Source organism: Pseudomonas sp. ADAK7 (assembly GCF_012935675.1).
GTDB lineage: Bacteria > Pseudomonadota > Gammaproteobacteria > Pseudomonadales > Pseudomonadaceae > Aquipseudomonas.
This window is the reverse complement of sequence record NZ_CP052861.1, coordinates 6,065,236-6,122,906: the sequence shown is the minus strand read 5'-3', so window position 1 is coordinate 6,122,906 and position 57,671 is coordinate 6,065,236. Positions and strand designations below refer to the sequence as shown.

52 protein-coding genes, 1 tRNA gene and 1 pseudogene (1 of these 54 running past the window's edge) are annotated in these 57,671 nt (G+C 60.2%); 23 read left to right on the top strand and 31 right to left on the bottom strand.

From position 1 onward, the window contains the following. Positions 1 to 123: 123 nt before the first annotated feature. The 3 genes from HKK53_RS28070 to zwf are packed head-to-tail and all read right to left on the bottom strand — an operon-like array spanning position 124 to position 2,976. Positions 124 to 789: a bifunctional 4-hydroxy-2-oxoglutarate aldolase/2-dehydro-3-deoxy-phosphogluconate aldolase gene (locus tag HKK53_RS28070; protein ID WP_169373449.1), complete on the bottom strand. Its 666-nt coding sequence runs from the start codon at positions 787 to 789 to the stop codon at positions 124 to 126. A gap of 17 nt (positions 790 to 806) precedes the next feature. Next, on the bottom strand, positions 807 to 1,520 hold the full coding sequence (pgl, locus tag HKK53_RS28065) for a 6-phosphogluconolactonase (RefSeq protein ID WP_169373448.1): 714 nt from the start codon (positions 1,518 to 1,520) through the stop codon (positions 807 to 809). Next, positions 1,507 to 2,976: a glucose-6-phosphate dehydrogenase gene (gene zwf / locus HKK53_RS28060; RefSeq protein ID WP_169373447.1), complete on the bottom strand. Its 1,470-nt coding sequence runs from the start codon at positions 2,974 to 2,976 to the stop codon at positions 1,507 to 1,509. The genes pgl and zwf overlap by 14 nt, the downstream gene beginning before the upstream one ends. 226 nt (positions 2,977 to 3,202) lie before the next feature. Between zwf and HKK53_RS28055 the strand changes: the two genes are divergently transcribed. Continuing rightward, positions 3,203 to 4,063, top strand: coding sequence for a MurR/RpiR family transcriptional regulator (locus HKK53_RS28055; RefSeq protein ID WP_177328568.1), 861 nt, complete (start codon positions 3,203 to 3,205; stop codon positions 4,061 to 4,063). Between the two features lie 108 nt (positions 4,064 to 4,171). On the opposite strand, the gene HKK53_RS28050 is transcribed toward HKK53_RS28055, so the two are convergent. From HKK53_RS28050 to edd, 11 genes are all read right to left on the bottom strand, one after another. Further along, positions 4,172 to 5,023: a D-hexose-6-phosphate mutarotase gene (locus tag HKK53_RS28050; protein ID WP_169373446.1), complete on the bottom strand. Its 852-nt coding sequence runs from the start codon at positions 5,021 to 5,023 to the stop codon at positions 4,172 to 4,174. A gap of 115 nt (positions 5,024 to 5,138) precedes the next feature. Next, positions 5,139 to 6,488 carry a carbohydrate porin gene (locus HKK53_RS28045; protein ID WP_169373445.1) on the bottom strand — a complete coding sequence of 450 codons (1,350 nt, stop codon included), beginning with the start codon at positions 6,486 to 6,488 and terminating at the stop codon, positions 5,139 to 5,141. Positions 6,489 to 6,618: 130 nt separating this feature from the next. Beyond that, positions 6,619 to 7,779: an ABC transporter ATP-binding protein gene (locus HKK53_RS28040; protein ID WP_169373444.1), complete on the bottom strand. Its 1,161-nt coding sequence runs from the start codon at positions 7,777 to 7,779 to the stop codon at positions 6,619 to 6,621. A 2-nt stretch (positions 7,780 to 7,781) separates the two neighbouring features. After that, positions 7,782 to 8,624 carry a carbohydrate ABC transporter permease gene (locus tag HKK53_RS28035; RefSeq protein WP_169373443.1) on the bottom strand — a complete coding sequence of 281 codons (843 nt, stop codon included), beginning with the start codon at positions 8,622 to 8,624 and terminating at the stop codon, positions 7,782 to 7,784. Next, positions 8,617 to 9,525 carry a carbohydrate ABC transporter permease gene (locus tag HKK53_RS28030; protein WP_054044927.1) on the bottom strand — a complete coding sequence of 303 codons (909 nt, stop codon included), beginning with the start codon at positions 9,523 to 9,525 and terminating at the stop codon, positions 8,617 to 8,619. The genes HKK53_RS28035 and HKK53_RS28030 overlap by 8 nt, the downstream gene beginning before the upstream one ends. Before the next feature lie 89 nt (positions 9,526 to 9,614). After that, a complete protein-coding gene (locus HKK53_RS28025; RefSeq protein ID WP_169373442.1) occupies positions 9,615 to 10,916 on the bottom strand; it encodes an ABC transporter substrate-binding protein in 1,302 nt (433 codons plus the stop codon). A 117-nt stretch (positions 10,917 to 11,033) separates the two neighbouring features. Beyond that, a complete protein-coding gene (locus tag HKK53_RS28020; RefSeq protein ID WP_169373441.1) occupies positions 11,034 to 12,293 on the bottom strand; it encodes a D-mannose isomerase in 1,260 nt (419 codons plus the stop codon). Between the two features lie 188 nt (positions 12,294 to 12,481). Continuing rightward, a complete protein-coding gene (locus HKK53_RS28015) occupies positions 12,482 to 13,951 on the bottom strand; it encodes an ATP-binding protein (protein WP_169373440.1) in 1,470 nt (489 codons plus the stop codon). Next, on the bottom strand, positions 13,941 to 14,672 hold the full coding sequence (locus HKK53_RS28010) for a response regulator (RefSeq protein WP_169373439.1): 732 nt from the start codon (positions 14,670 to 14,672) through the stop codon (positions 13,941 to 13,943). The genes HKK53_RS28015 and HKK53_RS28010 overlap by 11 nt, the downstream gene beginning before the upstream one ends. Positions 14,673 to 14,808: 136 nt before the next feature. Further along, on the bottom strand, positions 14,809 to 15,762 hold the full coding sequence (locus HKK53_RS28005) for a glucokinase (protein WP_169373438.1): 954 nt from the start codon (positions 15,760 to 15,762) through the stop codon (positions 14,809 to 14,811). After that, positions 15,759 to 17,585 carry a phosphogluconate dehydratase gene (gene edd / locus HKK53_RS28000; RefSeq protein WP_169373437.1) on the bottom strand — a complete coding sequence of 609 codons (1,827 nt, stop codon included), beginning with the start codon at positions 17,583 to 17,585 and terminating at the stop codon, positions 15,759 to 15,761. Before edd ends, HKK53_RS28005 begins: the two co-directional genes overlap by 4 nt. A gap of 220 nt (positions 17,586 to 17,805) precedes the next feature. Between edd and gap the strand changes: the two genes are divergently transcribed. The 10 genes and pseudogenes from gap (at position 17,806) to HKK53_RS27955 (ending at position 28,722) form a co-directional block, all read left to right on the top strand. Then, entirely contained in the window at positions 17,806 to 18,807 is a 1,002-nt protein-coding gene (gap, locus tag HKK53_RS27995) for a type I glyceraldehyde-3-phosphate dehydrogenase (protein ID WP_054044940.1), read from the top strand. Positions 18,808 to 18,824: 17 nt separating this feature from the next. Beyond that, positions 18,825 to 19,289: a methylglyoxal synthase gene (locus tag HKK53_RS27990; RefSeq protein WP_169373436.1), complete on the top strand. Its 465-nt coding sequence runs from the start codon at positions 18,825 to 18,827 to the stop codon at positions 19,287 to 19,289. A gap of 76 nt (positions 19,290 to 19,365) precedes the next feature. Next, positions 19,366 to 19,884: an RNA polymerase sigma factor gene (locus tag HKK53_RS27985; RefSeq protein WP_169373435.1), complete on the top strand. Its 519-nt coding sequence runs from the start codon at positions 19,366 to 19,368 to the stop codon at positions 19,882 to 19,884. A gap of 80 nt (positions 19,885 to 19,964) precedes the next feature. Continuing rightward, positions 19,965 to 20,930, top strand: coding sequence for a FecR family protein (locus HKK53_RS27980; RefSeq protein WP_169373434.1), 966 nt, complete (start codon positions 19,965 to 19,967; stop codon positions 20,928 to 20,930). Between the two features lie 122 nt (positions 20,931 to 21,052). Next, positions 21,053 to 23,617, top strand: a complete 2,565-nt coding sequence (locus tag HKK53_RS27975; RefSeq protein WP_169373433.1) for a TonB-dependent receptor — start codon at positions 21,053 to 21,055, stop codon at positions 23,615 to 23,617. 117 nt (positions 23,618 to 23,734) lie between these two features. Next, positions 23,735 to 24,337: a biliverdin-producing heme oxygenase gene (locus HKK53_RS27970; protein ID WP_169373432.1), complete on the top strand. Its 603-nt coding sequence runs from the start codon at positions 23,735 to 23,737 to the stop codon at positions 24,335 to 24,337. Between the two features lie 153 nt (positions 24,338 to 24,490). Beyond that, complete coding sequence (locus HKK53_RS27965) at positions 24,491 to 24,892, top strand: YbaN family protein (RefSeq protein ID WP_169373431.1); 402 nt, start codon at positions 24,491 to 24,493, stop codon at positions 24,890 to 24,892. 178 nt (positions 24,893 to 25,070) lie between these two features. Beyond that, positions 25,071 to 26,351, top strand: a pseudogene (locus HKK53_RS33100) (PDC sensor domain-containing protein); the annotation flags it as partial. A 102-nt stretch (positions 26,352 to 26,453) separates the two neighbouring features. Next, complete coding sequence (locus HKK53_RS33095) at positions 26,454 to 27,209, top strand: methyl-accepting chemotaxis protein (RefSeq protein ID WP_427633023.1); 756 nt, start codon at positions 26,454 to 26,456, stop codon at positions 27,207 to 27,209. A 187-nt stretch (positions 27,210 to 27,396) separates the two neighbouring features. Further along, a complete protein-coding gene (locus HKK53_RS27955) occupies positions 27,397 to 28,722 on the top strand; it encodes a CoA transferase (RefSeq protein ID WP_169373429.1) in 1,326 nt (441 codons plus the stop codon). Positions 28,723 to 28,835: 113 nt separating this feature from the next. On the opposite strand, the gene HKK53_RS27950 is transcribed toward HKK53_RS27955, so the two are convergent. Together HKK53_RS27950 and arcD (HKK53_RS27945) are read right to left on the bottom strand one after the other, a co-directional pair. Beyond that, complete coding sequence (locus HKK53_RS27950) at positions 28,836 to 29,699, bottom strand: DNA-3-methyladenine glycosylase family protein (RefSeq protein ID WP_169373428.1); 864 nt, start codon at positions 29,697 to 29,699, stop codon at positions 28,836 to 28,838. After that, the gene (gene arcD, locus HKK53_RS27945) at positions 29,696 to 31,123 is read right to left on the bottom strand and encodes an arginine-ornithine antiporter (protein WP_169373427.1); all 1,428 of its coding nucleotides are present in this window, start codon (positions 31,121 to 31,123) and stop codon (positions 29,696 to 29,698) included. Before arcD (HKK53_RS27945) ends, HKK53_RS27950 begins: the two co-directional genes overlap by 4 nt. A 415-nt stretch (positions 31,124 to 31,538) precedes the next feature. Between arcD (HKK53_RS27945) and arcD (HKK53_RS27940) the strand changes: the two genes are divergently transcribed. From arcD (HKK53_RS27940) to HKK53_RS27885, 12 genes are all read left to right on the top strand, one after another. After that, positions 31,539 to 32,966 carry an arginine-ornithine antiporter gene (gene arcD / locus HKK53_RS27940; protein WP_169373426.1) on the top strand — a complete coding sequence of 476 codons (1,428 nt, stop codon included), beginning with the start codon at positions 31,539 to 31,541 and terminating at the stop codon, positions 32,964 to 32,966. 33 nt (positions 32,967 to 32,999) lie between these two features. Beyond that, the gene (gene arcA, locus HKK53_RS27935; RefSeq protein ID WP_169373425.1) at positions 33,000 to 34,256 is read left to right on the top strand and encodes an arginine deiminase; all 1,257 of its coding nucleotides are present in this window, start codon (positions 33,000 to 33,002) and stop codon (positions 34,254 to 34,256) included. Between the two features lie 69 nt (positions 34,257 to 34,325). After that, positions 34,326 to 35,336 (top strand): ornithine carbamoyltransferase, encoded by a 1,011-nt coding sequence (locus tag HKK53_RS27930; RefSeq protein WP_169373424.1) that lies wholly within the window; start codon positions 34,326 to 34,328, stop codon positions 35,334 to 35,336. A 162-nt stretch (positions 35,337 to 35,498) separates the two neighbouring features. Further along, complete coding sequence (gene arcC / locus HKK53_RS27925; protein ID WP_169373423.1) at positions 35,499 to 36,428, top strand: carbamate kinase; 930 nt, start codon at positions 35,499 to 35,501, stop codon at positions 36,426 to 36,428. 63 nt (positions 36,429 to 36,491) lie between these two features. Beyond that, complete coding sequence (locus tag HKK53_RS27920) at positions 36,492 to 36,851, top strand: DUF5064 family protein (protein ID WP_169373422.1); 360 nt, start codon at positions 36,492 to 36,494, stop codon at positions 36,849 to 36,851. Between the two features lie 234 nt (positions 36,852 to 37,085). Further along, positions 37,086 to 38,594 (top strand): sigma-54-dependent transcriptional regulator, encoded by a 1,509-nt coding sequence (locus HKK53_RS27915; protein WP_169373421.1) that lies wholly within the window; start codon positions 37,086 to 37,088, stop codon positions 38,592 to 38,594. A 419-nt stretch (positions 38,595 to 39,013) separates the two neighbouring features. Further along, positions 39,014 to 39,397, top strand: coding sequence for a glycine cleavage system protein GcvH (gene gcvH / locus HKK53_RS27910; protein WP_169373420.1), 384 nt, complete (start codon positions 39,014 to 39,016; stop codon positions 39,395 to 39,397). An 11-nt stretch (positions 39,398 to 39,408) separates the two neighbouring features. Continuing rightward, a complete protein-coding gene (gene gcvP, locus HKK53_RS27905) occupies positions 39,409 to 42,261 on the top strand; it encodes an aminomethyl-transferring glycine dehydrogenase (protein WP_169373419.1) in 2,853 nt (950 codons plus the stop codon). A gap of 161 nt (positions 42,262 to 42,422) precedes the next feature. Next, positions 42,423 to 43,799: an L-serine ammonia-lyase gene (locus HKK53_RS27900; RefSeq protein WP_169373418.1), complete on the top strand. Its 1,377-nt coding sequence runs from the start codon at positions 42,423 to 42,425 to the stop codon at positions 43,797 to 43,799. Positions 43,800 to 43,832: 33 nt separating this feature from the next. Continuing rightward, positions 43,833 to 44,957: a glycine cleavage system aminomethyltransferase GcvT gene (gene gcvT / locus HKK53_RS27895; protein ID WP_169373417.1), complete on the top strand. Its 1,125-nt coding sequence runs from the start codon at positions 43,833 to 43,835 to the stop codon at positions 44,955 to 44,957. Between the two features lie 393 nt (positions 44,958 to 45,350). After that, positions 45,351 to 45,563: a cold-shock protein gene (locus HKK53_RS27890; RefSeq protein ID WP_003175786.1), complete on the top strand. Its 213-nt coding sequence runs from the start codon at positions 45,351 to 45,353 to the stop codon at positions 45,561 to 45,563. A 96-nt stretch (positions 45,564 to 45,659) separates the two neighbouring features. Beyond that, entirely contained in the window at positions 45,660 to 46,148 is a 489-nt protein-coding gene (locus HKK53_RS27885) for an RDD family protein (protein ID WP_169373416.1), read from the top strand. Positions 46,149 to 46,210: 62 nt separating this feature from the next. On the opposite strand, the gene nadA is transcribed toward HKK53_RS27885, so the two are convergent. From nadA to HKK53_RS27810, 15 genes are all read right to left on the bottom strand, one after another. Beyond that, positions 46,211 to 47,269, bottom strand: coding sequence for a quinolinate synthase NadA (nadA, locus tag HKK53_RS27880; RefSeq protein ID WP_042607283.1), 1,059 nt, complete (start codon positions 47,267 to 47,269; stop codon positions 46,211 to 46,213). A gap of 272 nt (positions 47,270 to 47,541) precedes the next feature. Beyond that, positions 47,542 to 47,617 (bottom strand) — tRNA-Lys (locus HKK53_RS27875). Positions 47,618 to 47,680: 63 nt separating this feature from the next. Continuing rightward, complete coding sequence (gene queC, locus HKK53_RS27870; protein ID WP_169373415.1) at positions 47,681 to 48,373, bottom strand: 7-cyano-7-deazaguanine synthase QueC; 693 nt, start codon at positions 48,371 to 48,373, stop codon at positions 47,681 to 47,683. A 1-nt stretch (position 48,374) separates the two neighbouring features. Next, positions 48,375 to 49,022, bottom strand: coding sequence for a 7-carboxy-7-deazaguanine synthase QueE (gene queE, locus HKK53_RS27865; protein ID WP_169373414.1), 648 nt, complete (start codon positions 49,020 to 49,022; stop codon positions 48,375 to 48,377). A 166-nt stretch (positions 49,023 to 49,188) separates the two neighbouring features. Then, the gene (gene ybgF, locus HKK53_RS27860; protein ID WP_169373413.1) at positions 49,189 to 50,034 is read right to left on the bottom strand and encodes a tol-pal system protein YbgF; all 846 of its coding nucleotides are present in this window, start codon (positions 50,032 to 50,034) and stop codon (positions 49,189 to 49,191) included. A gap of 6 nt (positions 50,035 to 50,040) precedes the next feature. Then, positions 50,041 to 50,538 (bottom strand): peptidoglycan-associated lipoprotein Pal, encoded by a 498-nt coding sequence (gene pal, locus HKK53_RS27855; protein WP_003178634.1) that lies wholly within the window; start codon positions 50,536 to 50,538, stop codon positions 50,041 to 50,043. Positions 50,539 to 50,590: 52 nt separating this feature from the next. Continuing rightward, entirely contained in the window at positions 50,591 to 51,841 is a 1,251-nt protein-coding gene (tolB, locus tag HKK53_RS27850; protein WP_429515782.1) for a Tol-Pal system beta propeller repeat protein TolB, read from the bottom strand. A gap of 47 nt (positions 51,842 to 51,888) precedes the next feature. Continuing rightward, positions 51,889 to 52,968: a cell envelope integrity protein TolA gene (gene tolA, locus HKK53_RS27845; protein ID WP_169373411.1), complete on the bottom strand. Its 1,080-nt coding sequence runs from the start codon at positions 52,966 to 52,968 to the stop codon at positions 51,889 to 51,891. After that, positions 52,968 to 53,420, bottom strand: a complete 453-nt coding sequence (gene tolR, locus HKK53_RS27840; RefSeq protein WP_163914819.1) for a protein TolR — start codon at positions 53,418 to 53,420, stop codon at positions 52,968 to 52,970. The genes tolA and tolR overlap by 1 nt, the downstream gene beginning before the upstream one ends. A gap of 23 nt (positions 53,421 to 53,443) precedes the next feature. After that, a complete protein-coding gene (gene tolQ / locus HKK53_RS27835) occupies positions 53,444 to 54,139 on the bottom strand; it encodes a protein TolQ (protein ID WP_092278810.1) in 696 nt (231 codons plus the stop codon). Beyond that, the gene (gene ybgC / locus HKK53_RS27830) at positions 54,129 to 54,596 is read right to left on the bottom strand and encodes a tol-pal system-associated acyl-CoA thioesterase (protein WP_169373410.1); all 468 of its coding nucleotides are present in this window, start codon (positions 54,594 to 54,596) and stop codon (positions 54,129 to 54,131) included. The genes tolQ and ybgC overlap by 11 nt, the downstream gene beginning before the upstream one ends. 137 nt (positions 54,597 to 54,733) lie before the next feature. Further along, positions 54,734 to 55,795 (bottom strand): Holliday junction branch migration DNA helicase RuvB, encoded by a 1,062-nt coding sequence (gene ruvB, locus HKK53_RS27825; protein ID WP_133838095.1) that lies wholly within the window; start codon positions 55,793 to 55,795, stop codon positions 54,734 to 54,736. Next, complete coding sequence (ruvA, locus tag HKK53_RS27820; RefSeq protein WP_169373409.1) at positions 55,796 to 56,413, bottom strand: Holliday junction branch migration protein RuvA; 618 nt, start codon at positions 56,411 to 56,413, stop codon at positions 55,796 to 55,798. 114 nt (positions 56,414 to 56,527) lie between these two features. Further along, on the bottom strand, positions 56,528 to 57,052 hold the full coding sequence (ruvC, locus tag HKK53_RS27815; protein WP_008147379.1) for a crossover junction endodeoxyribonuclease RuvC: 525 nt from the start codon (positions 57,050 to 57,052) through the stop codon (positions 56,528 to 56,530). Positions 57,053 to 57,217: 165 nt separating this feature from the next. Then, on the bottom strand, positions 57,218 to 57,671 hold the 3' portion of the coding sequence (locus HKK53_RS27810; RefSeq protein ID WP_008072427.1) for a YebC/PmpR family DNA-binding transcriptional regulator. It continues 293 nt past the right edge of the window; the window shows 454 of its 747 coding nt (coding positions 294-747); the start codon falls outside the window, past its right edge — the gene reads right to left on this strand; its stop codon occupies positions 57,218 to 57,220.

Genomic DNA, 57,671 nt, shown 5'->3' with positions numbered 1-57,671 from the left:
ATCGGCAAATGTTTTTGTGTAGGAGCATTGTTTGCAGGCAAAAAAAAACGGTGCACCGACCAAGCGCACCGTAAAGCCGTAGAACACACAACGAAGTGTTTGGTACCTACTAATCCAACAGCATCAGTCCAACAGCGCCAACGCCTCGGCGGTGCATTCCTGAATGCGGGCCCAGTCGCCGTTCTTGATCCACTCCGGATCAAGCATCCAGCTACCGCCCACGCACATCACGTTTTTCAACGCCATGTAGCTCTTGATATTGGCCGGGCTCACGCCGCCAGTCGGGCAGAATTTCACCTCGCCGAACGGGCCGCCCAAGGCCTTGATCGCCGCGACGCCACCGCTGACTTCCGCCGGGAACAACTTGAAGCGGCGATAACCCAGGCCATAGCCTTCCATGATGCCGGAGGCGTTGCTGATGCCGGGCAACAGCGGGATCGGGCTGTCGACACTGGCTTCGAGCAGGTCACGGGTAATGCCTGGGGTGACAATAAATTGCGAACCGGCCCGTTCAGCGGCGGCAAGCATGGTGCGATCGAGCACGGTGCCGGCACCGGTCACCAGTTCCGGACGCTGCTCACGCAGGACCTGAATGGCTTTAAGGCCGAACTGCGAACGCAGGGTCACTTCCAGGGCGGTCAGGCCACCGGCAGCCAGGGCGTCGGCCAGTGGCAGGATGTCCTGTTCGCGAGCGATGGTGATCACTGGCAAGATCCGCGCCTTGGCGCAGAGGCTGTCGATCAGGGCAACTTTGTCCGCCATGGAAACGGTCGGGGATGTCTTTGTCATAGCGGCTGATCCTTGGCTCATGGGCACCAGTAAATCTCTAACGTAGGTTGCAGAAACGCGCGAATCGGCATGGCAGCGACATCGTCACTGGCCAATGCGGCACTCAAAGTGGTCAGTTTGGACTGACCGGAAATCGATAGAACGGTGGTCTTGGCCGAAGCCAACAGCGCACGACTCATGGTCAGGCGCTGATGCGGCACGGTCGGCGCCAGCATCGGATAGCAACGGCGTGTGCCGTCGACTTTCAAGGCGTCGGACAGGTTCGGGCTGTTGGGGAACAGCGACGCGGTGTGACCGTCATCGCCCATGCCGAGGATCAGCACGTCGATCGGCGGCAATTCCGCGAGCAAGCGATCAGCCTGCTCCGCTGCCAGCTCAAGGTTGGCGGTGGCGCTATAAAGGCTCAAAAACTGCGCCTTGGCCGCCGGGCCTTGCAGCAGGTAACGCTTGAGCAGGCCGGCATTGCTGTCGGCGTGCTCGACCGGTACCCAGCGCTCGTCGGCCAGGGTCACGACGACCTTGGACCAGTCGAGTTTCTGTTTGGCCAGGTTCTGGAAGAACGCCACCGGGCTGCGGCCACCGGACACCACCAGCGTCGCGCTGCCGCGGGCGTCGATGGCGTCGCTCAATAGCTTGGCGACATTCAGCGCCAAACCATCGGCCAGCAACACCGGGCTCTTGAACTCATGGGCGCTGACGCCCTGAGGCAGTTGCAAATTAGATATCGCCATACCACGACCTCCCATCCCGCGTGATCAGTGCAATGGAGCTCATTGGTCCCCAGGACCCGGCCGCGTACGGCTTGGGCGCATCACCGGATTTTTTCCACCCGGCGATCAACTGGTCACACCACTTCCACGCGGCTTCGATTTCATCTTTACGGACAAACAGGTTCTGATTGCCGCGCATCACTTCCAGCAACAACCGCTCGTAGGCATCGGGAATCCGTGCGCTGCGATAGGTGTCGGAAAAATTCAGCTGCAACGGACCGCTGCGCAGCTGCATGCCCTTGTCCAGGCCTTGTTCTTTGGTCATTACGCGCAAGGAAATGCCTTCGTCCGGTTGCAGGCGGATAATCAGCTTGTTGCTGATTTGCAGGCGCTGCTCGGGGGCGAAGATGTAGTGCGACGGTTCCTTGAAGTGGATGACGATCTGCGACAGCTTCTGCGGCATGCGCTTGCCGGTCCGCAGGTAGAACGGCACGCCGGCCCAGCGCCAGTTGCGGATGTCGGCCCGCAAGGCGACGAAGGTTTCGGTGTCGCTCTGGGTGTTGGAATTCGGTTCTTCCAGGTAACCGGGAACCGGCTTGCCTTCGCTGTAGCCGGCGATGTACTGGCCACGTACAACCTGAGTCGTCAGGCCTTCCGGGCTGATCGGTGCCAGAGCCTTGAGCACTTTGACTTTCTCGTCACGGATGCTGTCGGCGGACAGATCGGCCGGCGGGTCCATGGCGATCAGGCAGAGCAGTTGCAGCAGGTGATTCTGGATCATGTCCCGCAGCTGGCCGGCCTTGTCGAAGTAACCCCAGCGGCCTTCGATCCCGACCTTCTCGGCCACGGTGATTTCCACGTGGGAAATGTAATTCTGGTTCCACTGGGTTTCGAACAGGCTGTTGGCGAAACGCAGGGCGATCAGGTTCTGGACGGTTTCTTTGCCCAGGTAGTGGTCGATGCGGTAGGTGCGGTTCTCCGGAAAGAACTGCGCCACGGCGTCGTTGACCTTGCGCGAGGATTCCAGGTCCGAACCGATGGGTTTTTCCAGCACCACGCGGGTGTTGTCGGTCAGGCCGACCTTCGACAGGTTCTCGCAGATCGCGCCGTAGACGGCGGCCGGCGTGGCGAAGTAGGCAATAACGCGCTGGGCGCTGCCGGCCTGTTCGGCCAGGGCGACGTAATCTTCGGATTTGAGGAAGTCGACGTGCAGGTAGGTCAGGCGGGCGAGAAAGCGTTCGAGCACGGCTTCGTCCAGCTCTTTGGCATCGACGTAGCGACGCAGCTCCGAGGTGATGAACCCCAGGTGCTGCTGCTCGCTGCCGGGTTCACGGGCCAGCGCGATGATGCGCGAGTCCTCGTGCAACAGGCCGGCGCCGTCCAGCTGATAAAGGGCAGGAAACAGCTTGCGCAGGGCCAGATCGCCGAGGGCGCCGAACAAGGCAAAGGTGCACGGTTCTACCGTAATCGAAGGCATGATGTTTGTTCTTTTATCAAGTTAAGCTACAAATACCTTTTTTCAAGGCATCACTCAAGGGAAAATGTAGTAATAACCACAACATTTTCGCAAAATACAGATTCCGAGTGGTGGTCGGTCGGAGCCATCAGTAGGATAGGCCACCGTGACGGGCCGCATCAAAGGCCCTTTTTGCATAGCAGAGCGCATCTTTGCGCTGCTGACTCAAGGAACATCTATGGACCGCGTGCGAAATTTACTGGAACAAATCCAGAATCGCCTTGAAGACCTGAACAAGGCCGAACGCAAAGTCGCCGAAGTGATCCTGCTCAATCCACAGCAGGCGACCCGGTTCAGCATCGCCGCCCTCGCCCAGGCCTCAAAGGTCAGCGAGCCGACGGTCAACCGTTTCTGCCGTTCGTTCGGCGTCAGCGGTTATCCGGAACTGAAACTGCAACTGGCCCAGAGCCTGGCCAGTGGCGCGGCGTACGTCAGCCGTGCGGTCGAGGCCGATGACAATCCTGAAGCTTACACTCAGAAAATCTTCGGCAGCGCCATCGCCTCGCTGGACAGTGCTTTGCAGGCCCTGGACCCGAACCTGATCAGTCGCGCCGTCGATCTGTTGATCCAGGCCCGGCAGATCCACTTCTTCGGCCTCGGCGCTTCGGCCCCGGTGGCGCTGGATGCGCAGCACAAGTTCTTCCGCTTCAACCTCGCCGTCACCGCCCATGCCGACGTGCTGATGCAACGCATGATTGCCTCGGTGGCGCACACCGGTGAGTTGTTCGTGATCATTTCCTACACCGGCCGCACCCGCGAACTGGTGGAAGTGGCGCGCATCGCCCGGGAGAACGGCGCTTCGGTGCTCGGCTTGACCGCTGAGGGTTCGCCACTGGCCAAGGCCAGTACGCTGAGCCTGAACATTCCGCTGCCGGAAGACACCGACATCTATATGCCGATGACTTCGCGGATTATTCAGCTGACGGTGCTGGACGTGCTGGCAACCGGCATGACCTTGCGCCGTGGGGTGGATTTCCAGCCGCATCTGCGCAAGATCAAAGAGAGTTTGAATGCGAGCCGGTATCCGGTGGGTGACGAGTTTAATTAGCCCGTAGCGATCGTTCCCACGCTCTGCGTGGGAATGCAGCCCGTGACGCTCCGCGTCACTGGACGCGGAGCGTCCCTTGAGGCATTCCCACGCGGAGCGTGGGAACGATCACCCAACCCACGCCTGCAAACTCAGGTGCGCCCGCTCCCCCGGCGCCAGGCTCAGGCTGTCGGTCCCACCGCTCGCCGCTTCCACACAGACAAACTCCAACACCTCGTCCCAACTCACCCCCAGCAACGGCCGCGACCCCGGATGCCAGACCACCGTGTCCGCAGCGTCGCCGGTGTCGATGCACAATTCACGCTGCCAGGCGTGGTCCTTGAGCTGCAATTCGCCGTCATGCTGGAACACGCGCTGACAACCACCCTCGACCCGCAGCTCCCCTTCCTGCTGACACGCCTGACGGTTCAACTGATCGTATCCTTGCGCTCCGTCGAGTCCAGACAGCGCTACCTCAGCCACGTCGCCAATACGCCAGTAAGCATGCAACGCCTGACTCAATTGGCATGGCAAGGTGTCTTGGTGCTCGGTGCTCAGGCGCAGGTCCATGCGTTCACCGAGGTGCGCGTGCAGATCAACCGTCCAGTCGCACAGCTGTAATTGCCAGTGCAAACGCACGCCATCGTCGTCGCTGCTGCTATCGAGTAGCTTCCAATCCAGCAGCCGCGCCCAGCCATGGGACGGCCAGGCATTTTCGCTCGGATGACGGCCAAACCACGGCCAGCACACCGGTACACCGCCACGAATGGCCCCCACGTGCGGCCACTTCGCCGCGCACCACAACCAGGGTTTCTGCCCTGCTGGCTGGAAGTGCAACAACTGCGCGCCCTGGCGACTGAACACCGCCTGGCATAGCGGATGATCGATCACCAGCACGTCGCGCATCTGATAGCGCTCCCACGCAAACACCGGACGTTCGCGCAAGGATTTGAAGAAGCGTTGTAGCGGATGCTCATGCATGTGCCGCGGTCCTGGAAATCATCTGTTGCCCGGGGTGCGCCGCCCCCAAAAAAAAGCGGATAGCCTTGGCCATCCGCAAATATGCGCACTTGGAGAGGAGCTTATCGCAACAGCGTTAGAACACCGACTGAATTTTCAGACCGGCGACCAGCGCGTTGTCGACTTCATCAACACCGCCCGGGTGAGTGATGTATTGCAGGTTGGGACGCACGGTCAGCCAGTTGGTAACGTGGAAGCCGTAGTTGATTTCGTAGTTGTACTCAGTGCTACGCAGTGGTGCGAACAGCGGATCCTGGTAGTCGCTGACGCCATTGGAAGCGTTGATCAGCTCGGCGTTTTTCTTCACGTCGTCGTTGACATGGATACGGGCGGCGCCGATGCCGACGTCATCTTTCGGACGTGCATCAAACGGGCCTTTGTACACAAACATCAGCGACTGGTAGTTGTCGACGACGTTGGTGTCCTTGTCGTGGAACGTGGCGTTGGCCGCGATGTTCAGACCACGGGAAGCGTCACCGTTGTGGGTGGTGAGTTGCTGTTGTGCAACGAACCAGTAGCCGGACTTGCTGCTGTGGCTGCGATAGGCGTTACCGCTGGTGGCAGCGTCATCACCGTTGACGTCTTCGCGGACATCATCAGCCTTGGCCGTGCTTTTGTAGTAACCGACACGGTATTCGCCCGGCAGGTTGTTCGGGTTAGGCAACCAGACCAGCTCGACCGGGATGACGGTGCCCGCCGTACCACTGCCGCTGAGCTTGAAGCCGTTACCGTGTTCCAGTTGCGACGGGTTCTGGTTGTACGCGCCGATCTGCGCATAGAACTCAGGCGAGATGTTGTACTTCACACGGACCGCGGCCTGGCTGACTGGCCAGTTGTACCAGATGTTGGTTGCCCAGTTACCCACTTGGGAACCGCAGAACGCCAGGTTCTGGAACTCGCATGGGAAGGTGTTGAAGTCTTCGCCTTCGCCGAAGTAACCGGCCTTGACGTCCAGTTTGCCGTCGAGGAACTGGTGTTTGATCCACAACTGGGTCAGACGAACCATGTGGCCACGACCGTAGACTTCTTGCGAAGAACTCAAGGTGCCGGCACGCGGATCGCCGACGCGGTCATTGGAAATGTTCTGACCGTTACGGTTGGTGAACTGGATCTTGGCCTGGGTGTTATCCCAGCCCCACAATTTTTGCAGGTCCAACGCCACGCCGAGGCCAAACTGGTCGGAGTAACGCGCGGTCTTGTCGTTGTTGTAGCCACCGTGGAGGTTACCGCCGACTTCGCCGACGTAGTCCATCTTGATGTCGATACCCTGCTCGATCAGCTTGGTACGCTCACCACCCCAGTCACCGGTCATCCACTGGGAATCGGCGCTGAACGCGTCAGCCGCGTGAACGCTACCGACCAGGGTCATTGCCGCCGCAACAGCTGACAATTGGCAGATAAGCTGAGCGTTGTTCTTCTTCTTCATCCCTACATCCTCGTTTTATTGTTATTAACTGTTTTTATCTAACGCGGTTTACATGGATTGCGGCGAATGTCCCCATCCGCCGCGTATTTCCCCGAGCGGGAGCTGGCACGCCAGCTTCCACACTTGATCTTCAGCGACCTTTGAACTGCGCCACGTTGGCGCCATGGGCCTCGGCTTTTGGCACCCCGGCCACCCCCAGGCGCTCCCCGGTCTTGGCATCGAACAGCAACACTTTCGATGGATCGAATTGCAGGGTCAGGGTCTCGCCCACGCCCGGCGCAACGTCTGGCGCCAAACGGCAGCAGACCTTGGTTTCGTTCAGGCTGACGAACACCAGGGTGTCCGGCCCGGTCGGCTCGGTGACCTGGACTTCGGCACGAATGGTCGGCAAACCATTCGGCTCGCCGTTGGCCAGTACGATCTGTTCCGGGCGCAGGCCGAGGATCACTTCGCGATCTTCGAGCCCTGCGTCCTGCATGCCCATTGGCAATTCGCAACGGGCCTGGCCGCTGTCGAGCAACGCCACCAGACGACCGTCCTTGCGCTGCAAGCGCAGCGGGATGAAGTTCATCGGCGGCGAGCCGATGAAGCTCGCCACGAACAGATTGGCCGGGTTGTTGTAGATGTCTTTCGGCGTGCCGAACTGCTGGATGATCCCGTCCTTCATCACCGCCACTTTATCGCCCAGGGTCATCGCTTCGATCTGGTCGTGGGTCACGTAGACCGTGGTGGTTTTCAGGCGCTGGTGCATCAGTTTCATTTCGGTGCGCATCTCGACCCGCAGCTTGGCATCGAGGTTGGACAGCGGTTCGTCGAACAGATAGATCTTCGGCCGCCGCGCCAATGCACGACCCATGGCCACGCGCTGTTGCTGGCCTCCGGAGAGCTGGCCGGGTTTGCGGTTGAGCAAGTGTTCGATCTGCAGCAGCTTGGACACCCGCGCCACTTCCGTTTCGATATCGGCAGCGGGCATTTTGCGGATCTTCAAGCCGAAGGCGATGTTCTCGCGCACGCTCATGGTCGGGTACAGCGCGTAGGACTGGAACACCATGGCGATGTCCCGGTCTTTCGGGCTCATGCCGCTGACGTCCTGGTCATCGATCATGATCGCGCCACCGGTGATGGTTTCCAGGCCGGCGATGCAGTTCATCAGGGTCGACTTGCCGCAACCCGAAGGTCCGACCAGGATCAGGAACTCACCGTCCTTGATCGACAGTTCGATGTTCTTCAGGGTGTCCGGCAGGCCGGGACCGTAAGTCTTGTTTACATTGCGAAGTTCGAGCGTAGCCATGATTACCCCTTGACTGCGCCGGCCGTCAGCCCGCGCACGAAATACTTGCCTGCGACCACATAGACCAGCAGGGTCGGCAGCCCGGCGATCATCGCCGCCGCCATATCAACGTTGTATTCCTTGGCCCCGGTACTGGTGTTGACCAAGTTGTTCAGCGCTACTGTGATGGGTTGCGAATCACCGCTGGAGAACACCACGCCGAACAGGAAGTCGTTCCAGATCTGGGTGAACTGCCAGATCAGGCAGACCATGATGATCGGGGTGGACATCGGCAGGATGATCAAGCGGAAGATGGTGAAGAAGCCCGCGCCATCGAGCCGCGCAGCTTTCACCAGCGCATCCGGGACGCTGACGTAGTAGTTGCGGAAAAACAGCGTGGTGAACGCCAGGCCGTAGACCACGTGCACGAACACCAGGCCGGTGGTGGTGCTCGCCAGGCCCATCTTGCCGAGGGTGAACGAGGCCGGCAGCAGGACGGTCTGGAACGGCAGGAAGCAACCGAACAGCAGCAAACCGAAGAACAGTTGCGAGCCGCGGAAGCGCCACATCGACAGCACATAGCCGTTCAGCGCACCGATGGCGGTGGAGATCAGTACCGCCGGAACGGTGATCTTGATCGAGTTCCAGAAGTACCCGTCAACCGTGCCCCAGGCCTTGACCCAGCCAATGCCGCTGACCACGGACGGCCAGCTCAGCAGGTTGCCGGAGTTGATGTCTTCCGGGGTCTTGAAACTGGTCAACAGCATGACCACCAGCGGTATCAGGTACAGGAACACCGCGAGGATCAGCACGGCGTAGATCGCGATGCGACTCAGGCTGATGGAAGGTTTGGCGAAACTAGTCATGACGCTTGGTCCTCAGCTCGGAGTACAGGTAAGGCACGATGATTGCGAGAATCGCACCGAGCATCAGAATCGCACTGGCCGAACCCATGCCCATCTGGCCACGACTGAAGGTGAAGGAATACATGAACATCGCCGGCAGGTCGGAGGAATAACCCGGGCCACCGGCGGTCATGGCCGCGACAAGGTCAAAACTCTTGATCGCGATGTGGGCCAGGATCATCACGGCGCTGAAGAACACCGGACGCAGGCTTGGCAACACCACTTTCAGGTAGATGCGCGGCATGCTCGCGCCGTCGATCTGGGCGGCACGGATGATCGATTGATCAACCCCACGCAGACCGGCGAGGAACATCGCCATGATAAAACCCGAGGCTTGCCAGACGGCGGCAATCACCAGGCAATACACCACGCGATCCGGGTCGATCAGCCAGTCCAGGCGGAAGCCTTCCCAACCCCAGTCACGCAACAATTTGTCCAGGCCCATGCCCGGGTTGAGCAGCCATTTCCACGCGGTACCGGTGACGATCATCGAGAGCGCCATCGGGTACAGGTAAATGGTGCGGATGAAACCTTCGCGACGAATGCGCTGGTCGAGGAACACCGCCAGCAGCACACCGATCACCAGGGTGATGCCGATAAACATGCCGCCGAATACCGCCAGGTTCTTGCTCGCGACCCACCAGCGGTCGTTGTCGAACAAACGCTGGTATTGCGCCAGGCCGGCCCACTTGTAAGTCGGCAGGAAAGTCGACGTGGTGAACGACAGCACGAACGTCCAGAGGATATAGCCATAGAAGCCCACCAGGACGATGAACATGCTCGGCGCCAGCACCAGTTTGGGGAGCCAGCGCTGCAATGCATCGAACGGCGAGGCCTTGCTGAACACAGCAACAGAACTCATGGGAAGATCCAGTACGTAGAAAAAGGATTACAGGCGCGTGCCGGGTGGGAGCGGGTTTGCCGCCCCCATCGGGTCTACGCTGCTAACGGTTACTTGGCTGCTTTGATGGCCGTGCCGAGTTGCTTGGCGGCGGTGGCCGGATCAGCTTTCGGATCGTTGATGAAGTTGGTCACGACATCAAAGAACGCGCCTTGCACTGCCAGCGTGGTCGCCATGTTGTGCGCCATGCTCGGTTGCAGGCCGCCGGACTTGGCGTCCGCCAGGAAGTCCTTGGCAGCGGTCTGGGCGCAGGAGTCGAAACCGTACTTGCCCATGTCGTTCAGCATGTCGATCCGAACCGGGATCGAACCTTTGTTGATGCTGAAGACTTTCTGGAAGTTCTCACCCAGCACGACCTTGGCAATGTCCTGCTGCGCGGCAGCCGTGCCCTTGTCTTTCTGCTTGAACACCGCCAGGGAGTCGATGTTGTAGGTGAAGGCCTTTTCGGTACCCGGGAAGGCTACGCACTCGTAGTCCTTGCCCGCGACTTTCTTGGCCGCGGTCCATTCGCTCTTGGCCCAGTCACCCATGATCTGCATGCCGGCCTTGCCGTTGATGACCTTGGCCGCTTCCAGGTTCCAGTCCTGGCCTTTGCCGTCGGCGTCCATGTAGGTCGCGACTTTCTTCAGCTCGGTCAGCGCCTTGACCATTTCAGGACCGGTCAGGGCAGCATTGTCCAGGTCGACCAGGGCTTTCTTGTAACCGTCGACGCCCATGACCGAAAGCACCACGGCTTCGAACACGGTGCTGTCCTGCCAAGGCTGGCCGCCGTGGGCAAGGGCGATGAAGCCTTTGGCCTTGAGCTTGTCGCCAGCGGCGTAGAATTCTTCGAGGGTGGTCGGGGCTTTTTCGATGCCGGCTTTCTTGAAGACTTCCGGGTTGATCCACAGCCAGTTGACGCGGTGAATGTTCACCGGCACGGCCACGTAGTCACCCTCGTACTTCACGGTATCGGAGACTTTCTTGTCGAGCAGGCTGTCCCACTTCTCCGACTTGGCCGCGTCTTTCAAGACGTCGGTGTCGAGCAGACCGGTAGACGCCCATTCCTGGATGTCCGGACCTTTGATCTGCGCGACGCCTGGCGGGTTACCGGCCACGGCGCGGCTTTTCAGCACGGTCATGGCTGTAGCACCGCCACCACCGGCAACGGCGCCGTCCTTCCAGGTGAAACCGTCTTTTTCGACTTGGGCCTTGAGCACATCAACGGCGGCTTTTTCGCCACCGGACGTCCACCAGTGAACGACTTCTACCGAACCTTTGGATTCGGCGGCAAGTGCACTGAGCGGGAATGCAGAGATAGGAAGCAATGAGGCAAGAGAAATGACAGTAGCGAGGCGAGAAATCGCATTCATCTAGAATTACCTTTCTTGTTGTTATGCATGCAAGTCTGGTGCTTGCGCTGCATGGGATTTTAAACAGGAGTTATCCCTTCGCAGGTAACGAAGGGACGCTTGAATGTCACCACATGGTTACACAGGAGCGCTCTGAGACAACTGCCCCAAGGCAGTCGCCATGCTCGGCGCCAATGGCAGGCGCGGGATCAACACGGCTTGCCAGGCGTGATACAGGTCCGGCTTGCCGCCCCAGATATCGGCACTCGGACGGTTTTGCGGGTCGAGTTCATGGTGCCAACTGCCATCGCAGCGGTCGATGAAATGACTGTCACAAAACTCCCAGAACAGTCGGTACCAGGTTTCGTATTGCTCATCGCCTGTGCGTTTTAGCAGGGCACTGGCAGCGGCGCTGGCTTCGCAATGGGTCCAGTGCAAGCGGTGACGAACCACGGCGCGGTTGTCCCAGTCCAGCGTGTAGACGATCCCCGGCTGGCCGTCGATGTTCCAGCCGTGACGGCAATTGTGATCGAAGAGTTTTTGCGCATCGGTCGCCAGCCAACCCGGCGTGAGCATCCCGGCCTGCACCCGCGCCGCTTCGAGGTGCAGCAACAGCCGCGCCCATTCGAAACCGTGACCCGGCGTGGTGCCGTAGGGGCGGAAACCGTCGGCCGGGTTGTCGTGGTTGTATTCGCGCAGCGGTTGCCAGTCGCGGTCGAAATGCTCGACCACCAGGTAATCGTTGGCAGCGGCGTGACCGTGGATCACCCGTTCGACGATGCGTTGCGCGCGGACCAGCCAGCGGTGGTCATCGGTGACATCCGCGAGTGCGAGGAAGGCTTCGGTGGCGTGCATGTTGCTGTTGGCGCCGCGATAGGCTTCTTCTTCGCTCCAGTCACGATTGAAGGATTCGCGCATCGCGCCCTCCTCCTCGCTCCAGAAATGGGTGTCGATGATGTGGATTGCATCGTCGAGCAGAGCTTGTGCGCCGGGCCGTTGTGCGACGACTGCGGAACTCGCGGCCAGGGCGACGAAAGCGTGCAGGTACGCGGCTTTGCCGGTGTTGTCATCGCGATGATGGGCCGTGGCGAACCAGCCGCCGTGTTGAGCATCTTTCAACGGGCCGCTGAGGGCCTGGACGCCATGATCCACCAACTCGGCAAACCCCGGCAGGCCCTGGATGTGGGCCATGGCGAAGCTGTGGGTCATGCGCGCGGTGTTCATGGTTTCGGCGTGGGCGTTGGCCAGGAGCTGGCCTCTTTCATCGAGATTGCCGAAGCCTTCGGGAAGCTTCGAAGCCTTGGCGAACGCCAGCAGGCGCAGGCCTTCGGCGGCAAGCCATTGCTGGTGGGCAGGCGCGTTCAGCCAACTGTTGAAGGCCGGTTGGAAGGTGTCCATGGGGTACCTTTTTTGTTGTTATGACTGGGGGCAGTCTAAACAACGGTCGAGGCGTGGCAGGTAACGAAGGGGGCGGGTTTTGTCACCATGTCGTGACAAAGTAAAAGCAAAATCAAAAGAACGCAGCCTTCGGCAGCACCTACAGAGATCGGCGCAGGAGCTGCCGAAGGCTGCGATCTTTTGATCGTTCAATCGATTGAACGCGGCAACTGCAACGTCACCCTTAACCCACCCTCGCGCAAATTCTGCAGACTCACTTCACCACCATGGCTATGCGCAATATTGCGCGCAATCCCAAGGCCCAACCCGTAACCCTGCTGCTGGCCAGACAGGCGGAAGTGCGGTTCGAACACCTGCTCCATCCGCTGCTCCGGCACCCCTGGCCCTTCATCGTCCACATGCAGGATGAACGCGCTCTGGTCGTCATCGATATGCAAATGCGCGTTCTGCCCGTACTTCAAGGCGTTGTCGATCAGGTTGCCGATGCAGCGCTTGAGCGCAAGCGGTTTGCCCGGATACGCCGCAAACGCCCGACCCTGCTGAGTTACGCGACCATTGCCATTGGGCGCCAGGTACGGCTCCACCAGGCAATCGAGCACGTGATTGAGGTCCACTTGCTCGATGTTTTCGTGGATGTCGGTGTCTTTCACGCATTGCAGCGCGCCTTTGACCAACAACTCCAACTCATCCAGATCGCGGCCGAACTTGGCTTGCAGCTTTTCGTCTTCGAGCAATTCGACCCGCAACCGTAAGCGAGTGATCGGCGTGCGCAAGTCGTGGGAGATGGCGCTGAACAACTGACTGCGCTCGGTCAGGTAACGGCTGATCCGTTCGCGCATGGCATTGAAGGCGCGGCCGACTTCGACCACTTCACTGCCGCCGCCCTCGGGCACCGGTTCAACTTCGGCACCAAGGGACATGTCCCGCGCCGCCCGCGCCAGGCGCTTGAGTGGACGACTTTGCCAGTGCACCAGCAAGCCGATGAACAACAGCAAAAAGCCGCTGGTGAGGACAATAAACCACACCTGCTGCGCCGGCAGGCCTTGCTCTTCAAGACTGGTGTAAGGCTCGGGCAGCAGCGAGGCGATGTACAGCCATTCCCCCGGCGCCATCTGGATTTGCGTGACCAGCACCGGCGGGTTCACCGGCTCCAGGGTCAACGCGTAATGCGCCCAGGAGCGCGGCAATTCATCGAGTTTCAAGCCGCTGTTGAAGATCCGCAGGTCTTCGGGGCTGACGAACGTCACCGAGATATCCGTGTCATGCCCCAGGGACTCGCGCAGCACTTCGTCGACCGCTTTGAGCACTGCCGCTTTGCGCGGGGTGATCGGCAACACTTCCATGCCCAGCGGTTTGTCGTTGAGGGTCACCACAAACCGGGTGCCACCCATGCTGCGCAACTGGTCGAGCACCAATGGCCGAAAAGCGACGGGCAATGAACGGAAATAACTGACGCTGGCGGTCATCGAATGGGCCAGGCTGCGGGCGCTGGTGACCAGGCCTTCGAGCTGGGTCGCGCGCAGTTGCGAGACCCAGATCACGCTCGACAGCGCCTGGGCAAACAGCACCACCAACAGGGTCAGCAGCAACATCCGCCCGAGCAACGAGCGTGGCACCGGGACCTTGGCGATGAGCTGGCGTAGAAACTCAGTGGCCATTACTGGCAACCACATTGGCGGCCAGTTGGTAGCCGCTGCCACGCACGGTACGGATCAGTTTCGGCGGTTTTTCGGTGTCGCGCAGGCGCTGGCGCAAACGGCTGACGGCCATGTCGACGATGCGATCCAGCGGCATCAAGTCGCGGCCACGGGTGGCGTTGCCGATGGTGTCCCGGTCGAGGATTTCCTGGGGATGATCGAGGAACAGTTTCAGTAGCGCGAAGTCGGCGCCGGAGAGAATCACTTCCTCGCCATCGATGTGGAACAGCCGATGGCTGACCATGTCCAGGCGCCAGTCATCGAAGGCCAGCACTTCACTGCCGGAACGTTCCTGACCGAACTGCGCGCGGCGCAACAAGGCCTTGATCCGCGCCTGCAATTCCCGAGGGCTGAACGGTTTGCCCAGGTAATCGTCGGCACCCAGTTCCAGACCAATAACGCGGTCGGCCTCGTCGGAGCTGGCAGTGAGCATGATGATCGGCACCTGGGCCTGGCGCGGGTGCTGGCGAATCCAGCGGCAAAGGCTGAAGCCGTCTTCGTCCGGCAGCATCACATCAAGGATCACCAGATCGCTCGGCGCCTCGTTCATCGCCTGGCGAAAGCCTGCGCCGTCCGGCGTGGTGCGCACCTGAAAACCTGCTCGGGTCAGGTAGGTGTCCAGCAACTCGCGTATCTCTTGATCGTCATCGACCAACAAAATCGACTTGTTGACTGAGCTCACAGGGGCGGCATCCTTGTTGTTTGAATTGGGCGGATTATGCCTGATCGTTCGATCGTTCCCACGTTCGGCGTGGGAATGCCTCAAGGGACGCGAAGCGTCACGGGCTGCATTCCCACGCAGAGCGTGGGAACGATCATTAGTGTGCCTGCTCGAGCGCCACACCCGCGCCCATCAGCCCGGAATACGGCGCCGTCACCAGCCACACCGGAATCCCCTTGAAGTAATCGCTCATGCATCCCTTGTCGGCGAAGCAGCGGGCGAAACCGCTTTCAACAAAGAAATCGGCAAACCGGGGAATTACGCCACCGACGATGTACACGCCGCCGCGCCCACCGGTGGTCAGCACGTTGTTGCCGGCCACGCGGCCGAGCCAGCAGCAGAACTGCTCCAGCACTTCCAGCGCGACCGGGTCACCGGCCAAACCTGCCGCCGTAATGGCTTCGGGGGTGTGGAACTGCGGTTCATGGCCATCCACCGCGCAGATCGCCCGATAGACCCGCGGCAAGCCGCTGCCACTCAACGCTGTTTCAGCGCTGACATGGCCGATCTCGTTGAAGATGTGTTGCCACAATTGGGTCTCGCGCGGACTGCTCAGCGGCAGATCAACGTGACCACCCTCCCCCGGCAACGCCGCAAAACGGCCTTCACCCAGATCAAGCAAGGTGCCGACGCCCAGGCCTGTACCGGGGCCGATCACTACCGCCGGGCGCAACGGCTCCGGCGTACCTGCGCAAACCACCCGAAACTCGTCCGGCTGCAAACGGGTCATGCCCAGGGCCATGGCCGAGAAGTCGTTGACCAGCATTAACTGATCCACCTGCAAGGTCTGGCAGAACGCCTTGCGGCTCAGGCGCCAGTGGTTGTTGGTGAACTTGAATTCATCGCCGCTCACGGGACCGGCCACCGACAGGCACACCGAACCGATGTCGCCCGGTTTCAAGCCCAAGCCAGTGAGGTAAACGCCAATGGCCTCCTCCGGGCTGGCGTGATCCGCTGTCGGCAGCACCTGGATCGACTCCAGTTGCTGGTTTTTCCACAACGCGAAACGTGCGTTGGTCCCACCGATGTCACCGACCAAAGCCAGTTTCAATTAAGCGTCTCCAGGGCAGAAGTGAAGGCGCTGGCGCCCTGCTCTGCGGAGCTGAAGGCCATGCGCATGAAACCAAACAGTTCGCGCCCGCTGCCGATGTTGTTACCCAACAAACCCTTGGCTGGCGTGCGCGCTGCGAATTCTTCGGCGTCCACCTTAAGCTCCAGGGTGCCTTTGACGCCATCGACGCGGATGATATCGCCCTCTTGCACCCGCGCCAAAGCGCCGCCCACAAATGCTTCGGGGCTGACGTGAATGGCCGCCGGGATTTTCCCCGATGCGCCGGACATGCGCCCGTCGGTCACCAGCGCGACTTTGAAGCCGCGATCCTGCAGCACGCCGAGGAACGGCGTCATTTTGTGCAGTTCCGGCATGCCGTTGGAGCGCGGGCCCTGGAAACGCATCACCGCGACAAAATCCTTCTCCAGCAAACCGGCCTTGAACGCATCGGCCAAATCCTGCTGATCCTGGAACACCATCGCGGGTGCTTCGACGATCTGGTTTTCCAGGGCCACGGCGGAGACTTTCATCACCCCGCGGCCGAGGTTGCCTTCCATCACCCGCAAGCCGCCCTCTTGCGAGAACGCACGAGCCACCGGACGCAGGATGGTTTCGTCGAGGCTTTCGATCGGGCCTTCGCGCCAGACCAGTTCGCCGTTATCGAGGAACGGTTCCACGGTGTAGCGGCTCAGGCCATGGCCGAGCACGGTGTTGACGTTTTCGTGGAGCAGCCCGGCTTCCAGCAGTTCGCGGATCAGGAACGACATGCCGCCCGCGGCCTGGAAGTGGTTGATGTCGGCTTTGCCGTTCGGGTAGACGTGGCTTAGGGTCGGCACGACTTCGGAGAGGTCGGCCATGTCTTGCCAGGTCAGTTGAATGCCCGCCGCCATGGCGATGGCCGGCATGTGCAAGGTGTGGTTGGTCGAGCCGCCAGTGGCGTGCAGCGCGACGATGGAGTTGACCAGCGAGCGCTCGTCGACGATTTCGCCGATCGGCATGAAGTCGCCGTTCTGCTTGGTCAGGCGCGTGACCTGATGCGCCGCTTCGCGGGTCAGGGCATCGCGCAACGGCGTGTTCGGGTTGACGAAAGAGGCACCCGGCAAGTGCAGACCCATGACTTCCATCAGCAACTGGTTGGTGTTGGCCGTGCCGTAGAAGGTGCAGGTGCCAGGGCTGTGGTAGGAATTCATTTCCGATTCCAACAGTTCTTCGCGGCTGGCCTTGCCTTCGGCATAGCGCTGGCGCACGTCGGCTTTCTGCTTGTTGGAAATGCCCGAAACCATCGGCCCGCCCGGGACGAAGATCGTCGGCAGATGACCGAAACGCAGCGCGCCCATCATCAGGCCCGGGACGATCTTGTCGCAGATGCCGAGCATCAGCGCGCCGTCGAACATGTTGTGGGACAGCGCCACGGCGGTGGACAACGCAATCACTTCACGGCTCGGCAGGCTCAGTTCCATGCCGGGCTCGCCCTGGGTCACGCCATCGCACATCGCAGGCGTGCCGCCAGCGAACTGGCCGACCGAGCCGATTTCGCGCAGGGCTTTTTTGATCTGTTCAGGAAAGACTTCGTACGGCTGGTGCGCCGAGAGCATGTCGTTATACGAAGAAACAATGGCGATGTTCGCGGAGTTCATCATCCGCAGGCTGTGCTTGTCTTCGGTGCCGCAACCGGCCACGCCGTGGGCGAAGTTGGCGCATTGCAGCTTGCCGCGCATCGGACCGTCGCTGGCGGCGCCGCGAATCAGCGCAAGGTAAGCCTCACGAGTAGCTCGGCTACGGGCGATAAGCCGTTCGGTGACCTCAAGGACGCGGGGATGCATGTGTAGAACTCCAGGCTAACGGATGTGGCGACCTGATTGTCTATGCTGATCAAGGGCCGTTGTCGATGGGGTGACGGGCGGCTTTCTTGATCGATCGGACCAGTTGATTCAGGTCACTCGTTGTAGATTGAACAAAATATTGCCATTAAAAAGGCTTGTTTTCTATTTTTATGCGAATAATCTTGTAATTCCAACAACAAATCGACGGCGGCCCTGTTAAATGACTCTTCGAATCGCAATCAATGGTTTTGGCCGTATCGGCCGTAATGTCCTGCGCGCACTGTATACCCAAGGCTACCGCCAGGATTTGCAGATCGTCGCCATCAATGACCTGGGTGACAGCTCGATCAACGCGCATCTGCTCAAGTACGACACCGTTCACGGCACTTTCGACGCCGATGTCCAGCACGATAACGAAAGCCTGACCGTCAACGGCGACCGCATTTCGGTCAGCGCGATTCGCAACCCGGCCGAACTGCCATGGGCCGCCGAGAAGATCGACGTCGTTTTCGAATGCACCGGTCTGTTCACCGACCGTGCCAAAGCCGCCGCGCATATTACGGCCGGCGCGCGCAAAGTGATCATCTCGGCCCCGGCCAAAGGCGCCGACGCCACCGTCGTTTATGGTGTTAACCACGACATTCTGCGCCAGTCGCACCAGATTATTTCCAACGCCTCGTGCACCACCAACTGCCTGGCCCCGGTGGCCCAGGTGCTGCACCGCGAGTTGGGGATCGAAAGCGGTTTGATGACCACGATCCACGCCTACACCAACGACCAGAACCTGACCGACGTCTACCACACCGACCCGTACCGCGCCCGTTCGGCCACCCAGAACATGATCCCGAGCAAGACCGGCGCCGCTGAAGCGGTGGGCCTGGTGCTGCCGGAACTGGCGGGCAAGCTGACCGGCATGGCGGTGCGTGTTCCGGTGATCAACGTGTCGCTGGTAGACCTCACCGTACAGCTCAAGCGCGAAGCGTCGGCTGATGAAGTGAATGCGCTGCTGAAAGAAGCCGCTCAACACTCGAAAATCCTTGGCTACAACACCCTGCCGCTGGTCTCCAGCGACTTCAACCACAACCCGCTGTCGTCGATCTTCGACGCCAACCACACCAAGTCCAGCGGCAAGCTGCTCAAGGTCCTGGCCTGGTACGACAACGAATGGGGCTTCTCCAACCGCATGCTCGATAACTGCCTGGCGCTGTGTAACGCCGAGTAACCGTGGAGCAGCAACCGATGATCGGTATCAGCTTCACGCAAAAGACCATGGCGGCGCGCAAGCGTATCGCCCTGGTTGCCCATGACCACTGCAAGGCGTTTTTGCTGGACTGGGCCGAGCGGCACAAAGACAAGCTGGCGCAACATGAACTGGTCGCCACCGGCACCACCGGGTTGTTGTTGCAACAACGCCTCGACCTTCCGGTGGAAAGCATGATCAGCGGCCCCTTGGGCGGCGACCAACAACTCGGCGCGCGCATCGCCGAGCAACGGGTCGACCTGCTGGTGTTCTTCTGGGACCCGTTCCAACCGCAACCCCACGACCCGGACATCAAGGCGTTGCTGCGGGTCGCGGCGGTCTGGAACATTCCGGTGGCCTGCAATGAATGCAGCGCCGATTACTTACTCAGCAGTCCGATGATGGATCAGGCGCATGAGCACCGGATCCCGGATTACGCGACCTATCTGCTGGGTCGCGCGTAACCTTCACAAATCAGCACTTGACCACTCGGGCGGATGATAAGCATTATCATTCGCTCGAAATGGATCAGGTCCTCCCGTGAGTCAATCGCGCTTCAATCACGTCTTCATCGCCCAGCGGGTTTCCCTGCTGCGCACGCTGGAGCGGATGGTCAACAATCACAGCACCGCCGAAGACCTGCTGCAGGAAACCTACCTGCGCGTGACCCGGGCGCTCAGTGAGCGGGCCATCGATCACCTCGAACCCTTCGTCTTCCAGACCGCCCGCAACCTGGCGCTGGACCATTTGCGCGCGCGGCGCATTCAGTCGCGGACCCTGCTCGATGACGTGCCGATGGAGGTAGTGGAAAGCATCGCCGCCCCCGCCAGCAGCGCCGAGGACGCCGCCCATGCCGAACAATTGCTGGAGCGTTTGAACGTGAGCCTCAGTGAACTCAGCAATCGCCAGCAACAGATCTTTATCCTCAGTCGCCTGCATGGGCACAGTTACCTGGAGATTTCCGAGAAACTCGGCGTGTCGCTGAGCACCGTGCAGAAGGAACTGAAGCTGATCATGGCGATCTGCATCGGTGTGGCGGAACGCTTAAACGGCGACTGAGCCCATAAGGCTTTGCTACCCTTGCGAACTTCAAGCTCCACTAAAAACCAGCCGTGCACAGACACAGCCGAGGAAACACCGTGACGGACACCCACCGCTCCTCTGCGCCCTCCCCGGCGCGGGCCCCCGCCAGCGCGATGGACCAGGCTTTGGACTGGTTGATCGTCATGGGCAGTCCGAGCGAAGAACAAACCCGCCAATTCCACGACTGGCTCTCCGCCGATCCATTGCATGCCGAAGCGTTCGCCAAGGCCCAGGCGATCTGGGACGGTCCGCTGGTCACGCAATGCGCGCAAAGCCTCGCCGCTGCACCGGCGAAAATCAGCGTGCTGTCGCGCCTGCGCCCGCACTGGAAACCCCTGGCCACCGCAGCGGTGTTGATCCTCGGGCTGTTCAGTTTCAGCAATCTGCCGATGCGCCTGCAGGCCGATCACCTGACCGTGGTCGGTGAACGCCAGCGTCTGCAACTGGAGGACGGCTCGAAAGTCCTGCTCAATACCAACTCGGCGTTTTCCAGCACCATCAACGATCAACAGCGCGTGGCCCGTTTGTATCAGGGCGAGGCGTTTTTCGAGGTGCCGGCCAATCGTGGTCAACCGTTGGAAATCGATGCCGGACCGGTCAAGGCCAGCGTGCGCGATACCGCGTTCGCCGTACGTTACCTCGACGGCGTGGCGCAGGTTCGGGTGCAACGTGGCGACGTGGATTTGCGTGCCACCCGAGACGATGCGCGGGTGCGCCTGACGGCCGGCGAAAGCATCCGCATCGGCCCCAACGGTTTCGACCGCCCGGCCAAACTCGATGCCGCCACCGACCTGGCCTGGGTCCAGGGGCGCCTGGTGTTTGAAAACTGCCCGCTGAGCCAGGTGCTGGCGGAACTGCGGCGCTACTATCCGGGCTGGATCATCAACAACAACGAGCAATTGGCCGACGTCGCCGTCACCGGCAATTACCGGCTCGACCAGCCGCTGGATGTGGTTCGTTCCCTCGCGCACATCACCTCGGCGCGCCTCCAGGAATTCCCGGCGCTCGTCATCTTGAACTAAATGAGAATTATTTTTACTCGATAGCTGAAGCTCGTTCGTCTCGTTATAGCCAATGCAATTGATTCGCATCTAAAGATGCCGATCTGCACCTATAAAGATTCGTGCGACACGGAGCGCTATCGATGTCCTCTCGCCATACCCGCCAGTCCTCTTCACCTTCCCGCGTGTTGTCGCTGCTGACCGCCGCCATCCTGATGGCCGGTGCCGCGCCGCTGATGGCGGCCACCGCTGCCGAGCAGCCAAGCCGCAACATGGGCGATTACTCGTTCGCCATTCCACAGCAGTCGCTGGTCTCGGCACTCAATGCCTTTACTACCGTGACCGGTTGGCAGGTCGGTTTGCCGGCCGAACTGGCTGAAGGCGTCTCTTCGCCGGGTGTGCGCGGGTCCTTGCCGCCGGAGAAAGCTCTGGATCGCCTGTTGGTGGGGACCAACCTCGGCTATCGCAAACTGGGCAATAACAACATCGTGCTGGAAAAACGCAGCAGCAGCGGCGCCCTCAACCTGCAACAGGTGACGATCAGCGCCACCCGCCAGGAACAGAGCATCGACAGCGTCCCGGCCACCGTCACCGTCCAGACCCGCGAAGAACTGGACCGCAACAACGTCAACAACATCAAGGATCTGGTGCGCTACGAGCCGGGGGTTTCCGTGGGTGGCGCCGGCCAGCGCGCCGGGCTCACCGGCTACAACATCCGCGGCATCGACGGCGACCGCGTCCTCACTCAAGTCGACGGCGTGCAAGTGCCCGACAGCTTCTTCAACGGCCCCTACGCCCAGACCAACCGCAATTACGTCGACCCGGAAATCGTCAAACGCGTCGAAATTCTCCGTGGCCCGGCGTCGGTGCTCTACGGCAGCAACGCCATCGGCGGCGCCGTCAGCTACTACACCCTCGACCCGGACGACATCATCAAGCCGGGCAAAGACGTTGGCGCGCGCCTGAAGACCGGCTACAGCTCGGCCGACGACAGCTGGCTGACATCCGGCACCGTTGCCGGCCGCACCGGCGATTTCGACGGCTTGCTGCACCTGAGCCAGCGCAATGGTCATGAAACCGAATCCTACGGCGAAACCGGCGGCACTGGCCTGAACCGCACCGAGGCCAACCCCGAGGACGTGCGCACCACCAACGTGCTGGCCAAGCTCGGCTGGAACTACGCCGACGACGCGCGCCTGGGCCTGACCTACGAGAAATACAAAGACGACCGCGACACCAATCAACTGAGCGCCGTCGGTGGTCCGTTCAACGCTGGACGCGGTTTTGGTTTCTACAAATCCCGCACCGGCAACGACACGGTCAGCCGTGAACGCTTCGGCCTGGAGCACAGCTTCGGTCTGGACAGCGTTTTGGCCGACAACATCAAGTGGTCGCTGAACTACCAGATCGCCAAGACCGACCAGAGCACTGAAGAAATCTACGCGCCATCGCGCACCGTGCTGCGTGAACGCAACACCAACTACAAGGATCGCCAATGGGTGTTCGATGCCCAGGCTGACAAATCCTTCGCCATCGCGGATACCGATCACACCGTTACTTACGGCACCACCATCAAACAGGACAAAGTCACCGGCCTGCGCACCGGCAGCGGCACCTGCCTGACCGTGGCCGGCGCCTGCCGGGTAATCGGTGCGCCCAGCGCCGCCGACACCCTGAAACCGGCCAGCGATTTCCCGGACCCGACCATCAACAGCTACAGCCTGTTCGCCCAGGATCAGATCAGCTGGGGCAACTGGACCTTCCTGCCGGGTGCGCGCTACGACTACACCCAGCTCAAGCCGCACATCACCGACGAGTTCCTGGCCACTGCGGACCAAAGCGGCAACGGCGTGGTCAGCGACAAGACCAAGACCTGGCATCGTCTGTCGCCGAAGTTCGGCACCACCTACAGCTTCAACGACAACTACACCTGGTACGGCCAGTACGCCGAAGGTTTCCGCACGCCGACCGCCAAGGCTCTTTATGGTCGCTTCGAAAACCTGGCCGGTGGTTATCAGGTCGCGCCGAATCCGGATCTGGAACCGGAAAAGAGCAAGAGCTATGAAACCGGCCTGCGCGGCCAATTCGAGGCCGGCAGTTTCGATGTGGCGGTGTTCTACAACAAATACCGCGACTTCATCGACGAGAATGCGATCACTCCCGGCTACAGCGAGACCACGTTCCAGAGCAACAACATCAAGCACGCCACCATCAAGGGCCTGGAGCTGAAAGGTCGCCTGAACCTCGACACCTTCGGCGCGCCGACCGGCCTCTACACCCAAGGCTCGGCGTCGTACCTGTATGGCCGCAACGATGACAGCGGCCAGCCGCTGAACAGCATCAACCCGCTGACCGGTGTCTTCGGCCTCGGTTACGACCAGGACAACTACGGCGCGCTGTTGAGCTGGACCCTGGTCAAGCGCAAGGACCGCGTCGACAGCACCAGCTTCAAGACCCCGGACGGCACCAGCACCCAGTTCAAGACCCCGGGTTATGGCGTGCTCGACCTGGCCGGTTTCTACAAGGTCACCGACGACGTGACGGTCAACGCCGGCCTGTACAACCTGACCGACAAGAAGTACTGGCAGTGGGATGACGTGCGCGGCTACGACAGCGTCGGCGAAGCCTCGGTCACGCAACCGGCCAACCTCGATCGCCTGACCCAGCCGGGTCGCAACTTCGCGATCAACCTGGTCTGGGATATCTGACCCTGAACACCTCACCGCGACGCATTTGTTAATGGGTTGCAGTGAGGTTTTTTTACGCTCAGGCGTCTTCTTGTTCGTCTCGTTACCAAGCGCCTCTTTTTTTCTCAAGGACTTCTCATGACCTCCCCGGACACCGCTCAACGCCCAGCCCTGCGTTCGCAACGTTTGAACCAGATTACCAACGAGCCGCACACCAAGCTCGACGCCCTGGTCAAGGCCCACGCGCCGTTCGAAACCCAGGCCAACTTCGCCCGTTTCGTGGTCGCGCAGTATTTGTTCCAGTCGGAACTGGTGTCGCTGTACAACGACGCTGAACTGACCACCATCGTTCCGGACCTGCCGGCGCGCTGCCGTGCTGACGCAGCCAAGGCTGACTTGGCGGATCTGGACACTGAAGTCCCTGCACCGGTGGCTGGCGCGGTGAAAAACCCGAGCAAAGCGGCGGCATTGGGTTGGTTGTTCGTCTCCGAAGGTTCGAAGCTCGGCGCGGCGTTTCTGATCAAGCGCGCCGTCGGTCTGGGTTTGAGCGACACCTTCGGAGCCCGTCATCTGGGTGAGCCGGCCGGTGGTCGCGCGGAAGGCTGGAAGAGCTTTGTCAAAACCCTGGACTCGCTGGAATTCAGCGCGCAGGAAGAAGCTGAAATCGAGCAAGCCGCGGTGGATGCGTTCAACCGCTTCACCGTACTGCTGGAACAGGCCTACACCCCGGAACTCGCCTGATCACACACCCCTTGTAGGAGCGAGCGGTGCGGCGATCCGACTTGCCCGCGAAGGCGGTGTGTCAGTCGACATCAATAGCGCCTGATACACCGCCTTCGCGGGCAAGTCGGATCGCCGCACCGCTCGCTCCTACAAGGTATAAATGTCGACCTTATGACCCGCAAACACCCTGCCGCCTCCAAACTCGCCCGCTTCCTGTTCGGCCTGCTGGCCTACGTCAGCCTGGGCATCGGCCTGATCGCGATTGTCGTGCCCGGTCTGCCGACCACCGAGTTCATCCTCCTCGCCGCCTGGGCCGCAACCAAGAGTTCGCCGCGTCTGAGCGCCTGGCTGGAAAACCACCGCCTGTTCGGGCCGATCCTGTGCAACTGGCGCAACGGCAAAATCATCGCCCGTCGGGCCAAGGTCAGCGCCACCGTCAGCATGCTGCTGTGCGCGGGGTTGATGCTGGTGATGCTGGAACATGGCTGGCCGATTTACCTGGCGATTGCGGGGATGAGCCTGGGCAATCTGTGGATCTGGTCGCGGCCGGAATCGATGCCGCAAATCTCCTGAATTCCAGCCCTTTTCAGGGCATTTCCCTGCGCAAACGGTCAACTGCTACCGCTCGTCGGCTAGCCATTCATGCAAGCCCGGCCCACGCCGATGTTCATTGAATGGCGCTGAATGGACTTGGCGAGCGGGAGCACTCCCGGCTCTTGGCCAACACCTCATCCATTTGCGAGCTCGCCCTATGTTCGACTCTCTGTCCATCCGCCTGAAAATCGTCCTCCTCTCTGGCCTGTGCCTGCTTGGCGTTGTTGCCTTGATCGTCGGTATGAACATCTACCAGACCAATCAGAATGACGAACTGGTCAATGCCTCCAGCAGCAAAATGCTCACCGCCAGTGTGCAAAACCTGCTGCAGGCCAAAGCCGCCGAGCAAGCCGTGCGGGTGCAGAAGACCTTCGGTGAAAGCCTGTTGGTGGTGACGGCCCTGGCCGATCAGATCAAGGACATGCGCAACATGGCCGCCAAGCGTTCGCTGGACGCCGGCGCCCTGCGCGAAGAGTTGAACCAGAGCCTGAAAACCGCCTTCGAGCGCAACAGCAAGGTGCTGGGGATCTGGCTGGCGTTCGAGCCCAACGGCCTGGACGGCAAGGACAGCGAGTTCGCCAATGACGCGGCGCGCCAGTCCAACGAATCCGGGCGTTTCGCCAGTTACTGGAGCCGCGCAGGCGGAGCCGGGCTGAACACGATCATGGTCGAAGACGACATGACCAAAACCACCCTGAGCCTCAGCGGCACCCCCTACAACAGCTGGTACACCTGCCCTCGCGACAACAAGCGCACGTGCTTGCTGGACCCGTACGCCGACACCGTCGGCGGCAAGGAAATGCTGATGACCACCATTTCCGTACCGCTGCTGGTGGACGGCAAGGCCATCGGCGTGGTCGGCGTGGACATCGCCCTCGATGCGCTGCAAGCGGCAGCGGTGGATTCCCAGCGCGACCTGTTCAACAGTGCCGGGCATATGCTGATTGTCTCCGGCAGCGGTGTGCTCGCCGGTTACAGCGTTGATGCCAGCAAAGTCGGTAAGAGCATCGGCGACACTCTGGGCGCCGACGGCAAGGAAGTCCTGCAATTGCTCGGCAGCGGCACGCCAAAGATTCTCGAACAAGGCGACCTGATCCGCGCGGTGTACCCGGTCAGCCCGATCAGCGATTCGAAAGCCTGGGGCGTGGTGATCGACCTGCCCAAATCCGTGCTGCTGGCCGACTCGGTGAAGCTGCAAGCGGTACTGGATGACGCGCAACAAAGCGGCACCATCAAGGCCTTGCTGGTGGCGATTGCGGCCGGCCTGGTCGGTCTGTTGCTAATCTGGCTCACCGCGTCCGGCGTGACCCGACCGATCAACAGCGTCGCCGACATGCTCAAGGCGATTGCCAGCGGCGACGGCGACCTGACCCAACGCCTGCACTACAGCAAGAAAGACGAACTCGGTGAACTGGTGAGCTGGTTCAACCGTTTCCTCGACAAACTGCAACCGACCATCGCCCAGATCAAACAAAGCATCACCGACGCCCGTGGCACCGCCGACCAATCTTCGGAAATCGCCCGCCAGACCAGCGAAGGCATGCAGGTGCAGTTCCGCGAAATCGACCAGGTCGCCACCGCGTCCAACGAAATGAGCGCGACCGCCCACGACGTCGCCAATAGCGCATCGAACGCGGCGAACGCCGCCAAGGGTGCCGACCAATCGGCCCGTGACGGCATGCAGATCATCGAGCGCAGCACCCGGGATATTAATTTGCTGGCTGATGAAGTCAGCAAAGCGGTGACCGAAGTCGAAGCCTTGGCGGTCAACAGCGAGCAGATCGGTTCGGTGCTGGAAGTGATCCGCAGCATCGCCGAACAGACCAACCTGCTGGCCCTCAACGCCGCGATTGAAGCGGCGCGCGCCGGGGAAAGTGGTCGTGGTTTTGCGGTGGTCGCCGATGAAGTACGCAACCTGGCCAAGCGCACCCAGGATTCGGTGGAAGAAATCCGCATCGTCATTGAACGCATCCAGACCGGCACCCGCGGCGTGGTCGCGACCATGCATTCGAGCCAGTCCCAGGCCCATAGCAACGCCGGGCAGATCCAGCAAGCCGTCCAGGCTCTGGGCAAGATCAGCGATGCGGTGACGGTGATCAGCGACATGAACCTGCAAATCGCCAGCGCCGCCGAACAGCAAAGCGCCGTGGCCGAAGAGGTCAACCGCAACGTCTCGGCGATTCGTACCGTCACCGAAACCCTGACCGGGCAAGCCACCGAATCAGCGCAGATCAGCAGCCAACTCAATGCACTGGCGACCCACCAGATGAAATTGATGGATCAGTTCCGCGTCTAAAGCTGCACCGTTGATCGTTCCCACGCTCCGCGTAATGCATCGATGGACGCTCTGCGTCCGCTTCTGGAACGCGGAGCGTCCCGGGCTGCATTCCCACGCAGAGCGTGGGAACGATCACTCAACGATCATTCATCCGGCCTGGCAGATTTTTGATCTATGATCGAACCCTCGTTCCGGAGGGCCTTCGATGACTGATTTACTCACGTCCATTCAAGCCGCACTCGGCTTGCCGCACACCCCGATCCCATTCACGTCGAGCGGCGCCCTGCCCTCGGCGTTTGCCGTCACCGACCTGGCCTGTGCCAGCATTGCCGTCGCCGGCCAGGCGGTCAGCGAGTTGCTGCAGCAGCACTCCGGTCGCTTGCCCGGCCTTGAAGTCGACCGTCGCCTCGCCTCGTTCTGGTTCGCCACCTCGATCCGCCCTGTGGGCTGGAACGTGCCGCCATTGTGGGACCCGGTCGCCGGTGACTACGCGACCAAGGACGGCTGGATCCGCCTGCACACCAACGCCCCGCACCACCGCGCCGCCGCTGAAAGCGTGCTCGGTGCCTGTGCCGACCGCGCAGCCATGGCCGGTAAAGTGGCGAAATGGGCCAAGACCGATCTGGAACACGCCGTGGTCGAGGCCGGTGGCTGCGCCGCCGAGATGCGCACCTGGGCGCAATGGCAGGCTCATCCTCAGGGGATTGCGGTGAATGCCGAGCCGTTGATTCAGTTCAGCACCAACGGCAACGCCAAACCGTGGCAAGGCTCGGTGGCGCGGCCACTGGCCGGAATCAAGGTGCTGGATTTGACCCGCGTCCTCGCCGGCCCGGTTGCCAGCCGCTTCCTCGCCGGCCTCGGCGCCGATGTCTTGCGCATCGATCCGCCGACCTGGAACGAACCCGGCGTGGTGCCGGAAGTCACCCTCGGCAAACGCTGCGCGCGCCTGGATTTGCATGACAAAGCGGATCGCGCGGTGTTCGAAAGCCTGCTCAAGGACGCCGACATTCTGCTCCACGGTTACCGCGCCGATGCACTGGAGCGCTTGGGCTACGGTATGACTGAGCGCCAGACGTTATCCCCCGGCCTGATCGATGTCTGCCTCAACGCCTATGGCTGGAGCGGCCCGTGGCAGAACCGTCGGGGTTTCGACAGTCTGGTGCAGATGAGCAGCGGGATTGCCGAGGCTGGCCAGCAATGGAAGAAAACGGACAAGCCAACGCCATTGCCGGTGCAGGCGCTGGATCACGCGACCGGGTATTTGATGGCGGCAGCCGCGATCAAGTTGTTGAGACAGGGCGGATCGGCGCGGCTGTCGTTGGCGCGGACGGCGAAGTTGTTGATTGAGCATGGCGCCGGGACGGATGAAGCATTGCGGGCCGAGGATGAGAATGATCAGGGGCTGCTGGTCGAGCAGACGCCTTGGGGGCCGGCGCATCGGTTGCACGTGCCGCTGAAAATCACCGGGACCCCGTTGCAGTGGACACTACCGGCTGCTGAATTGGGTTCCCATCGCGCGCAGTGGTGGTGACTGATCGTTCCCACGCTCCGCGTGGGAATGCAGCCCGGGACGCTCCGCGTCCCATTGGAACGCGGAGCGTCCCTTGAGGCATTCCCACGCAGAGCATGGGAACGATCACCCGCTCAGTCAGCCCGACTCAGCGATGTCCAAAGCACCTGCGCCGCATACCCCCGAAACGGCCGCCACACCTGCGCCCGTTGCAACAACTGCCGCGCCGTCACCGGTCCACCTTCCAGCGCCGCCAACGCATTGATTAACCCGACATCCCCGGACGGAAACCCATCCATCTCGCGCAACTGCCGCAACGCAATGTACTGCGCCGTCCAGTCGCCAATCCCATGTAACGCCAGCAACCGCGCCACGCCACCCTCGCGACCCGGCTCGAACAACCACGGATCATCGAGCAACGCCTGGGCCACGCCCGACAGCGTCCGCCCTCGGCTTTTCGGCATGCCCAATGTCGCCAGATCCGCCGTCGCCAACACCGCCGCCTCTGGAAACACATGGGTCAGCCCCGGCAGGGATGAACGTAAAGGCTCGCCGTATTGCGCCACCAGTTTCCCCGCCAACTTGATCGCCGCCACCACCGTAATCTGCTGCCCCAACACCGCACGAATGGCCAATTCCAGACCATCCCACGCCCCCGGCACTCGCAGTCCTGGACGTTCGGCAATCAAGCGCGCCATCAACGGATCAACTTCGAGCTTTCGATGAATCGAAGGCAGATCAGCCTCCAGATCAAACATCCGCCGCAACCGCGCCACGATTTCGGGCACGGCGCTCGAGTCAGGAAAATCCAGCGTCACTTCCAGCGCATCGACGTCCGCCGGTTTAATCGAAAACGTGCCGTGCAACCCGTTCAGGCCGATGCTGCGCGAGTACACGCCATCGACCACTGTTTCCATCCCGGCAATCGCCCGCGCCGACAAAAACCCGAGCATCGCCGCCCAGTCATAAGGCGGCTGATACGCCAGCAGCAGCCTCACAACGCCAGCAACCCGCTGTACAACCCATACGCCGCCAATCCCGCCCCGCCGACGACACAGGTGAAAATCCCCTTCTCGACAGGGGTAAACAATGGCTGCCCCTGCTCGCGTTTGGCCTTGGCGAAAAGGATCACTCCTGGCGCGTAAAGCAGCGCCGACAACAGCAAATACTTGACCCCGCCGGCATACAACAGCCACACCGCATAACTCAGGGCGATGCCGCCAATCAGCAAATCTTTGGTGCGCTCGGCCGAGGCGTGTTCGTAGGTTTCGCCGCGCCCGCTCAACAACACAGCGTAGGCCGCCGACCACAGGTAGGGCACCAGAATCATCGACGAAGCGAGGTAGATCAGGCTGGTGTAAGTCCCGGCAGAGACCAGCGTGATCAACAGGAAAATCTGGATCATCACGTTGGTCAGCCACAACGCATTGATCGGTACATGGTTGGCGTTTTCCTTGGTCAGGAACGCCGGCATGGTCTTGTCTTTCGCCGTGGCGAACAGGATTTCGGCGCACAGCAACGCCCAGGATAACAACGCCCCCACGAGGGAAATCGCCAGGCCGACACTGATCAGCAGCGCGCCCCAGGGACCAACGATATGTTCCAGCACCGAGGCCAGCGACGGGTTCTGCAACGCGGCCAGTTCCGGCTGGCTCATGATCCCCAGCGACAACACGTTAACCAGTACCAGCAGCGCCAACACCCCGAGAAAACCGATGACCGTCGCCCGGCCGACATCCGCACGCTTCTCGGCCCGAGCCGAATAAACACTGGCGCCTTCGATGCCGATAAACACGAACACCGTCACCAGCATCATGTTGCGCACCTGATCCATCACCCCGCCGAAGCTCGGGTTGCTCTGCCCCCAGATGTCCCGGGTGAAAATGTCAGCCTTGAACGCTACGGCAGCGATGACGATGAACATAATCAGCGGCACGATTTTGGCCACGGCAGTCAGTTGATTGATGAACGCCGCCTCTTTGATCCCGCGCATCACCAGAAAGTGCACCGACCACAGCAACACCGAGGCACAGCCAATGGCGATCGGCGTGTTGCCTTGGCCAAAGATCGGGAAAAAATAACCGAGGGTGCTGAACAGCAAGACGAAATAACCAACGCTGCCCATCCACGCGCTGATCCAGTAACCCCACGCCGACGAAAACCCCATGTAGTCACCAAACCCGGCCTTGGCGTAGGCATACACCCCGGAATCCAGTTCCGGCTTGCGGTTGGCCAAGGTCTGGAACACGAACGCCAGGGTCAGCATGCCCACGGCGGTGATCGCCCAACCGATCAGGATCGCCCCGGCATCGGCCCGGGCCGCCATGTTCTGCGGCAGCGAAAAGATCCCGCCACCAATCATCGACCCCACCACCAGGGCGATCAACGCGCTCAGGCGCAGCTTTTGTGTCGGTTGCGACATTCCTGGAACTCCGCTGGTCTCGATGTTTTAACTCAATAGATAAAGCGCAATAACGTTTAATAATTGACGCCTATTAACGTCTTTTATTTATAACCGATCAATCTATGGTCATCGGCGTGTAGCAGTTTTATGCGTCACACCTAATAAATCAATTCTGTACTGAAAACAGACACCAAAAAGTTGCTAATTCGTGAAAACGAACTAGCTTCAAAAACTCAACGCGATAGGCGTTATTCCTGCCCGGCCTGCCGGATGGCTCTGAACCGGGCTTTTCCAGCAATACCGTTATGCACGTGAAAAGTTCATAAGTCTTTCATTAACAATGGAATGTGCCCATGCACTGATCTATGTCAGCTGATTGAACAGTTAACAGATTTAGTCTGTTGTCTCTCTTCTCCTGCATTGGAGTCATGCAATGTCTGAAACCCCCGGAAAATTAAGACTCGGTGCACTGGTCGCGTTGGTTGTCGGTTCAATGATTGGTGGCGGGATCTTTTCCTTGCCACAAAACATGGCCGCCAGTGCCGACGTCGGCGCCGTGCTGATCGGTTGGGCGATTACCGCCGTCGGCATGCTGACCCTCGCCTTCGTCTTCCAAACCCTGGCTAACCGCAAGCCGAATCTGGATGGCGGGGTCTACGCCTACGCCAAGGCCGGTTTCGGCGACTACATGGGGTTCTCGTCGGCCTGGGGTTACTGGATCAGCGCCTGGCTGGGCAACGTCGGCTACTTCGTGTTGCTGTTCAGTACCCTCGGTTATTTCTTCCCGGTCTTCGGCGAAGGCAACACCGTTGAGGCTGTGATCGGTGCGTCGGCGCTGCTCTGGGCTGTGCACTTCCTGGTATTGCGCGGGATCAAGGAAGCGGCGTTCATCAACCTGGTGACCACCGTCGCCAAGGTCGTGCCGCTGCTGCTGTTTGTGTTGATCGCGGTCTTCGCGTTCAAACTGGACATCTTCACCGCCGACATCTGGGGCACGCAAAACACCACCCTGGGCAGTGTGATGAACCAGGTGCGCAACATGATGCTGGTCACCGTCTGGGTGTTCATCGGCATCGAAGGCGCGAGCATCTTTTCGGCCCGGGCGGAAAAACGCAGCGACGTCGGTAAAGCCACCGTGATCGGTTTCATCACCGTGCTGTTGTTCCTGGTGCTGGTGAACGTGTTGTCCCTGGGGATCATGACCCAACCGGAATTGGCCAAGTTGCAGAATCCGTCGATGGCGGCGGTGCTGGAACATGTGGTCGGCCACTGGGGCGCGGTGCTGATCAGTGTCGGCCTGATTATCTCGCTGCTCGGTGCGTTGCTGTCGTGGGTGCTGCTGTGTGCAGAGATCATGTTCGCCGCCGCCAAGGACCACACCATGCCGGCGTTCCTGCGCAAGGAAAACGCCAACCACGTGCCGGTCAACGCCCTGTGGCTGACCAACGCGATGGTGCAGATATTCCTCATCATCACCTTGTTTTCCGCCAGCACTTACCTGTCGCTGATCTACCTCGCCACCTCGATGATTCTGGTGCCATACCTGTGGTCGGCGGCCTACGCGCTGCTGCTGGCGGTGCGCGGCGAAACCTATGAAAAGGCCCTGGCCGAACGCAAGAAAGACCTGATCATCGGTGGCATTGCGGTGATCTACGCGGTCTGGCTGCTGTACGCCGGTGGCATCAAATACCTGCTGCTCTCCGCTTTGCTCTATGCCCCCGGCGCGATCCTGTTCGCCAAGGCCAAGCTCGAAGTGGGCAAACCGGTTTTCACCAACGTCGAGAAGCTGATTTTCGCCGCCGTTGTCGTCGGCGCCCTGGTGGCGGCCTACGGGCTGTATGACGGCTTCCTGACTCTGTAAGAACTGATTGTTTCAATCTGGAGGATCACTGTAATGACCACGGAAAAAGTGAAGTACGGCGTACATTCCGAAGCCGGCAAACTGCGCAAAGTCATGGTTTGCTCCCCAGGCCTGGCCCACCAGCGGCTGACCCCGAACAACTGCGACGAACTGCTGTTCGACGACGTGCTGTGGGTCGCCCAGGCCAAGCGTGACCATTTCGATTTCGTCACCAAGATGCGTGAACGCAATGTCGACGTGCTGGAAATGCACAACCTGCTGACCGACATCGTCGCGATCCCCGAAGCGCTGGACTGGATTCTGGAACGCAAGATCACCGCCAACTCGGTCGGCCTCGGTCTGGTCAATGAAGTGGGTTCGTGGCTGCGCAGCCTGGAACCGCGCAAGATCGCCGAGTTCCTGATCGGCGGCGTGTCCGCCGATGACCTGCCGAACAGTTTTGGTGGCAAGACCATCGAGATGTTCCGCGACTTCCTCGGCCACTCCAGCTTCATTCTGCCGCCGCTGCCCAACACCCAGTTCACCCGCGACACCACCTGCTGGATCTTCGGTGGCGTAACTCTGAACCCGATGTACTGGCCGGCGCGCCGTCAGGAAACCCTGCTGGCCAGCGCCATCTACAAATTCCACCCCGAGTTCACCAACGCTGACTTCCAGGTCTGGTACGGCGACCCGGATCAGGAACACGGCAACGCCACGCTCGAAGGCGGCGACGTGATGCCGCTCGGCAACGGCGTGGTCTTGATCGGCATGGGCGAACGCTCGTCCCGACAGGCCATCGGCCAACTGGCGCTGAACCTGTTCAAACACAAAGCCGTGGAACGAGTAATCGTTGCCGGCCTGCCGAAGTCCCGCGCCGCGATGCACCTGGACACTGTGTTCAGTTTCTGCGACCGCGACCTCGTCACCATCTTCCCGGAAGTGGTCAACCAGATCGTCGCCTTCACCCTGCGTCCTGACGAGAGCAAACCGGGCGGCATCGACATCCGCCGCGAAGAAACCAACTTCCTCGACACCGTGGCCGCTGCACTGAATCTCAAGGCCCTGCGCGTGGTGGAAACCGGCGGCAACAGCTTCGCTGCCGAACGCGAGCAATGGGACGACGGCAACAACGTGGTGGCACTGGAACCGGGCGTGGTGATCGGCTACGACCGCAACACCTACACCAACACTCTGCTGCGCAAAGCGGGCGTGGAAGTGATCACCATCAGCGCCGGCGAACTCGGTCGCGGCCGTGGCGGCGGCCACTGCATGACCTGCCCGATCATTCGCGACCCCATCGACTATTAATTCGTATGCCCTGCTCCGTGCTTATAAAGCGCGGAGCAGGCGGATAACCGAAACCCAAGGAGATCCAAAATGGCTTTTAACATGCGCAACCGCAGCTTGCTGAGCTTGATGCACCACACCACTCGCGAGCTCAATTACCTGATCGACCTGTCCCGTGACCTCAAGCGCGCCAAATACACCGGCACCGAGCGTCCACACCTGCAAGGCAAGAACATCGCGCTGATCTTCGAAAAAACCTCGACCCGCACCCGTTGCGCCTTCGAAGTCGCGGCCCACGACCAGGGTGCCCACGTCACCTACATCGACCCGGTGTCGTCGCAGATCGGCCACAAAGAAAGCATGAAAGACACCGCCCGCGTACTGGGCCGGATGTTCGACGCCATCGAGTACCGTGGCTTCGAACAGGAAATCGTCGAAGAGCTGGCCAAGTTTGCCGGCGTGCCGGTGTTCAACGGCCTGACCGCTGAATTCCACCCGACGCAAATGATCGCCGACGTGCTGACCATGCGTGAGCACAGCGACAAGCCGATGCATGAAATCAGCTACGCCTACCTCGGCGATGCGCGCTACAACATGGGCAACTCGCTGCTGATGATCGGCGCGAAACTGGGCATGGACGTGCGCATCGCCGCACCGAAAGCGCTATGGCCACACGCGGACTTCATCGCCCAGTGCAAAGCCTTCGGCGAAGAAAGCGGCGCGCGCATTACCATCACCGAAGACCCGAAAGAAGCAGTCAAGGGCGTGGACTTCATCCACACCGATATCTGGGTGTCCATGGGTGAACCGGTGGAAGCATGGGACGAGCGCATCGAGCAACTGCTGCCGTACCAGGTCAACACCAAGATGATGAAAGCCTCGGGCAACCCACGCGTGAAGTTCATGCACTGCCTGCCGGCGTTCCATAACAGCGAAACCAAGGTCGGCAAGGACATCGCCGCGCGCTATCCGCACCTGGCCAATGGCGTTGAGGTGACAGAAGAAGTCTTCGAATCGCCGGCCAACATCGCCTTCGAGCAAGCGGAAAACCGCATGCACACGATCAAGGCGATATTGGTGTCGGCGTTGGCGGATATCTAAAAGGCTGAACACCTGTTCACGATGATCGTTCCCACGCTCTGCGTGGGAATGCATCCAGTGACGCTCTGCGTCACAGGGGACGCGGAGCGTCCCGGGCGGCATTCCCACGAGGACCGTGGGAACGATCATCGTGCTCGTACCCTTTTCTGAAAGGACTGCATTATGCGTATCGTCGTTGCCCTGGGCGGTAACGCCCTGCTCCGCCGTGGTGAACCCATGACCGCGGACAATCAACGCGCCAACATCCGCGTCGCCACCGAACAGATCGCCAAGGTCTACCCCGGCAACCAACTGGTCATCGCCCACGGCAATGGCCCGCAAGTCGGCCTGCTGTCGTTGCAAGCGGCGGCCTACACCTCGGTTTCGCCTTACCCGCTGGACGTGCTCGGTGCCGAAACCGAAGGCATGATCGGCTACATCATCGAACAGGAACTGGGCAACCTGCTGGACTTCGAAGTGCCGTTCGCCACGCTGCTGACGCAAGTCGAGGTCGATGCCAATGACCCGGCGTTCCAGAATCCGACCAAACCCATCGGCCCGGTGTACTCGAAAGCCGAAGCCGAAAAACTCGCCGCCGAAAAAGGCTGGGCGATTGCTCCGGACGGCGACAAATATCGCCGTGTAGTGGCCAGCCCACGGCCGAAACGCATCTTTGAAATCCGCCCGATCAAGTGGCTGCTGGACAAAGGCAGCATCGTCATTTGTGCCGGCGGTGGCGGCATCCCGACCCTGTACGGCGCCAGCGGCAAGCTTGAAGGCGTGGAAGCGGTGATCGACAAAGACCTGTGCTCGGCGCTGCTGGCCGAACAGCTGGAAAGCGATCTGCTGGTGATCGCCACCGACGTCAGCGCGGCCTTCATCGATTTCGGCAAACCGACCCAGAAAGCCATCGCCCAGGCCCACCCGGACGACATGGAAAAACTCGGCTTCGCCGCCGGCTCCATGGGGCCGAAGGTCCAGGCAGCCTGCGAGTTCGCGCGCAATACTGGCAAAGTCGCGGTCATCGGTTCACTCTCGGACATCGAAGCCATCGTCCAGGGCAAGGCCGGCACCCGCATCAGCACGGCCACACCTGGCATTACTTACCTCTAAAAAGAAACTCGGCGGCAGGCCTGGGGTCTGCCGTTCTCCAATGCCTTCGAAGGAGAGATGAATATGGCTACGTTCGAGCCCGGTCACTTGCATATCGAGCGCCACGCGCTGAACGATGACGATTACAGCTACAACTTGTGCATCGACTATGAAGTCACCCAGGATCCCAAGGAAGGCCAAGGCATGCTGTTCAAGATGCATGGCAGCATCGAGGGCAAAGAACTGACGGAAGAATTCTTCCTGCCCAAGGACCAGGCTTTCGACTTCGCCCGGCATGCCATGCACATCGCACAAAAATATGGCCTCCCCAAAGAAGCCAACATCGCGTCGATGCACAAGACCTACGACGAAATGTTCGAAGATGTGCGGGCGCAGCTCGACGTCAAATCCGGTGATCCGGTGAAACCCGAACACCTCGAATAACCCGACTCATCTGCGTTGATCGTTTGATCGTTCCCACGCTCCGCGTGGGAATGCAGCCCGGGACGCTCCGCGCCCCAAAGCGGACGCAGAGCGTCCATTGAGGCATTCCCACGCAGAGAGTGGGAACGATCACAGGGGGTTATCGCCGCACGTAAGTCCTGCGTCAGATTTCACCTAACCCCCTCCTCCAAGGCATACTTGCCACCCTCCGCACTCCAGAACCAAAACCGCCCCATGCGTATCCACGTCAGCTTCATCGACCGCGTCGGCATTACCCAGGAAGTCCTGGCCTTGCTCGGTGGGCGCAATCTCAATCTGGATGCGGTGGAAATGGTCCCGCCCAACGTCTACATCGACGCCCCGACCCTGAGCCCGGACGTCCTCGAAGAACTGCGCGATGCGTTGCTCAGCGTGCGCGGCGTGCAGGCGATGACGGTGGTCGACATCCTCCCCGGCCAACGTCGGCACTTGCAGCTCGACGCCTTGCTCGCGGCCATGACCGACCCGGTGCTGGCCCTCGACAGCGCCGGCAAAGTGCTGCTGGCCAACCCGGCGCTGATTGCCCTGTACGGTCGCGAACCGGCCGGTGAAAGCATCGCCGAACTGTTCGCCGACCCCGCACTGCTCGACACCTTGCTGGAAAACGGCTTTCGCCTGCCGCTGCGCGAGATCACCGTCAACGGCCAGACCTTGCTGCTGGACGCCACGCCGATCACCGACGCTGGCGCCCTGCTGACCCTGTATCAGCCGAGCCGCATCGGCGAACGCCTGTCGGCCCTGCACCACGACCACGCCGAAGGTTTCGATGCGCTGCTCGGCGAATCCCCGGCGATTCGTACGTTGAAGGCCCGGGCCCAACGTGTCGCTGCCCTCGATGCGCCGCTGTTGATCCAGGGCGAAACCGGTACCGGCAAAGAACTGGTGGCCCGGGCCTGCCACGCCATCAGTGCGCGGCACAGTGCACCGTTCCTCGCGTTGAACTGCGCGGCCTTGCCGGAGAACCTCGCCGAAAGCGAACTGTTCGGCTATGCCCCCGGCGCCTTTACTGGCGCGCAACGAGGTGGCAAACCGGGGCTGATGGAACTGGCGAACCAGGGCACGGTGTTTCTCGATGAGATTGGCGAGATGTCGCCGTACTTGCAGGCCAAGTTGCTGCGCTTTTTGAATGACGGCAGCTTCCGTCGGGTCGGCGGTGATCGCGAAGTGAAGGTCAACGTGCGCATCCTCAGCGCCACCCACCGCAACCTGGAAAAAATGGTCAGCGAAGGTACCTTCCGCGAAGACCTGTTCTATCGCCTCAACGTGCTCAACGTCGAAGTCCCGCCGCTGCGTGAACGTGGCCAGGACATCCTGCTGCTGGCCCGCTACTTCATGCAGCAGGCCTGCGCGCAAATCCAGCGCCCGGTCTGTCGCCTGGCGCCCGGCACCTATCCGGCGCTGCTCGGTAACCGCTGGCCGGGCAACGTGCGGCAATTGCAGAACGTGATCTTCCGCGCCGCGGCGATTTGCGAAAGCAGCCTGGTGGACATCGGCGACCTCGACATCGCCGGCACCTCGGTGGCGCGCCAGAGCGACAGCGAAGTGGATAGCCTCGAACAGGCCATGGAAGAGTTCGAGAAAACCCTGCTGGAAAAACTCTACGTCAGCTACCCCTCGACCCGGCAACTGGCCAGCCGGCTGCAAACCTCCCACACCGCGATCGCCCATCGATTGCGCAAGTACGGCATCCCCAACAAGCCCTGAGACTTGATCGTTCCCACGCTCTGCGTGGGAATGCAGCCCGGGACGCTCTGCGTCCCAAAGCGGACGCGGAGCGTCCATTGAGGCATTCCCACGCGGAGCATGGGAACGATCTAAATCGTGTTTAAAAGCGACCTTCATCTGTACTGAAAGCGCTACAGCGGAATGATATCGATACACCCTCCTTAGATCACCGCTGTGCAAGGCTTTGATCCCATTACGCTTTTTTCTTTGCTTTGTGCTGTAGCGATTTCGCTACAGCCAATAAACTCCCGCGCCCCTCGAAAACACACAAAGTATTGATTTATAAGGATTTAATAACTTTGGCCGTGTTCTTGCTTAGTAACCTCCTATAAAGAAGGGCTTTAGCCCAAGCATTCAATCGCGTCCACCAGACGAGTCTGGCCCCCTTAGGAGTTTCCATGAGCGAGTTGCGTTTTACTGAAGATCACGAATGGCTGCGCACCGAAGCTGACGGCAGCGTCACAGTCGGCATCACCGCTTTCGCGCAGAACGCCTTGGGCGATGTGGTTTTCGTACAACTGCCGGAGCTGCAGTCCTACGACAAAGGCGCCGAAGCCGCCACCGTGGAATCGGTAAAAGCCGCCAGCGGCGTGTACATGCCTCTCGACGGTGAAGTGCTGGAAGTGAACCCGGCACTCGACAGCAGCCCTGAACTGGTCAACGAAGATCCACTCGGCGAAGGCTGGTTCTTCCGCTTCCGCCCAACCGACGCCTCGGCCGTTGCCAAATTGCTCGATCAGGACGCTTACGACCGTCTGATCAAAGCCAACGCCGAAGCCTGAGGAACGCCGACATGACTCAAGTAAATCTCAGCACCGCCAACGAATTCATCGCCCGCCACATCGGCCCGCGTTCCGGCGATGAGCAAGCCATGCTCAACAGCCTCGGTTTCGACTCCCTGGAAGCCCTGAGCGCCAGCGTCATTCCGGAAAGCATCAAAGGCACCAGCGTCCTCGGCCTGGACGATGGCCTGAGCGAAGCCGACGCCCTGGCGTTGATCAAAGGCATCGCCGCCAAGAACCAACTGTTCAAGACCTACATTGGCCAGGGCTACTACGGCACCCACACGCCGTCGCCGATCCTGCGCAACCTGCTGGAAAACCCGGCCTGGTACACCGCGTACACGCCGTACCAGCCAGAGATTTCCCAAGGCCGCCTGGAAGCGCTGCTGAACTTCCAGACCCTGATCAGCGACCTCACCGGCCTGCCGATCGCCAACGCTTCCCTGCTCGACGAAGCCACCGCCGCCGCGGAAGCGATGACCTTCTGCAAACGCCTGAGCAAGAACAAGGGCAGCCACGCCTTCTTCGCGTCCGTGCATTGCCACCCGCAAACCCTCGACGTACTGCGCACCCGTGCCGAGCCGTTGGGCATCGACGTGGTGGTTGGCGACGAACACGAACTGACTGACGTGACCCCGTTCTTCGGCGCGCTGCTGCAATACCCGGCGAGCAACGGTGACGTGTTTGATTACCGCGAACTGACCGAACGCTTCCACGCCGCCAACGCATTGGTCGCTGTCGCGGCTGACCTGTTGGCCCTGACCGTGCTGACTCCGCCGGGTGAATTCGGCGCTGACGTGGCCATCGGTAGCGCACAACGCTTCGGCGTGCCGCTGGGCTTCGGTGGTCCGCACGCGGCTTACTTCTCGACGAAAGACGCGTTTAAACGTGACATGCCGGGCCGTCTGGTCGGCGTCTCCGTGGACCGTTTCGGCAAGCCGGCCTTGCGCCTGGCGATGCAGACCCGCGAGCAACATATCCGTCGCGAGAAAGCGACGAGCAACATCTGCACCGCGCAGGTGCTGTTGGCCAACATCGCCAGCATGTACGCCGTGTATCACGGTCCGAAAGGACTGACGCAGATCGCCAACCGCATTCATCACCTGACCGCTATTCTGGCCAAAGGCCTGAGCGCACTGGGGCTGAACGTCGAGCAAGCCAACTTCTTCGACACCCTGACGATCAAGACCGGCGCTAACACGGCCGCATTGCACGACAAGGCTCGCGCCCAACAGATCAACCTGCGCGTCGTGGATGCCGAACGCCTGGGCCTGTCCCTCGACGAAACCACCTCGCAAGCCGATGTGGAAACCCTGTGGGCCCTGCTGTCCGACGGCAAAGCGCTGCCAGATGTCGCCGCCCTCGCCGCTTCGGTTCAAGCGACCATTCCAGCGACACTGGTACGCCAATCGCCGATCCTCAGCCACCCGGTGTTCAACCGTTACCACTCGGAAACCGAGCTGATGCGCTACCTGCGCAAGCTCGCCGACAAGGACCTGGCGCTGGATCGCACCATGATCCCGCTGGGTTCGTGCACCATGAAACTCAACGCCGCCAGCGAGATGATCCCGGTGACCTGGGCTGAATTCGGTGCCCTGCACCCGTTCGCCCCGGCCGCGCAAAGCGCCGGTTACCAGCAGTTGACCGACGAACTGGAAGCGATGCTCTGCGCCGCCACCGGTTACGATTCGATCTCGCTGCAACCGAACGCCGGTTCCCAGGGTGAATACGCTGGCCTGTTGGCGATTCGTGCCTATCACCAGAGCCGTGGCGAAGACCGTCGCGACATCTGCCTGATCCCGTCCTCGGCCCACGGCACCAACCCGGCCACCGCCAACATGGCTGGCATGCGTGTGGTGGTGACCGCGTGCGATGCCCGTGGCAACGTTGACATCGAAGACCTGCGCGCCAAGGCCATCGAGCACCGCGAACACCTCGCGGCACTGATGATCACTTACCCGTCGACCCACGGCGTGTTCGAAGAAGGCATCCGCGAAATCTGCGGCATCATTCATGACCATGGCGGCCAGGTGTACATCGACGGCGCCAACATGAACGCGATGGTCGGCCTCTGCGCGCCGGGCAAATTCGGCGGCGACGTAAGCCACCTGAACCTGCACAAAACCTTCTGCATCCCCCACGGCGGTGGCGGCCCGGGCGTCGGCCCGATCGGCGTGAAGTCGCACCTGACGCCGTTCCTGCCGGGTCACGGCACCATGGAGCGTAAAGAAGGCGCGGTCTGCGCCGCACCGTTCGGCAGCGCGAGCATTTTGCCGATCACCTGGATGTACATTCGGATGATGGGTGGCGCCGGTCTGAAACGCGCTTCGCAACTGGCGATCCTGAATGCCAACTACATTTCCCGTCGCCTCGAAGAGCATTACCCAGTGCTGTACACCGGCAGCAACGGCCTGGTGGCGCACGAATGCATCCTCGACCTGCGTCCGCTGAAAGACAGCAGCGGCATCAGCGTCGATGACGTGGCCAAGCGCCTGATCGACTTCGGCTTCCACGCCCCGACCATGTCGTTCCCGGTCGCCGGCACGCTGATGATCGAGCCGACCGAAAGCGAATCCAAGGAAGAACTGGACCGCTTCTGCGACGCCATGATCCGCATCCGCGAAGAAATCCGCGCTGTGGAAAACGGCACGCTGGACAAGGAAGACAACCCACTGAAAAACGCCCCGCACACCGCGGCGGAAATCGTTGGCGAGTGGACGCATCCGTACAGCCGTGAGCAAGCGGTGTATCCGGTCGCATCGCTGATCGAAGGCAAATACTGGCCACCGGTCGGTCGCGTCGACAACGTGTTTGGTGATCGCAACCTGGTTTGCGCTTGCCCGTCGATCGAAAGCTACGCTTGATCCATAAGGGACGGCTTGGCCGTCCCGCAAGGACGCCACACCTCCTGTAGGAGCGAGGCTTGCCCGCGAAGAGGCCATCACGGCCGCTAAAAGCTTCGCGGGCAAGCCTCGCTCCTACAGGTTCGGGGTGTTCCTCATAACAAGAAACCGGAGAACAACTCATGTCGTTAAGCGTGTTCGACCTGTTCAAGATTGGCATCGGCCCCTCCAGCTCCCACACCGTCGGCCCGATGCGTGCCGCTGCACGTTTCGCCGAAGGTCTGCGCCGTGAAGGGCTGCTGACTGCAACCACCAGCGTCAAAGTCGAGCTCTACGGCTCGCTAGGCGCCACGGGCAAAGGACATGGCAGCGACAAGGCTGTGTTGCTCGGCCTGGAAGGCGAACACCCGGACACCGTGAACACCGAAACCGTCGCCGCCCGCCTGCAAGAAATTCGCGGCAACGGTCGCTTGAATCTGCTCGGCGAACACAGCATTGCGTTCAACGAGAAAGAACACCTGGCAATGATCCGCAAGCCATTGCCCTATCACCCCAACGGCATGATCTTTCGTGCCTTTGATGCCGCAGGCCTGCAAGTGCGCAGCCGCGAGTACTACTCGGTCGGGGGCGGTTTCGTCGTCGATGAAGACGCCGCCGGCGCCGACCGCATCGTCGAAGACGCCACGCCGCTGACCTTCCCGTTCAAAAGCGCCAAGGACCTGCTCGCACACTGCACCACCTACGGCTTGTCGATCAGCCAGGTGATGCTGACCAACGAAAGCGCCTGGCGCCCGGAAGCGGAAACCCGCGCGGGTCTGCTGAATATCTGGCAAGTGATGCAGGACTGCGTCGCCGCTGGCTGCCGCAACGAGGGCATCTTGCCCGGTGGCTTGAAGGTCAAGCGCCGTGCGGCGGCGCTGCATCGGCAACTGTGCAAAAACCCGGAATCGGCCCTGCGCGATCCACTGTCGGTGTTGGACTGGGTCAACCTGTATGCGCTGGCGGTTAATGAAGAAAACGCCAATGGCGGGCGCGTCGTCACTGCGCCCACTAACGGTGCGGCCGGGATCGTACCGGCGGTGTTGCATTACTACATGCGCTTTATCCCCGGCGCCAACGAAGACGGCGTGGTGCGTTTTCTGCTGACCGCGGCGGCCATCGGCATTCTCTATAAAGAAAACGCCTCGATCTCCGGCGCGGAAGTCGGCTGCCAAGGTGAGGTCGGCGTCGCCTGTTCGATGGCGGCCGGCGCCTTGTGCGAAGTCCTCGGCGGCAGCGTTTCGCAGGTGGAAAACGCAGCCGAAATCGGCATGGAACACAACCTCGGCCTGACCTGCGACCCGATTGGCGGCTTGGTGCAAGTGCCGTGCATCGAGCGCAACGCCATGGGCTCGGTAAAAGCCATCAATGCGGTGCGCATGGCCCTGCGCGGCGACGGTCAACACTTCGTCTCCCTCGACAAGGTCATCCGCACCATGCGCCAGACCGGCGCCGACATGAAAAGCAAATACAAGGAAACCGCCCGTGGCGGTTTGGCGGTCAACATTATCGAGTGCTGATGCAGGCATCCGCACTATTTTCAGGAGCTGAATATGTCCACCGAACAATTGCTGAAAACCCCGCTGCACGCGTTGCACATCGAACTCGGCGCGCGCATGGTGCCGTTCGCCGGCTATGACATGCCGGTGCAATACCCGCTGGGCGTGATGAAAGAACACCAGCACACCCGTGATCAGGCCGGGCTGTTCGATGTCTCGCACATGGGCCAGATCCGCCTGACCGGCGCCAATGCCGCCAAGGCCCTGGAAACCCTGGTGCCGGTGGACATCATCGACTTGCCGGTGGGCATGCAGCGCTACGCGATGTTCACCAACGAGACGGGCGGCATTCTTGACGACTTGATGGTCGCCAATCTGGGTAACGATGAACTGTTCCTGGTGGTCAACGCCGCCTGCAAGGATCAGGACCTGGCGCACCTGCGCAAACACATCGGCGACCATTGCACGATCGAGCCGCTGTTCGAAGAGCGCGCGCTGCTGGCCTTGCAAGGTCCGGCCGCCGTGACCGTGCTCGCGCGCCTGGCGCCGGAAGTGGCGAAAATGACCTTCATGCAGTTCGCCCGGGTGAAACTGCTGGGCGTGGACTGCTTTGTCAGCCGTTCGGGCTACACCGGCGAAGACGGTTTCGAAATCTCCGTCCCGGCCGCCAATGCCGAAGCCTTGGCTCGCGCCCTGCTGGCAGAACCTGAAGTGGCCGCCATCGGCCTCGGTGCTCGCGACTCCCTGCGCCTGGAAGCCGGCCTGTGCCTCTACGGCCACGACATGAACACCGAGACCACCCCAATCGAAGCGAGCCTGCTGTGGGCCATCTCCAAGCCGCGTCGTGCCGATGGTGCGCGGGCCGGCGGCTTCCCGGGCGCTGAAACCGTATTCGCTCAACAACAGGGCGGTGTCAGCCGCAAGCGCGTTGGCCTGTTGCCGCAAGAACGCACTCCGGTGCGTGAAGGTGCAGAGATCGTCAACGAAGCCGGCGACATCATCGGCAGCGTGTGCAGCGGTGGGTTCGGACCGACCTTGGGTGGCCCGCTGGCCATGGGTTATGTCGACAGCGCTTACATCGCGCTGGAAACGCCAGTTTGGGCAATTGTTCGTGGGAAAAAGGTGCCTTTGCTTGTAAGCAAAATGCCATTTGTTCCACAACGCTACTACCGTGGTTGATTGACTGTTTCTATAAGTAACGCGGTTGCGTTAACAGCGCACTAATCTGTAACGCAACCGCCATAAAACAGTGCAGGCTTTCGCTTATGAACTTGTCTTATAACGATCGAAAACAATTGAACACCACTATCGAATAAGCCGGCACTAGTGGACTGACTAACAGCCACCAACCTGAGCAAAACCGGGCCCCTCACAGGGCTTGTTTTTTATCGGCTAGTTGGCGTAGAGTTTGTTCACTGTGTTTGCATGGGTCGCTTGGAATCGTGACCTGGGCAGTAGCCTACAAGTTAGCTACATCCCGTTCGACGTCTTCTTACTCTCCTGCAACCAGCCCCAGTACTCTTTCATGAGAAGGAGACTGTCATTAATTTTTTGCGTCAAAGGAAATAAGAAATGTCCCAACGTCAGAGCGGTACCGTCAAGTGGTTTAACGACGAGAAAGGTTTTGGTTTTATCACTCCTGAAAGCGGTCCGGATCTGTTCGTGCATTTCCGCGCCATCCAGGGCAACGGCTTCAAGAGCCTGAAAGAAGGCCAGAAAGTGACTTTCGTCGCTGTGCAAGGCCAGAAAGGCATGCAGGCTGACGAAGTACAAGCAGAAGCCTAACCTTCTGTAACGAAAAAGCCCCTGATGCTGACATCAGGGGCTTTTTTGTGCGCGTAAATCCGTAAAATGGCTTTCTTTTTTCGTCCAGAGGCTGCCATGTCGAAACACCTGCTCAAACCCCAGGGCGACTTCCCCGCCGCCACTTTGGGTCGTCGCCTGGCAGCGATGTTCTATGACTTCCTGTTATGCACCGCCCTGCTGATCGTCACTAGCGGCGTCTATAAGATGATCCAGATGGCAATCATCGGCGAAGACAAGATGCGCACGTTGACCGAAGCTGGTGCCCTGGATGGCGATCCGTTGCTGTCGACGGTGCTGCTGTTCGTGCTGTTCGGCTTCTTCGCCAAGTTCTGGACCTGGTCCGGCCAGACCCTGGGCATGCAGGTGTGGTGTATCCGTGTGCAGAACGCCGATGGTTCATCCATCAGCTTGTGGCAGGCGTTATTGCGCTTTGTGGTGTCGATTGCGTCGTGGTTGTGCGTGGGCCTGGGGTTTATCTGGCCGCTGTTTGATAAGCAGAAGCGCAGTTGGCATGACATGTATTCGGATACGCAGCTCGTCCGGATTCCGAAGAAGAGCAAATAATCCGCCAGATGCAAAAACGCCCCGACTTGATCGGGGCGTTTTTTTGGCTCATTGCTGACGAATCAAGCGTTCCCAGCCAACTTCATCCGCGCCGCCTGGGTAAAGTCCAGCATCCGCTTCAACGGCCGAATCGCCTGCGGAATCAACGCCGGATCAACAAAGATCTCGTTCGTCCCTTCCTTCAAGCTCTTCAGCGTGCGCTCAAGGGTGTTCATCGCCATCCACGGGCAATGCGCGCAACTGCGGCACGCAGCGCCGTTACCGGCCGTTGGCGCTTCGATGAAGACCTTGTCCGGGCACAGCTGCTGCATCTTGTAGAAGATGCCGCGGTCGGTGGCGACGATAAAGGTCTTGTTCGGCAGGCTTTGCGCGGCCGCGATCAATTGACTGGTGGAACCCACGGCGTCTGCCAGTTCGATTACCGAAGTTGGCGACTCCGGGTGCACCAGAATGGCCGCGTCCGGGTACAGCGCCTTCATGTCTTCGAGCTGTTTGGATTTGAACTCCTCGTGAACGATGCAGGCTCCGTCCCACAGCAACATGTCCGCGCCGGTCTTGCGCTGGATGTAGGTACCCAGGTGCTTGTCCGGGCCCCAGATGATGGTCTCGCCGTTGTCCATCAGACTTTCGACGATCTCCAGCGCACAACTTGAAGTCACCACCCAGTCAGCCCGGGCTTTCACCGCCGCCGAGGTGTTGGCATACACCACCACTGTGCGTTCCGGATGCTGATCGCAGAACGCCGAGAACTCGTCCACCGGGCAACCCAGGTCCAGCGAGCAGGTCGCTTCCAGGGTCGGCATCAGTACGCGTTTTTCGGGGTTGAGAATCTTCGCGGTCTCGCCCATGAACTTCACCCCGGCGACCACTACGGTCTTGGCCGGATGGGCATTGCCGAAGCGCGCCATTTCCAGGGAGTCGGACACGCAGCCACCGGTTTCTTCGGCCAGGGCCTGAATCACCGGATCGCAATAGAAGTGCGCCACCAGCACCGCGTCCTGAGCCTTGAGCTCGGCAGCGATAGCGGAGCGGTAATAGGCCTCTTCCTCGGCGGTCAGCGGCTTGGGCTGCTTGGCGTCGAGGTGAGCTTGAACCAGTAGGCGTTCAGAAATTTGCGTCATGATCGCAAGACCTGCGGGCGCTTTCGCGCGAAAGTCGAGTATACACCCGGCTCCGGACCACTAATGGGTACCGCCGGGAGAGTGAGTATTCATCAGGCACAGCATTGGAGCCGGGCAAGGCTACAGAATATCCCGTGGATGCAAAAGATGATTCTGACCTGCGTCATGCGGTACAGCCCCGGACCTGTGCGAGCACAAATCGCGGGCAAAAAAAAATCCGGAAATCCTCACTTGCGTGGGCCTTCCAGACTTTTAAAACTGCTACAAAAAAATGGTGGGTCGTGTGGGATTCGAACCTACGACCAATTGGTTAAAAGCCAACTGCTCTACCAACTGAGCTAACGACCCGCTGTGTGGTGGCGCGTATAATACTGATTTTTAAGGACTATTCAACACCTAATTTGAAATAAATCAAAAATAAGGTGTTGGGTCGCTGATTCCGGCGGCTGCGAAGCCTTCTGCACGCAGGCGGCAGCTGTCGCATTTACCGCAGGCGTAGCCCTTATCGTCGGCCTGATAGCAGGAAACAGTCAGCCCGTAATCGACGCCCAGCTTCACGCCGGCCTGGACGATCTGCGCCTTGCTCAGGTTCTGCAGCGGCGCCTGGATACGGAAACCGTTGCCTTCTACACCGGCCTTGGTCGCCAGATTGGCCATGCGCTCGAAGGATTCGATGAACTCGGGACGGCAGTCCGGGTAACCGGAGTAATCCACCGCGTTCACACCGATAAAGATGTCACGCGCGCCGAGCACTTCAGCCCAGCCCAATGCCAGGGACAGAAACACTGTGTTGCGCGCCGGCACGTACGTTACCGGAATCCCTTCGCCCGCCTCTTCCGGAATATCGATGCTGCTGTCGGTCAGTGCCGAGCCGCCCATACCGTCCAGGTTCAGACCGATCACCTTGTGCTCGACCACACCCAGGTCGCGGGCTACTCGCGCAGCGGCGTGCAACTCGGCGTGAGAGCGCTGGCCGTAATCGAAGCTCATGGTGTAGCAGGCGTAGCCTTCAGCCCGAGCCATGGCCACGACGGTCGCCGAGTCCAGGCCGCCGGACAGCAGGATCACCGCACGTTTTTCAGTTGTGTTCAGTTGTTCAGTCATCTCAGCGCCCCGGCTCGTCATTCCAAAGATATTTATGCAGCTGTAATTGCAGACGCACTGGCAGGTTATCCGCCACCACCCAGTCCGCCAGGTGCCGCGCATTAAGGTCGTGATGACTTGGCGAGAACAGCACCTCGCCGGCCCGTCGATCAAGACCGTACTGGATCAGCTTGGACACGGACCAGTCGTAGTCTTCCCGCGAACAGATGACGAACTTCACCTGATCGTTGGGCGTCAGCAGTTCAATGTTCTCGTAGCGGTTGCGGTGCGCTTCTTTCGAACCCGGTGTTTTCAGGTCGACGACGCGACTGACCCGGGAATCTACCGCCGAGATATCGATAGAGCCGCTGGTTTCCAGTGACACTTCGTAACCGGCGTCGCACAACTGCTTGAGCAATGGGATGGCATTGGGTTGCGCCAACGGCTCGCCGCCGGTGACACAGACGTAACGCGGACGAAAACCGGCCACTTGCTCGAGGATGTCATCGAGGGTGCGAATGGTCCCGCCAGTGAACGCGTAGGCACTGTCGCAGTATTGGCAACGCAATGGGCAACCGGTCAGGCGCACAAAAACAGTGGGCAGCCCGGCAGTCCGCGTTTCCCCCTGCAATGAGTAGAAAACTTCGGTGATTCTCAATGTGTCTTGCATAGTCGCCACGGGCGTAACAGCTAAACAGGCTGTCCGCCTCCGTCAGGCTCTTCAAGGAACCCCGCCAACGCGCGAATCCCAAAAAGCGTGTTTCAGAAAAAGGGCGTGAATTCTAACGAAAAAACCCGCGACAAGCGCGGGTTTCTTCAATTGAGGTCAAGCCAGCTTACATGCGTTGCAGATCGCGTTGAGCCAACTGAGCTGCGGAAGTGCCCGGATATTGCGACACTACCTGCTGCAGAATGCCTTTGACCTTGTCGTTGTGACCGAGGCGGCGTTCTACATCAGCCAGCTTGTACAGCGAGTCAGGCACTTTGGCGTGCTTGGGGTACAGCTGCGAAACCTTGGCAAATGCCTGACCTGCACCTTGCAGATCGCCTTTGGCCAAATTGACTTCGCCCAACCAGTACTGGGCATTGCCCGCGTATTGGCTGTTCGGGTATTTGCGCAGGAAAGCGGCAAAAGCCTGACTGGCCTTGTCGAAATCCTTGGCTTTGATCAGGTCGAAGGCTGCATCGTAATACAGTTTTTCCTTCGCCGGATCACCCGGTTCGCTACTGGCCGCAGGGGCTTGAGCGGCAGCCGCTCCCGCACTTGCGCCTGCAGCGGCTGCTGCACCAGGGGCATTCAACGTGCCACTGGTGGAAGAATTATCAGGAGTCGCGGCCGGTGCAGCGCCGGATCCTATGCGCCGATCAAGATCCTGGTATCGCTCCAGGTTCTCTTGCTTCATGCGCGCTACATCATTTTGCAGAACTTCGATCACACCCTGTTGGCGTGAGATCTGCTCCTGCATGGATTGCAGTTGGTTGAACAGCTCGCCCTGTGCCGAGACAGGGGCCGAAACCCCTCCCCCGGCATAGGCGCCGTTCGTACCGTAACCCGCAGGCGGATAACTGCTCCCGCTATTGTTATAACCGGAGTTGTCATCGACCACAGGAACCGCAGCCCACACCGCAAGCGGTGCGAGACTGAGAGCCAAAACAGTTACAGCACGACGGCACGTTCGCATGACGAATTACTTACGCAGTTCGACGCGACGGTTTTGAGCCCAGGACTGCTCGTCGTTGCCGGTAGCAACTGGACGCTCTTCGCCGTAGGAAACCAGTTCCAGCTGAGCTGGGGAAACACCTTGCAGTACCAGGTAGCGCTGAACGGCTTTCGCACGACGCTCGCCCAGTGCCATGTTGTACTCACGAGTACCACGTTCGTCGGTGTTGCCTTCCAGAACAACGCGAGCGCCGTTTGCTTTCAGGTCTTTAGCGTGAACATCCAGAGCGCGCATGGCTTCTGGCTTCAGGTCCGAGCTGTCGTATTCGAAGTAGAAAGTGGTGATTGCGCGCAGAGCAGCTTCTTCGCTCAGGGAGCCGTCAACTGCACCAGTGTTAGCGCCGTAACCAGCGTTTGGATCAACAGCGCCTTCACCGGCATTGTCGCCGCCTTTGGACGAGCAACCTACAGCTACAGCCATGGCCAGAGCCAGCGCAGCAAATTTACCAAACTTCAGCATTTCCATCGTGAAACTCCTAATGAACCCCAGTGTGTTAAGTAAAACGTGTAGCGCCGCGTCAGTTCAGGTAAGGGGACCAGGAAGGTTCTCTGACTTCGCCTTGTGCGGTAGGAAGCGGGAGCCTTACGCGTCCATTAATGGACACGAGCATCAAGACTCCCCGGCCCTGCTGGCGGGTGGCGTAGATTACCATGGTGCCGTTGGGCGCAACAGTAGGCGACTCGTCCAGAGTGCTATCAGTGAGGATTTTTACGCTTCCGCGCTGCAAATCCTGGGCCGCCACCTTGAAATTAGTGAAGCCATCCTGGCGGTGAATCATCACCAGGGTCTTTTCATCGGCCGAAAGTTTCGGATTCGCGTTGTAGTTACCGATGAAAGTCACACGTTCCGCACCGCCACCACCGACGCTGGTCTTGTAGATTTGTGGCTTGCCGCCACGGTCGGAGGTGAAGTAGATGGTCGAACCATCCTTGCCCCAGAACGGTTCGGTGTTGATACCGGGACCGTTGGTGACGCGAGTGATCTGACGCGAACCCAGGTTCATCACATAGATGTCAGGGTTGCCGTCTTTCGACAGGACGAATGCCAGGCGATTGCCATCCGGCGACCAGGCTGGCGCGCCATTCAGGCCTTCGAAGTTGGTAATCTGCTCACGGCGACCGGTGTCGATGTTCTGCATGAAGATGCGCGGACGCTTCTGCTCGAACGACACATAAGCGATGCGCTTGCCATCCGGTGCGAAACGCGGCGACAGGATTGGCTCGCGCGATTGCAGCAGGGTCACGGCGCGAGCACCGTCGTAGTCCGAACGTTGCAGCGTGTAGCGCGTGTTCTTCTCGGAGAAGCGTTCGGCGGTCACGTACAACAGGCGAGTCGAGAAAGCACCTTTAATACCGGTGAGCTTTTCGAACGACTGGTCAGCGATGTAGTGCGCCATGTCGCGCAACTGTTCAGGCGTACCGGAGACACTGCCTTCCGACACTTTCTGCTCAGTAGCAACGTTGAACAGCGAGTATTGGACCTGCAGGCGACCGCCCGAAGGAACAATGTTGCCGACCATGATGTACTGGGCACTGATCGCCTTCCAGTCACGGAAAATGATTTCGCTGGCCTGGCTTGGCTGGCTGATCATTTGCTGCTTTGGAATCGGCGAGTAGTAACCCGAGTTGCGCAAATCGTTACCAATGATTTCAGCCATGTCATCCGGCAGGACGGCACCGCCCTGGAAACCGAACGGCACTACCGCGATCGGGGTGGCCCGATCACTGCCGCTGGTGACCAGAATGTTTTTTTCATCTGCTACCGCCATCCCTGCCAGGCAGCAGATAACGACAAGCATTCCTCGAAGAAGGTTTCTCACAAGGCTAGATCCTCAGGTGTGAATGTCATCTTGAATGAACGATACGGAGCGAAATCGCTCGTTTTCATTCCCTGCATTTCTGTCAAACGTCCAATATTCTTGACCGCTGCCACAGCAGACGCGTCAAACGGACCATCGCCACTGGACTTGGAAACGCTGACCGAAGTCACCGTACCGTCCGGCAACATGCCGATTTGCAACACGACCGTCATGCCTTTGCGGGCCGAAGGTGGACGAGCCCAGCCTTCTGCTGCACGAGCACGAATCAGGTCATCGAAACTGCCGGCGACTTCGTCACCCTGCTCATCGGCCAACGCCTGCTGACGCTGCGGCGTGTCGGAAAGCAAATCGGCCAAGGCCTGGGCCTTTTTGTCTTCGGTCGATTTACGTGCCGCATCCTGCGATTTTTTCTTCGCAGCATCGGCGGCAGCTTTCTTCTTCGCTTCGTCGGCGACTTTTTTCTTCGCCTCTTCAGCTTCAGCTTTTTTCTTGGCGTCGTCCGCGGCTTTCTTCTTCGCGTCTTCGACGATCTTTTTCTTCGCTTCTTCAGCGGCCGCTTTCTTGGCCTCTTCTTCAGCAGCCTTCTTGGCTTCTTCTTCAGATTTCTTCTTGGCTATATCAGCCAATTGTTTCTCTTCGGCCTTTTTGGCTTCGGCGGTCTTCTTGGCTTCGTCGGCTTTCTTGGCTTCATCAGCCTTTTTTGCTTCCTCAGACTTCTTGGACTCGTCGGCCTTCTTGGCTTCCTCGGCTTTTTGAGCCGCTTCTTCTTTCTTTTGTTCCGCAGCCTTCACCGCTTCCTGCTCGACCTTCTTCTGTTCCATCTGTTCGACTTCGGTCTGGCGCGCAGCAGATTTCTGCGCTTCACCCGCAATCTTCTGATTGGTCTGGGTGGTCGCCCGACTTTTCGATTTCAGCTGGTACAGGGTCGCCTGGACAATCGGCTTGGCCGGCGGCAACTCAGGCGTCATGGCGAAACTGACAAACAGCATGCCGAAAACCAGCACGTGCAAGCCAATCGCCCAGACACTAGGCCAGAAGTAGCTTTCCGAGGCTGTTGGCTCTCGTTGTTGCTGCATCAGGGCGCCTCGGTAATCAAGCCAACATTACCGACTCCGGCCTTCTGCAACCCGCCCATGGCGCCCATGACCGAACCGTAGTCGACGGTCTTGTCGCCACGAATGAAGACCTGGGTGCGCTTGCCGTTATCGTTGCCGGCGCTAATGATTTTGGTCACGGCGCTGGTCATCTGCGGCAAGGTCATGGCCTTGTCCTGCTGCTTTTCGGTGTCGACTTCGCTGCCAAGGTTCCAGTAGTAGGTCTTGTCAGACTTGATCGAAATGGTCAGGACCTGGGTGTTGTTGTCCTGCGGCAAGGCTTCGCTGGAAACCTTGGGCAGATCAACTTTCACGCCCTGATTGAGCATCGGCGCGGTCACCATGAAGATGACCAGCAGTACCAGCATCACGTCGATGTATGGCACCACGTTCATCTCGGCGACCGGCTTGCGCTTTTTGCGAGCTCGAGCGATTAAAGCCATTGGAAATTACCTGCTTATTCTTCGCTGGTGTGCACTTTGCGGTGCAGGATCGCCTGGAATTCGTCGGCGAAGGTGTAGTAACGGCCCAGCAAGGTTTCGCTGCGAGCAGCAAAACGGTTGTAAGCGATAACGGCCGGGATGGCCGCGAACAGGCCGATCGCGGTGGCGATCAGTGCTTCGGCAATACCTGGAGCTACGGTGGCGAGGGTCGCTTGCTGGGCAGTTGCCAGGCCACGGAAGGAGTTCATGATGCCCCAGACCGTACCGAACAGGCCGATGTACGGGCTGACGGAACCGACGGTGGCGAGGAACGGCAGGCTCTGTTCGAGCTTTTCTTCTTCGCGGGAAATGGCGACGCGCATGGCACGGGCCACGCCCTCCATGACTGCTTCCGGGTCAACACCTGGCTGCTGGCGCAGACGGGAGAATTCCTTGAAACCGGCACGGAAGATCTGCTCGACGCCCGAATCCGGATCAGGGTTGCTGCCGGCCTGACGGTAGAGTTTGGACAGGTCGATACCCGACCAGAAGCGCTCTTCAAAGCTCTCCAGGGCACGTCGACCGGCGCGCAGCAGGTTGCTGCGCTGAAAGATCATGATCCACGAGGTCACCGATGCGGCTACCAGAATCAGCATTACCAACTGCACCACGACGCTGGCATTGCTGACCAGGCTCCACATGGAGGAATGGTCGACGACGTTAGCTTCCACGCTTTATCTCCTGCTTTGAGTGTGTACCCGCGCCGCTCACGTCGGCAAAGGCCGCACGTAGAGCTTCGGGAATGGCCCGGGGTTTCAAACTGTTAGTGCGCACACAGGCCACCAAAAACTGCCCTTCACAGAGCAGCGCATTATCCGTAGCCCGCCTGACCTGCTGTTTAAAGCGCAGGCTGACACGGTTCAATTCGATTACTTCAGCGCTTACCAGCAGCTCGTCGTCCAGTCGCGCCGGCGCGTGGTAACGCGCTTCGCTGGAATGCACGACGAACAACAGGTCCTCCCCTGCCAGCTGGGATTGGGCAAAGCCCAGTTCCCGGAGCCGCTCGGTTCGAGCCCGTTCCATAAACTTGAGGTAATTAACGTAATACACGATGCCGCCCGCATCGGTGTCCTCGTAATAAACGCGACAACGATGTGCGAACGGCCCAAGCCCGTTTTGCGCGCGCATACTCTAGTGCTTACTCCTCAGGTTGCCAATCCGGCGAGGCAACTGTTTTTCATTGTTCTGCGGCTTTCTAGTGAAAGATTCGTCATGTGAGCCCCTAGGACCACACAAACCGTCAATCGGTCAGCCCGCAAAGGTGATTAATCGTCTACTGCATCAAGGAACTCGTCTACCACGGGCATCTCGCCCAATCGTGACGGAATGTTTAAACCGAAGTGCAGGTAGGCGTGCCGGGTGACGACCCGCCCCCGCGGGGTACGCATGATATAGCCTTGCTGGATCAGATAGGGTTCCAGCACGTCTTCAATGGTGTGGCGCTCTTCGCTGATGGCGGCCGCGAGGCTGTCGACACCGACCGGGCCACCGTCGAACTTCTCGATCATGGTCAACAGCAGACGCCGGTCCTGGTGATCAAAGCCACGTTCGTCGACATCCAGCAGGTTCAGGGCCAGGTCGGCGATCGGTTTGGTGATGTGGCCCTTGGCGCGGACTTCGGCAAAATCCCGCACGCGACGCAGCAAGCGGTTGGCGATCCGCGGGGTGCCACGGGCGCGGCGAGCGATTTCGAAAGCGCCCTCCGGGTCCAGCGGCAGGCCGAGGATGTTCGCCGAACGCATGACAATGGTCGCCAGGTCGGCGGTGCTGTAGAACTCCAGGCGCTGCACAATGCCGAAACGGTCGCGCAACGGGTTGGTCAACATGCCGGCCCGGGTGGTCGCACCGACCAGGGTGAACGGCGGCAGATCGAGCTTGATCGAACGCGCGGCCGGGCCTTCGCCGATCATGATGTCGAGCTGGAAATCTTCCATGGCCGGGTACAGCACTTCTTCGACGATGGGCGACAGGCGATGGATTTCGTCGATGAACAGCACATCATGAGGTTCAAGGTTGGTCAGCAGCGCCGCCAAATCACCCGGACGCTCGAGGACCGGGCCAGAGGTGCTTTTGATCGACACGCCCATTTCCTGGGCAATGATGTTGGCCAGGGTGGTTTTACCCAGGCCCGGCGGGCCGAAGATCAGCGTGTGATCCAGGGATTCGTTACGGCCACGGGCGGCCTGGATGAACAACTCCATTTGCTCGCGAACGGTCGGCTGGCCAATGTACTCGGCCAGGCTGAGGGGACGAATCGCCCGGTCCTGGACTTCCTCGCGGTCACGCGGGCCAGGGGTGGCGGCAATCAGACGATCAGCTTCAATCACTTAAATCATTCCCTTCAGGGCACGACGAATCAGGTCTTCACTGCTCAAGCCTTTCTCCTTGATCGAGGTAATCGCCTTGCTGGCTTCCTGCGGCTTGTAGCCCAGGGAGACCAGCGCGCTGATCGCATCACTCTCGGCGTTGACCGTCGGGGCTGGCGCATCCAGCCCACCCGGCTGGTTCGGCACCAGGGCGAACATCGCCGGCACGGTTTCCCAGGCCTTGAAGCGATCCTTGAGTTCCACCAGCAAACGTTCGGCCGTCTTCTTGCCAACGCCTGGCACCTTGGTCAACGCCGAGGTGTCCTGGGACTGAACGCAACGCACCAGCTCATCGACTTCCAGGCTCGACATCAGGGCCAGGGCCAACTTCGGCCCTACACCATTGAGACGAATCAACTCGCGAAAAAAGTCTCGCTCACGCTTACTGGCGAAACCATAGAGTAACTGCGCGTCTTCGCGTACGACTAAATGGGTGTGCAAGGTCAGCGGTTCACCGACCGACGGCAAGCGATACAGCGTGGTCATCGGCACTTCCAGCTCATACCCCAGGCCGTTTACATCCAGAATCAGGTGCGGCGGCTGTTTCTCAGCCAGGGTGCCGCGCAAGCGTCCAATCACGTTTCGAATCCTTGAGCGTTGGCCAGGCAGGTGCTGGCGACTGACAGGACAATGGTTTTGCGCCGACGACACAGGCGCAAAACCCTCATCCCGTAAAAATGATTGCTGATGCTATCAGAGACGCAGGCGCCCGCCACGACTGCGTGCAGTTCCCAAGCCATGAGGCAACAGGCTGGAACGGGTATGCGCATGACATATGGCGATAGCCAGGGCGTCCGAGGCATCGATTTGCGGCTTGCTGGTCAGTTTCAGCATGTGCATGACCATCATTTGCACCTGCTCTTTATTCGCTGCGCCGGTACCGGTCACCGCTTGCTTGACCTGAGTCGCGGTGTACTCAGCGATTTCCAGGCTTTCCTCGGCGCCGGCGACAATGGCCGCGCCGCGAGCCTGGCCGAGTTTCAGCGCGGAGTCGGCGTTGCGGGCCATGAAGACTTTTTCAATGCCCATGGTCACCGGGCCGTAGGTCTGGATGACTTCCCGCACGCCGCGGTAGACGATCTGCAAGCGTTCGTGCAACTCGCCGGAACCGGTGCGAATACAACCCGATGCCACGTAGACGCAACCGCGCCCGGTATCACGTACCACGCCATACCCGGTGATGCGCGAACCGGGGTCGATACCAAGGATTAAAGTCATAACGCCTGCAAAAGGAGATCGCGGTTGGCTGAGGATAACCGTGTAGGAGCTGCCGAAGGCTGCGATCTTTTGATTTTCGATCTTAAAGTCAAAAGATCGCAGCCTTCGGCCGCTCCTACAGGTTTAGCGTAGGGCTTTGTGAAGGCGGCGATCTTTATAAATGCATCAACCGAGCTGTGCGGCAACCGACTCCGGGATATCCGCGTTGGAGTAGACGTTCTGCACGTCATCCAGGTCTTCGAGCATGTCGATCAGCTTGAGGACCTTCTCGGCGCCTTCCAGGTCCAGTTCGGCACTGGTGGTCGGCAGCATGACGATTTCCGCGTCATCGCCCTTGAAGCCGGCAGCTTCCAGCGCGTTACGCACGGAGTAGAACCCGGCGAACGAAGTAAACACGTCGATCGAGCCGTCTTCGTGGGTGACCACGTCATCGGCGTCGGCTTCCATGGCCGCTTCCATCAGCGCGTCTTCATCAACGCCCGGGGCGAAGGAAATCTGCCCCTTGCGCTCGAACAGATACGCCACCGAACCGTCAGTCCCGAGGTTGCCGCCGCATTTGCTGAACGCGTGGCGCACAGCGGCTGCGGTGCGGTTACGGTTGTCGGTCATGCACTCGACC

Bases quoted from the DNA above. Each gene is read 5' to 3' on its own strand.
- gcvP (WP_169373419.1), top strand. From the start codon at position 39,409: ATGACTCAAGTAAATCTCAGCACCGCCAACGAATTCATCGCCCGCCAC.
- HKK53_RS28045 (WP_169373445.1), bottom strand. From the start codon at position 6,488: ATGAAGAAGAAGAACAACGCTCAGCTTATCTGCCAATTGTCAGCTGTT.
- edd (WP_169373437.1), bottom strand. From the start codon at position 17,585: ATGCATCCCCGCGTCCTTGAGGTCACCGAACGGCTTATCGCCCGTAGC.
- HKK53_RS27930 (WP_169373424.1), top strand. From the start codon at position 34,326: ATGGCTTTTAACATGCGCAACCGCAGCTTGCTGAGCTTGATGCACCAC.
- gcvT (WP_169373417.1), top strand. From the start codon at position 43,833: ATGTCCACCGAACAATTGCTGAAAACCCCGCTGCACGCGTTGCACATC.
- HKK53_RS27920 (WP_169373422.1), top strand. From the start codon at position 36,492: ATGGCTACGTTCGAGCCCGGTCACTTGCATATCGAGCGCCACGCGCTG.
- zwf (WP_169373447.1), bottom strand. From the start codon at position 2,976: ATGCCTTCGATTACGGTAGAACCGTGCACCTTTGCCTTGTTCGGCGCC.
- HKK53_RS27915 (WP_169373421.1), top strand. From the start codon at position 37,086: ATGCGTATCCACGTCAGCTTCATCGACCGCGTCGGCATTACCCAGGAA.
- gap (WP_054044940.1), top strand. From the start codon at position 17,806: ATGACTCTTCGAATCGCAATCAATGGTTTTGGCCGTATCGGCCGTAAT.
- HKK53_RS27970 (WP_169373432.1), top strand. From the start codon at position 23,735: ATGACCTCCCCGGACACCGCTCAACGCCCAGCCCTGCGTTCGCAACGT.
- HKK53_RS28040 (WP_169373444.1), bottom strand. From the start codon at position 7,779: ATGGCTACGCTCGAACTTCGCAATGTAAACAAGACTTACGGTCCCGGC.
- HKK53_RS28030 (WP_054044927.1), bottom strand. From the start codon at position 9,525: ATGAGTTCTGTTGCTGTGTTCAGCAAGGCCTCGCCGTTCGATGCATTG.
- HKK53_RS28035 (WP_169373443.1), bottom strand. From the start codon at position 8,624: ATGACTAGTTTCGCCAAACCTTCCATCAGCCTGAGTCGCATCGCGATC.
- queE (WP_169373414.1), bottom strand. From the start codon at position 49,022: ATGCAAGACACATTGAGAATCACCGAAGTTTTCTACTCATTGCAGGGG.
- arcA (WP_169373425.1), top strand. From the start codon at position 33,000: ATGACCACGGAAAAAGTGAAGTACGGCGTACATTCCGAAGCCGGCAAA.
- tolA (WP_169373411.1), bottom strand. From the start codon at position 52,968: ATGCAGCAACAACGAGAGCCAACAGCCTCGGAAAGCTACTTCTGGCCT.
- HKK53_RS28050 (WP_169373446.1), bottom strand. From the start codon at position 5,023: ATGCATGAGCATCCGCTACAACGCTTCTTCAAATCCTTGCGCGAACGT.
- HKK53_RS27890 (WP_003175786.1), top strand. From the start codon at position 45,351: ATGTCCCAACGTCAGAGCGGTACCGTCAAGTGGTTTAACGACGAGAAA.
- ybgF (WP_169373413.1), bottom strand. From the start codon at position 50,034: ATGCGAACGTGCCGTCGTGCTGTAACTGTTTTGGCTCTCAGTCTCGCA.
- HKK53_RS27990 (WP_169373436.1), top strand. From the start codon at position 18,825: ATGATCGGTATCAGCTTCACGCAAAAGACCATGGCGGCGCGCAAGCGT.
- HKK53_RS27885 (WP_169373416.1), top strand. From the start codon at position 45,660: ATGTCGAAACACCTGCTCAAACCCCAGGGCGACTTCCCCGCCGCCACT.
- HKK53_RS27965 (WP_169373431.1), top strand. From the start codon at position 24,491: ATGACCCGCAAACACCCTGCCGCCTCCAAACTCGCCCGCTTCCTGTTC.
- ybgC (WP_169373410.1), bottom strand. From the start codon at position 54,596: ATGCGCGCGCAAAACGGGCTTGGGCCGTTCGCACATCGTTGTCGCGTT.
- HKK53_RS27955 (WP_169373429.1), top strand. From the start codon at position 27,397: ATGACTGATTTACTCACGTCCATTCAAGCCGCACTCGGCTTGCCGCAC.
- tolB (WP_429515782.1), bottom strand. From the start codon at position 51,841: ATGGCGGTAGCAGATGAAAAAAACATTCTGGTCACCAGCGGCAGTGAT.
- nadA (WP_042607283.1), bottom strand. From the start codon at position 47,269: ATGACGCAAATTTCTGAACGCCTACTGGTTCAAGCTCACCTCGACGCC.
- gcvH (WP_169373420.1), top strand. From the start codon at position 39,014: ATGAGCGAGTTGCGTTTTACTGAAGATCACGAATGGCTGCGCACCGAA.
- arcD (WP_169373427.1), bottom strand. From the start codon at position 31,123: ATGTCGCAACCGACACAAAAGCTGCGCCTGAGCGCGTTGATCGCCCTG.
- arcD (WP_169373426.1), top strand. From the start codon at position 31,539: ATGTCTGAAACCCCCGGAAAATTAAGACTCGGTGCACTGGTCGCGTTG.
- HKK53_RS28070 (WP_169373449.1), bottom strand. From the start codon at position 789: ATGACAAAGACATCCCCGACCGTTTCCATGGCGGACAAAGTTGCCCTG.
- HKK53_RS28020 (WP_169373441.1), bottom strand. From the start codon at position 12,293: ATGGACACCTTCCAACCGGCCTTCAACAGTTGGCTGAACGCGCCTGCC.
- HKK53_RS27900 (WP_169373418.1), top strand. From the start codon at position 42,423: ATGTCGTTAAGCGTGTTCGACCTGTTCAAGATTGGCATCGGCCCCTCC.
- queC (WP_169373415.1), bottom strand. From the start codon at position 48,373: ATGACTGAACAACTGAACACAACTGAAAAACGTGCGGTGATCCTGCTG.
- HKK53_RS28015 (WP_169373440.1), bottom strand. From the start codon at position 13,951: ATGGCCACTGAGTTTCTACGCCAGCTCATCGCCAAGGTCCCGGTGCCA.
- pgl (WP_169373448.1), bottom strand. From the start codon at position 1,520: ATGGCGATATCTAATTTGCAACTGCCTCAGGGCGTCAGCGCCCATGAG.
- HKK53_RS28025 (WP_169373442.1), bottom strand. From the start codon at position 10,916: ATGAATGCGATTTCTCGCCTCGCTACTGTCATTTCTCTTGCCTCATTG.
- HKK53_RS27975 (WP_169373433.1), top strand. From the start codon at position 21,053: ATGTCCTCTCGCCATACCCGCCAGTCCTCTTCACCTTCCCGCGTGTTG.
- HKK53_RS33095 (WP_427633023.1), top strand. From the start codon at position 26,454: ATGCAGGTGCAGTTCCGCGAAATCGACCAGGTCGCCACCGCGTCCAAC.
- ruvC (WP_008147379.1), bottom strand. From the start codon at position 57,052: ATGACTTTAATCCTTGGTATCGACCCCGGTTCGCGCATCACCGGGTAT.
- pal (WP_003178634.1), bottom strand. From the start codon at position 50,538: ATGGAAATGCTGAAGTTTGGTAAATTTGCTGCGCTGGCTCTGGCCATG.
- arcC (WP_169373423.1), top strand. From the start codon at position 35,499: ATGCGTATCGTCGTTGCCCTGGGCGGTAACGCCCTGCTCCGCCGTGGT.